The sequence below is a fragment of the Collinsella sp. SGI.180 genome (assembly GCF_050313455.1).
GTDB lineage: Bacteria > Actinomycetota > Coriobacteriia > Coriobacteriales > Coriobacteriaceae > Collinsella.
The window spans coordinates 1-57671 of sequence record NZ_JBNPLL010000001.1; the positions used below are offsets into that span (position 1 = coordinate 1).

Annotated in this window: 43 protein-coding genes and 4 tRNA genes (1 of these 47 running past the window's edge); 20 read left to right on the forward strand and 27 right to left on the reverse strand. The window is 59.5% G+C overall.

Annotated elements, in window-relative coordinates:
- Window positions 1–105: 105 nt before the first annotated feature.
- Both ACQRAP_RS00005 and ACQRAP_RS00010 read right to left on the reverse strand, forming a co-directional pair.
- Window positions 106–1767 carry a hypothetical protein gene (locus ACQRAP_RS00005; RefSeq protein WP_427794568.1) on the reverse strand — a complete coding sequence of 554 codons (1662 nt, stop codon included), beginning with the start codon at window positions 1765–1767 and terminating at the stop codon, window positions 106–108.
- Between the two features lie 138 nt (window positions 1768–1905).
- Window positions 1906–2337: an RrF2 family transcriptional regulator gene (locus ACQRAP_RS00010; protein WP_154518293.1), complete on the reverse strand. Its 432-nt coding sequence runs from the start codon at window positions 2335–2337 to the stop codon at window positions 1906–1908.
- 220 nt (window positions 2338–2557) lie between these two features.
- Here ACQRAP_RS00010 and sufC point away from each other — a divergent pair, with 220 nt between their 5' ends.
- The 5 genes from sufC to sufU are packed head-to-tail and all read left to right on the forward strand — an operon-like array spanning window position 2558 to window position 7911.
- Entirely contained in the window at window positions 2558–3358 is an 801-nt protein-coding gene (gene sufC / locus ACQRAP_RS00015) for a Fe-S cluster assembly ATPase SufC (protein WP_427794569.1), read from the forward strand.
- Window positions 3359–3370: 12 nt separating this feature from the next.
- Complete coding sequence (gene sufB, locus ACQRAP_RS00020; protein ID WP_427794570.1) at window positions 3371–4783, forward strand: Fe-S cluster assembly protein SufB; 1413 nt, start codon at window positions 3371–3373, stop codon at window positions 4781–4783.
- Window positions 4783–6162 carry a SufB/SufD family protein gene (locus ACQRAP_RS00025; RefSeq protein WP_427794571.1) on the forward strand — a complete coding sequence of 460 codons (1380 nt, stop codon included), beginning with the start codon at window positions 4783–4785 and terminating at the stop codon, window positions 6160–6162. Before sufB ends, ACQRAP_RS00025 begins: the two co-directional genes overlap by 1 nt.
- Entirely contained in the window at window positions 6159–7484 is a 1326-nt protein-coding gene (locus ACQRAP_RS00030) for an aminotransferase class V-fold PLP-dependent enzyme (RefSeq protein ID WP_427794572.1), read from the forward strand. Before ACQRAP_RS00025 ends, ACQRAP_RS00030 begins: the two co-directional genes overlap by 4 nt.
- Window positions 7477–7911: a Fe-S cluster assembly sulfur transfer protein SufU gene (gene sufU / locus ACQRAP_RS00035; RefSeq protein ID WP_427794573.1), complete on the forward strand. Its 435-nt coding sequence runs from the start codon at window positions 7477–7479 to the stop codon at window positions 7909–7911. The genes ACQRAP_RS00030 and sufU overlap by 8 nt, the downstream gene beginning before the upstream one ends.
- Window positions 7912–8544: 633 nt before the next feature.
- On the opposite strand, the gene ACQRAP_RS00040 is transcribed toward sufU, so the two are convergent.
- Complete coding sequence (locus ACQRAP_RS00040; protein WP_427794574.1) at window positions 8545–9357, reverse strand: transposase; 813 nt, start codon at window positions 9355–9357, stop codon at window positions 8545–8547.
- Window positions 9358–9760: 403 nt separating this feature from the next.
- Between ACQRAP_RS00040 and ACQRAP_RS00045 the strand changes: the two genes are divergently transcribed.
- From ACQRAP_RS00045 to dinD, 4 genes are all read left to right on the forward strand, one after another.
- Entirely contained in the window at window positions 9761–10495 is a 735-nt protein-coding gene (locus tag ACQRAP_RS00045; RefSeq protein WP_006235554.1) for an iron-sulfur cluster assembly scaffold protein, read from the forward strand.
- A gap of 18 nt (window positions 10496–10513) precedes the next feature.
- On the forward strand, window positions 10514–11518 hold the full coding sequence (locus ACQRAP_RS00050; protein WP_154518278.1) for a GGGtGRT protein: 1005 nt from the start codon (window positions 10514–10516) through the stop codon (window positions 11516–11518).
- A 256-nt stretch (window positions 11519–11774) separates the two neighbouring features.
- On the forward strand, window positions 11775–13301 hold the full coding sequence (locus tag ACQRAP_RS00055; RefSeq protein WP_427794575.1) for an FAD-dependent oxidoreductase: 1527 nt from the start codon (window positions 11775–11777) through the stop codon (window positions 13299–13301).
- A gap of 161 nt (window positions 13302–13462) precedes the next feature.
- Window positions 13463–14323: a DNA damage-inducible protein D gene (dinD, locus tag ACQRAP_RS00060; RefSeq protein WP_427794576.1), complete on the forward strand. Its 861-nt coding sequence runs from the start codon at window positions 13463–13465 to the stop codon at window positions 14321–14323.
- Between the two features lie 258 nt (window positions 14324–14581).
- On the opposite strand, the gene ACQRAP_RS00065 is transcribed toward dinD, so the two are convergent.
- The 3 genes from ACQRAP_RS00065 to ACQRAP_RS00075 form a co-directional block, all read right to left on the reverse strand.
- Window positions 14582–14657 (reverse strand) — tRNA-Lys (locus ACQRAP_RS00065).
- Window positions 14658–14700: 43 nt separating this feature from the next.
- Window positions 14701–14776, reverse strand: a tRNA-Lys gene (locus tag ACQRAP_RS00070).
- Window positions 14777–14798: 22 nt separating this feature from the next.
- Window positions 14799–14875, reverse strand: a tRNA-His gene (locus ACQRAP_RS00075).
- A gap of 165 nt (window positions 14876–15040) precedes the next feature.
- Between ACQRAP_RS00075 and ACQRAP_RS00080 the strand changes: the two genes are divergently transcribed.
- Together ACQRAP_RS00080 and ACQRAP_RS00085 are read left to right on the forward strand one after the other, a co-directional pair.
- A complete protein-coding gene (locus ACQRAP_RS00080) occupies window positions 15041–16222 on the forward strand; it encodes a pyridoxal phosphate-dependent aminotransferase (RefSeq protein ID WP_427794577.1) in 1182 nt (393 codons plus the stop codon).
- A 140-nt stretch (window positions 16223–16362) separates the two neighbouring features.
- Complete coding sequence (locus ACQRAP_RS00085; RefSeq protein ID WP_427794578.1) at window positions 16363–17253, forward strand: ROK family protein; 891 nt, start codon at window positions 16363–16365, stop codon at window positions 17251–17253.
- Between the two features lie 113 nt (window positions 17254–17366).
- On the opposite strand, the gene ACQRAP_RS00090 is transcribed toward ACQRAP_RS00085, so the two are convergent.
- The 4 genes from ACQRAP_RS00090 to argS all read right to left on the reverse strand — a co-directional run bounded on the left by ACQRAP_RS00090 (window position 17367) and on the right by argS (window position 24796).
- Window positions 17367–17816, reverse strand: coding sequence for a VanZ family protein (locus ACQRAP_RS00090; protein WP_427794579.1), 450 nt, complete (start codon window positions 17814–17816; stop codon window positions 17367–17369).
- A gap of 6 nt (window positions 17817–17822) precedes the next feature.
- Window positions 17823–19271: a hypothetical protein gene (locus ACQRAP_RS00095; protein ID WP_427794580.1), complete on the reverse strand. Its 1449-nt coding sequence runs from the start codon at window positions 19269–19271 to the stop codon at window positions 17823–17825.
- 312 nt (window positions 19272–19583) lie between these two features.
- On the reverse strand, window positions 19584–21962 hold the full coding sequence (gene rho / locus ACQRAP_RS00100; RefSeq protein ID WP_427794581.1) for a transcription termination factor Rho: 2379 nt from the start codon (window positions 21960–21962) through the stop codon (window positions 19584–19586).
- A gap of 980 nt (window positions 21963–22942) precedes the next feature.
- Entirely contained in the window at window positions 22943–24796 is a 1854-nt protein-coding gene (gene argS / locus ACQRAP_RS00105; RefSeq protein ID WP_427794582.1) for an arginine--tRNA ligase, read from the reverse strand.
- A 342-nt stretch (window positions 24797–25138) separates the two neighbouring features.
- On the opposite strand from argS, the gene ACQRAP_RS00110 reads away from it, so the two are divergent.
- The gene (locus ACQRAP_RS00110) at window positions 25139–25624 is read left to right on the forward strand and encodes a CarD family transcriptional regulator (RefSeq protein WP_427794583.1); all 486 of its coding nucleotides are present in this window, start codon (window positions 25139–25141) and stop codon (window positions 25622–25624) included.
- Between the two features lie 33 nt (window positions 25625–25657).
- On the opposite strand, the gene ACQRAP_RS00115 is transcribed toward ACQRAP_RS00110, so the two are convergent.
- Window positions 25658–26257 carry an HD domain-containing protein gene (locus tag ACQRAP_RS00115; protein WP_427747469.1) on the reverse strand — a complete coding sequence of 200 codons (600 nt, stop codon included), beginning with the start codon at window positions 26255–26257 and terminating at the stop codon, window positions 25658–25660.
- A gap of 171 nt (window positions 26258–26428) precedes the next feature.
- Entirely contained in the window at window positions 26429–27715 is a 1287-nt protein-coding gene (locus ACQRAP_RS00120) for a glutamate-5-semialdehyde dehydrogenase (RefSeq protein WP_427794584.1), read from the reverse strand.
- Between the two features lie 113 nt (window positions 27716–27828).
- On the opposite strand from ACQRAP_RS00120, the gene ACQRAP_RS00125 reads away from it, so the two are divergent.
- Window positions 27829–29247: an alpha/beta fold hydrolase gene (locus ACQRAP_RS00125; RefSeq protein WP_427794585.1), complete on the forward strand. Its 1419-nt coding sequence runs from the start codon at window positions 27829–27831 to the stop codon at window positions 29245–29247.
- A 99-nt stretch (window positions 29248–29346) separates the two neighbouring features.
- On the opposite strand, the gene proB is transcribed toward ACQRAP_RS00125, so the two are convergent.
- The 5 genes from proB to ACQRAP_RS00150 form a co-directional block, all read right to left on the reverse strand.
- The gene (gene proB, locus ACQRAP_RS00130; protein WP_427794586.1) at window positions 29347–30474 is read right to left on the reverse strand and encodes a glutamate 5-kinase; all 1128 of its coding nucleotides are present in this window, start codon (window positions 30472–30474) and stop codon (window positions 29347–29349) included.
- A gap of 79 nt (window positions 30475–30553) precedes the next feature.
- The gene (locus ACQRAP_RS00135) at window positions 30554–32059 is read right to left on the reverse strand and encodes a nicotinate phosphoribosyltransferase (protein ID WP_427794587.1); all 1506 of its coding nucleotides are present in this window, start codon (window positions 32057–32059) and stop codon (window positions 30554–30556) included.
- Between the two features lie 84 nt (window positions 32060–32143).
- Window positions 32144–32602 (reverse strand): hypothetical protein, encoded by a 459-nt coding sequence (locus ACQRAP_RS00140; RefSeq protein ID WP_427794588.1) that lies wholly within the window; start codon window positions 32600–32602, stop codon window positions 32144–32146.
- 64 nt (window positions 32603–32666) lie between these two features.
- Window positions 32667–32739 (reverse strand) — tRNA-Ala (locus tag ACQRAP_RS00145).
- A gap of 232 nt (window positions 32740–32971) precedes the next feature.
- Entirely contained in the window at window positions 32972–33910 is a 939-nt protein-coding gene (locus tag ACQRAP_RS00150; protein ID WP_427794589.1) for a radical SAM protein, read from the reverse strand.
- Window positions 33911–34444: 534 nt separating this feature from the next.
- Here ACQRAP_RS00150 and ACQRAP_RS00155 point away from each other — a divergent pair.
- The 3 genes from ACQRAP_RS00155 to ACQRAP_RS00165 all read left to right on the forward strand — a co-directional run bounded on the left by ACQRAP_RS00155 (window position 34445) and on the right by ACQRAP_RS00165 (window position 37368).
- Complete coding sequence (locus tag ACQRAP_RS00155) at window positions 34445–35644, forward strand: MraY family glycosyltransferase (RefSeq protein ID WP_427794590.1); 1200 nt, start codon at window positions 34445–34447, stop codon at window positions 35642–35644.
- Window positions 35645–35803: 159 nt separating this feature from the next.
- Entirely contained in the window at window positions 35804–36853 is a 1050-nt protein-coding gene (gene trpS / locus ACQRAP_RS00160) for a tryptophan--tRNA ligase (RefSeq protein WP_427794591.1), read from the forward strand.
- 221 nt (window positions 36854–37074) lie between these two features.
- Window positions 37075–37368, forward strand: coding sequence for a DUF6485 family protein (locus ACQRAP_RS00165; protein WP_195838532.1), 294 nt, complete (start codon window positions 37075–37077; stop codon window positions 37366–37368).
- Between the two features lie 420 nt (window positions 37369–37788).
- On the opposite strand, the gene ACQRAP_RS00170 is transcribed toward ACQRAP_RS00165, so the two are convergent.
- The 6 genes from ACQRAP_RS00170 to ACQRAP_RS00195 all read right to left on the reverse strand — a co-directional run bounded on the left by ACQRAP_RS00170 (window position 37789) and on the right by ACQRAP_RS00195 (window position 44339).
- The gene (locus tag ACQRAP_RS00170) at window positions 37789–38109 is read right to left on the reverse strand and encodes an MGMT family protein (RefSeq protein WP_427794592.1); all 321 of its coding nucleotides are present in this window, start codon (window positions 38107–38109) and stop codon (window positions 37789–37791) included.
- 193 nt (window positions 38110–38302) lie between these two features.
- The gene (locus ACQRAP_RS00175) at window positions 38303–39157 is read right to left on the reverse strand and encodes a DegV family protein (protein ID WP_427794593.1); all 855 of its coding nucleotides are present in this window, start codon (window positions 39155–39157) and stop codon (window positions 38303–38305) included.
- A gap of 119 nt (window positions 39158–39276) precedes the next feature.
- The gene (locus ACQRAP_RS00180; RefSeq protein WP_154515655.1) at window positions 39277–39726 is read right to left on the reverse strand and encodes a MarR family winged helix-turn-helix transcriptional regulator; all 450 of its coding nucleotides are present in this window, start codon (window positions 39724–39726) and stop codon (window positions 39277–39279) included.
- 169 nt (window positions 39727–39895) lie between these two features.
- A complete protein-coding gene (locus ACQRAP_RS00185; RefSeq protein WP_427794594.1) occupies window positions 39896–40615 on the reverse strand; it encodes a B3/B4 domain-containing protein in 720 nt (239 codons plus the stop codon).
- Window positions 40616–40834: 219 nt separating this feature from the next.
- A complete protein-coding gene (gene pckA / locus ACQRAP_RS00190) occupies window positions 40835–42505 on the reverse strand; it encodes a phosphoenolpyruvate carboxykinase (ATP) (RefSeq protein WP_427719537.1) in 1671 nt (556 codons plus the stop codon).
- A gap of 262 nt (window positions 42506–42767) precedes the next feature.
- Entirely contained in the window at window positions 42768–44339 is a 1572-nt protein-coding gene (locus tag ACQRAP_RS00195) for an L-lactate permease (protein WP_427794595.1), read from the reverse strand.
- Window positions 44340–44516: 177 nt separating this feature from the next.
- On the opposite strand from ACQRAP_RS00195, the gene ACQRAP_RS00200 reads away from it, so the two are divergent.
- Window positions 44517–46091: a lipopolysaccharide biosynthesis protein gene (locus ACQRAP_RS00200; RefSeq protein WP_427794596.1), complete on the forward strand. Its 1575-nt coding sequence runs from the start codon at window positions 44517–44519 to the stop codon at window positions 46089–46091.
- 317 nt (window positions 46092–46408) lie between these two features.
- Here the strand turns inward: ACQRAP_RS00200 and ACQRAP_RS00205 are convergent, their stop codons facing one another.
- Window positions 46409–47248, reverse strand: coding sequence for a metallophosphoesterase (locus ACQRAP_RS00205; RefSeq protein WP_427794344.1), 840 nt, complete (start codon window positions 47246–47248; stop codon window positions 46409–46411).
- A gap of 325 nt (window positions 47249–47573) precedes the next feature.
- On the opposite strand from ACQRAP_RS00205, the gene ACQRAP_RS00210 reads away from it, so the two are divergent.
- A complete protein-coding gene (locus tag ACQRAP_RS00210; RefSeq protein ID WP_427794597.1) occupies window positions 47574–49175 on the forward strand; it encodes a potassium/proton antiporter in 1602 nt (533 codons plus the stop codon).
- A gap of 326 nt (window positions 49176–49501) precedes the next feature.
- Here the strand turns inward: ACQRAP_RS00210 and ACQRAP_RS00215 are convergent, their stop codons facing one another.
- Window positions 49502–49693: a hypothetical protein gene (locus tag ACQRAP_RS00215; RefSeq protein ID WP_427794598.1), complete on the reverse strand. Its 192-nt coding sequence runs from the start codon at window positions 49691–49693 to the stop codon at window positions 49502–49504.
- Between the two features lie 115 nt (window positions 49694–49808).
- On the opposite strand from ACQRAP_RS00215, the gene ACQRAP_RS00220 reads away from it, so the two are divergent.
- Together ACQRAP_RS00220 and ACQRAP_RS00225 are read left to right on the forward strand one after the other, a co-directional pair.
- Window positions 49809–50165 carry a nucleotide pyrophosphohydrolase gene (locus ACQRAP_RS00220; protein WP_427727984.1) on the forward strand — a complete coding sequence of 119 codons (357 nt, stop codon included), beginning with the start codon at window positions 49809–49811 and terminating at the stop codon, window positions 50163–50165.
- Entirely contained in the window at window positions 50158–51900 is a 1743-nt protein-coding gene (locus ACQRAP_RS00225; protein WP_427727986.1) for a DNA/RNA helicase domain-containing protein, read from the forward strand. Before ACQRAP_RS00220 ends, ACQRAP_RS00225 begins: the two co-directional genes overlap by 8 nt.
- Before the next feature lie 99 nt (window positions 51901–51999).
- Here the strand turns inward: ACQRAP_RS00225 and ACQRAP_RS00230 are convergent, their stop codons facing one another.
- Together ACQRAP_RS00230 and ACQRAP_RS00235 are read right to left on the reverse strand one after the other, a co-directional pair.
- Entirely contained in the window at window positions 52000–53733 is a 1734-nt protein-coding gene (locus tag ACQRAP_RS00230; RefSeq protein ID WP_427727988.1) for an ATP-binding domain-containing protein, read from the reverse strand.
- A 2-nt stretch (window positions 53734–53735) separates the two neighbouring features.
- On the reverse strand, window positions 53736–57671 hold the 3' portion of the coding sequence (locus ACQRAP_RS00235) for a DEAD/DEAH box helicase (RefSeq protein ID WP_427727989.1). Its footprint extends 1377 nt past the window's final position; only the last 3936 of its 5313 coding nucleotides appear in the window; its start codon lies off the right edge, out of view — the gene reads right to left on this strand; the stop codon is at window positions 53736–53738.

The window sequence follows — 57671 nt, forward strand, 5'->3', positions numbered from 1 at the left end:
AGCCCATAAGGGGGGCATAACAAAACGATTCGCAACAAATAGGGGTCCGGTGCTATCGCATCGGGCCCCTATTTGAATCGCTAAGGCAAAACGCTCGCTGAGAGCCTACTTTTGGGCGTCTTTCTCCGCAGCGTCTTTGTTTTGCTGGTCAAGTTTATGCTTACCGCTCACAATAGACGTAGCGCCCAATGTGGCCAAGCTCGCGCTGGCAAGGCTCGCCATCAAAATCAAGTCACCCGTCTTGGGCATGCTGCCCTTAGAGGACTCAGTCGTCGTGGCTGAGGAAGTCGCAACCTTGGTCTTACCCTGGTTCTGGTCGGCGGCATCATCAGCCAGGCCCATGGACCCATTGTCGTCCGCGTGCTTGCCATCCTTATCAAGGCGGGGATCCTTCGATTCCGCACCGTCTGATTCCGCGCCCTTGTCGGAATCAGACCCCTTAGAACCCTCGTCCTTCGAATCGCCCTTAGCATCCTCGGTCTTTTCCATAGCGCCCTGGTCGGAGCCATCCTTCTTGGAAGACGAGCTGCTGTTGATGCCAGACATCAGCGAGGAGCCAAACATGGAGCCAAGCTGTTCGCTCGCAGAGGGTTTGTCATTCGTCGACGAGTCGCTCGAACCGGCAGTCGATCCACCGGCGGAAGAACCAGGCCCTGCCGCAGCATCTGCGGAATTCGAAGGCGAGGCAGACCCCGCGCTGCCGGCCGATGCGACATCGCCATTTCCGTCGCTTGCTCCGGCATCGTATGAAGGAGCATCGACGGTATCCTCGTCAGCACCATTGGTATCGGCACTAGGCCCAGAGGGAGCAACGGGAGCGGCGGGCGCCTGGCTGGGCGCCGGAGTCACGGGCTCGGGCTCGGGCTCGGGCTCAGGCTCGGGCTCAGGCTCGACCGGCGGCGTCGCCGCGGCCTCGTCCTCGGTAATATAGACCAGGCAATCCTTAAGCTCGTTCTTGTAACGGTTCTTCCAGCCCTCGTGATATTGCGGCTGGCTCGAGTACTTACGGGCAACGTTATTGACCACGCTGCTGGAAAGCGCCGTCACAAATTCACGGTCGGTCATATCGTTTGTAAGATTTGCCCAGCGGAAAAAGTCCTGGCAGCCATAGGTGCCGCACATGTTGGTGATGCTCCACACCATACCCTTGACGCAATCGGCGCGGCCAGAGATATCAATACCAAGCGCGCTCTTGAGCCAGGCCTCGGTCACCGCGTAATAGGAGTTGTATGCATATGAATCTTGCAGCGCCGAGAACTCAGCCGGGTCGGCGTTATAGGCGCCCTGGAAGGCCTCCTGTGCAATGCGGCCCAGCTCCGTCAGCTGACCGTTCGAATACATGGGGTTGCTTGCGTTGGAGATATCGCTCCCGCGGTCAATTGCAGACTTAAGCATGCCGTACTTGGCAGGATTGTAGTTATAGACCTGCTTCATAAACGGGACGAGCGACCAACGACGGTCGAATTGGTAATAGCCCAGCGCGTTATAGCCGTCGCCATACGAAAAGCCCTGGTTATAGTTGCCGTGGCTCTCATACTTGGTAAAGTACTTCATCTCGCTGGTCACATTGACAAACGAGACGCCTTGGACCGACCTCAGCACGCCCGAGAAAGACTGCTGGGTATAAAGGCCCTTATCGATATCGGTGGCATCCGAGGCAACGCCCGGCGTGGGCTCATCCGCAGCAGCGGGCGTGGGCGCGGAAACGGCGCCAAACGAAAGAGCCAGCGTCAATCCGGCAACAATCGCAGAATTCTTGGGCTGCATAAGATCCTCCTTGCATTGGTGTAGTTAAAGTGCAGTTTGCAAAGATAGATATAAGTATCGCAGCAAGACCGATGTCGTACAACAGCAACTCGACAAACGGTAACGCCCTCCGCGAAATCTTGAGGAATTGCGCTCGAGTTACAGCTTGATATCGAAGTTAATCTCGGGCACGGCCGCCAAGTCGGCCAATGTCACGCCGTCGACGTACTTTTCAATCACGTCGTCCAGACCGCGCCAGAACTTCACAGTAGAGCACAGATCGCTGCGAGTGCAGTTGTTATCGATGCCATCGCATGCGACGGGCGCCGTGCTGCCCTCGACGGCGCGCAGTATATCGCCGGCTCGCACCTCGGCCGGGTCCACGGCCATCATGTAGCCGCCGCCCTTGCCGCGCACACTCTTGAGCAGGCCCGCCTTCATAAGCGGACGGACCAGCTGCTCCAAATACTTTTGCGAAATATGCTCACGGTCGGCAATCTCGCGCAGGGCGATTTTGCCCTCGGCGTCACCGAGCGCCGCGATATAAATCATCAAACGGAGGGCATAGCGGCCCTTAGAAGAAATGAGCATACCTACCCTCCCGGTGCGCTTGAGAAAAAATCAGCAGAGTTTGCCCCAGATGCCAAGCGTGTGGGACAGACGATCCCGACTATTATGTCCCACATCTGAAAAGTCGAGTGGATTAGTCGGGTTTTCCCTTGACTAACGCCGAACCCATAGTAACTTTATTCCGAGAAGATTCCTAGGGTTTAGTACACCTATGAGTACACCATAAACAGAGAGGGACAGCATGAGCGCAAATCCGCTGCTTTCCATCGAAGGTCTGACCGCCTCCGTGGACGAGAAGACCATCCTCCACAACGTCAACCTCAACGTCGCCGCCGGCGAGACCCATGTGCTGATGGGGCCCAACGGCGCCGGCAAGTCCACCCTCGGCCACCTGGTCATGGGCGATCCCGTCTACACCGTGCAGAACGGCCGCATCGTCTTTGACGGCCAGGACATCACCGAGCTCACCACCGACAAGCGTTCGCGCGCCGGCCTGTTCCTGAGCTTCCAGGCTCCGGTCGAGATCCCGGGCGTGCCGCTGTCGAGCTTTTTGCGCGCCAGCATCGCCGGCCGCCCCGGCCTGGAGATGAAGGGCAAGGAATTCCGCCGTCGCGTCAAGGAGCTCGCGGCCGAGCTCAACATGGACACCGCCTACCTCAACCGCGAGCTGGGCGTAGGCTTCTCGGGCGGCGAGAAAAAGAAGGTCGAGATGCTCCAGCTTCTGCTGCTGCAGCCCAAACTCGCCATCCTGGACGAGACCGACTCCGGCTTGGACGTCGACGCCCTGTCCACCGTCAGCCACGGCATGGACGCCTACCGCAAGAGCTGCAACGGTTCCATGCTCATCATCACGCACAACACGCGCATCCTGGAGCACCTGGATGTCGACCGCGTCCACGTTATGGTCAAGGGCCACATCGTGCGCGAGGACGACGCCTCGCTGATCCCCTGGATCGACAAGAACGGCTTTGAGACCTTCGAGCGCGAGGCTGCCGAGCAGCGCGCCCAGGCCGAGGCCGCCGCTGCCGAGCAGCAAGCGTAAAGGGGCGACGCAATGACCAAGAACCGCACCGAGGTCGCGGACATCGACCGCAGCCTCTACGACTTCACCTATGGCGAGGAGGGATTCGAGCGCCTCGACGCCGGCATCACGCCCGACATCGTGCGCGAGATCAGCGCCAAGAAGGACGAGCCCCAGTGGATGCTCGACCTGCGCCTCAAGTCCCTCGAAATCTTCAATCGTTTTCCCGACCCGACGTGGGGCCCCTCCATCGAGGGTCTGGACATGGACAACATCGTCACCTACGTCAAGCCCAACACCGACCAAAAGCACGACTGGGAGTCGGTGCCCGACGACATCAAGAACACCTTTGAGCGCCTGGGTATCCCCGAGGCCGAGCGCAGCTACCTGGCGGGCGTCGGCGCGCAGTACGACTCCGAGCTCGTCTACCACAACATGCAGGACACGGCGTCCAAGATGGGCATCGTCTACTCCGGCATCGAGGAGGCCCTGCACGACCCGCGGTGGGAGCCGCTCATCCACGAGAAGTTTATGACGCTCATCCCGCCCACCGACCACAAGTTTGCGGCCCTGCACGGCGCCGTATGGTCGGGCGGCTCGTTTGTCTACGTGCCCAAGGGCACCAAGCTCGATTTTCCGCTGCAGAGCTACTTCCGCCTCAACGCCAAGGGCGCCGGCCAGTTTGAGCACACGCTCATCATCGTCGAGGACGATGCCGACCTGCACTTCATTGAAGGTTGCTCCGCACCCAAGTACAACGTGGCCAACCTCCACGCCGGTGCTGTGGAGCTCTTTGTGGGCAAGCGCGCACACCTGCGCTACTCGACCATCGAGAACTGGTCCAAGAACATGTACAACCTCAACACCAAGCGTGCGCGCGTGGATGAGGACGGCGACATCGAGTGGATCAGCGGCTCCTTCGGCAGCCACGTGGGCTACCTCTACCCCATGAGCGTGCTCAACGGCCGCCGCGCCCGCTCGAGCTTTACCGGCATCACCTTTGCCGGCGCCGGCCAGAACCTCGATACCGGCTGCAAAGTCGTGCTCAACGCGCCCGAGACCTCGGCGACCGTCGAGACCAAGGGCATCTCCAAGAGCGGCGGCATCCAGACCTTCCGCAGCTCCATCGTGGCCACGCCTAAGGCCGAGGGTTCCAAGGCAACCGTGAGCTGCCAGTCGCTCATGCTCGACGACCAAAGCCGCTCCGATACCATCCCCGCCATGGACATCCGCGCCAAGAATGTCGACATCGGCCACGAGGCCACCATCGGCCGCATCGGCGACGACAAGGTGTTCTATCTGATGAGCCGCGGCATCTCGGAGGAAGAGGCCCGCACCATGATCGTCAACGGCTTTGCCAACCCGGTCTCCAAGGAGCTGCCGCTTGAGTACGCCGTCGAGATGAACAACCTGATCAAGCTCGAGATGGAAGGAGCGATCGGATAATGAAACAGACCACGAACACGCCGAACGCATTTACGTCATCCGAGCTTCTGCAGTGCGACGTATCGGGAGCGACGAGCCCGACGACGCGTACTAAAGGTACGCGAGGAGGGTCGGAGCCCCGAGACGGCGTGCTGCAGGAGATCGGGGGCGTCAACGCGATGCCGGCCGCCACATGGGGTTGGCTCAAGATGAACCAAACCAAGCTCGAGCTTTCGGACGAACTTGCCTCCGCTCCCGCCGAGGCCGTTGAGGTCGAGGGCCTGGACGAGCAGATCCATGGCGCGGCCGACGCCTTCGACGCCGCCATGGACGCCATGGCCGAGCGCTTCCCCGAGCGCCGCGCCTCTGCCCCCGGCGACGCCGCCGACCGCGCCCGCATCACACCCGAGACCGAGCTCGACGTGCCCGCCACCTCCGTCTACCAGGCCGGTGCCATCAAGCTCGAGGAGGAGCTCTCCCCCGCCGAGGCCTTCGAGACCGGCATGGGCGAGGCCGCCTACACCTATCTGGCCGACCATGCCACCAAGCGCATCGTCATCGACGTGCCCGCCTACGGCCGTGCCACGGTCACCGTGCGCGTGAGCGGCGTCGACGCCGCGGCTGCGATTGCCGCCATCGATGTCGTTGTCCGTCCGCAGGCAACGCTCGACCTGCAGATCGCCCTGGACTCCCCCGTTGCCGGCGAGGGCGTCGTGGGCTCCGTGCTGCGCGTGTGTGCTCACGAGTACGCCACCGTCAACGTTGCCTGCACGCAGACGCTCGACGACAGCTGGATCGCGCTCGACGACACCGGCCTGTTCCTGGACGAAGGCGCGCGCGTCAACGTGCAGCACACCGTACTGGGTGCTGGCGCCAGCGCCACCGGCCTTGCCGGCGACCTGCTGGGCGATACCGCCAAGGTGACGATCGATACCGATTACCTGGGCGCCCGCCAGCAGGTGCGCGACTTTAACTACGAGCTTCGCCACCGCGGCCGCAAGACCGAGTGCGAGATCGACGCCAACGGCGTGCTGACCGGCACGTCCAAGAAGGTCTACCGCGGCACCATCGACCTCGTGCACGGCTGCAAGGGTGCCGTCGGCACCGAGCGCGAGACGGTGCTCTTGGCCAACAAGGGCGTCGACAACAAGACCGTTCCCGTCATCCTCTGCGACGAGGACGACGTCGCCGGCAACCATGGCGCCACCATCGGCCACGTCCGCGACGAGCAGCTGTTCTACCTCGCCTGCCGCGGCCTTGACCAAAATGCCGCCGAGGACCTGTTCATCCGTGCCAAGCTGGAGGACGCCGCACTTTTCGCCGCCGACGAGCGCATCCGCGCCGCCGTCGTCCGCTTGGGCAACAACCTGATCGATAACTTTGAGGAGGAGCTCGCATGATCGACACCGAGCACGTTAAATGCGATACCTGTACCGCCCCCGAGCCCATGGAGTTCGACGCCAGCGATGAGGCCTCGCGCGGCTGGCCTACCGTCGACATCGAGACCAATCCCTACAAGGCGCAGTTCCCGCTGTTCCAGCAGCACCCCGAGATCGCCTTCCTCGATAGCGCCGCCACCGCGCAGCGCCCCGCCTGCGTGCTCGACGCCGAGCGTGACTTCTACCAGCGTATGAACGCCAACCCCCTGCGCGGCCTGTACTCGCTGTCCGTCGAGGCCACCGAGGCCATCGCCAAGGTCCGCCAGCAGATCGCCGACCTCATCGGCGCCTCCCAGGCCAACGAGATCGTCTTCACCCGCAACACGAGCGAGTCGCTCAACCTGGTCGCCAAGAGCTTTGCGCCCACGGTGCTCGAACCCGGTGACGAGGTCGTCATCACCATCATGGAGCACCACTCCAACCTGATTCCGTGGCAGCAGGTCTGCCGCGAAACCGGCGCCAAGCTCGTCTACCTCTACCCCACCAAGACCGGTCAGCTCACGACCGAGGAGGTTCTATCCAAGGTGGGCCCCAAGACCAAAATCTTGGCCGTGGGTCAGATCTCTAATGTGCTGGGCGTCGAGAACCCGGTCAAGAATCTCGGCAAGCTCGTGCATAAGTACGGCGGCTATCTGGTCGTCGACGGCGCGCAGTCGCTGCCGCACATGCCGGTCGATGTGGCCGATCTGGGAGCCGACTTCTTTGCCTTTAGCGCGCACAAGGCCATGGGTCCCATGGGCATTGGCGTGCTGTGGGGCAAGATGGATCTGCTCAGCGCCATGCCGCCCATGCTTACCGGTGGCGAGATGATCGATTCGGTCACCGAGCAGGACGCCGTCTGGGCTCCCGTCCCCGAGAAGTTCGAGGCCGGTACGCAGAACGCCGCCGGCATCTTCGCCACGGGCGCGGCACTTGATTACCTGGTCAACACGGTGGGCTACGAAAACATCCAGACCCGAGAGCAGGCACTCGTCCACTACCTGATGGGCGAGCTCATGCAGCTCGACTTTGTCCAGATCATCGGATCCATCTATTGGGACAACCACCACGGGGTCGTGAGCTTTAACGTCAAGGGTGTCCACCCGCACGATGTCGCGAGCATCATGGACATGGACGGCGTCTGCATCCGTGCCGGCCACCACTGCGCGCAGCCGCTGCTCACCTGGCTGGGCGTCGAGAACCTTGCCTGCTGCCGCGCCAGCGTGGCCTTCTACAACGACAAGGCCGATATCGATAAGTTCATCGCCGGCCTGTATCACGTTTGGAGCACGTTCAATGGGTAATCTGTACACCTCCACCACGTTTATGGAGCACAACTCGCACCCCGACTACAAGTACGAGATGGATGCCCCCACGCACGAACACGACGGCATCAACCCCAGCTGCGGCGATGAGCTCACCCTGCAGCTGCGTGTCGAGAACGATGTGATCGAGGAGGCCTCGTTTACCGGGCACGGCTGCGCCATCAGCCAGGCCAGCGCCGACATCATGGCCGACCTCATCACGGGCGAAACGGTCGAGGAGGCTCGTCGTCTGGCAGAGCTTTTCCTCGCCATGATCCGTGGCGAGGATCTCTCCGAGGAAGACTTGGAAGACCTAGACGAGGCCGCTCAGCTCCAGGACATCTCACACATGCCCGCCCGCGTCAAATGCGCCGAACTCGCCTGGCGCACCCTCGACGGCATGCTCGAGGGTCAGGCTAACCAGTAACGGATGCCCCGAATCCAAGGTTTTTGATTGCCGAGCCGCCCGATACGGGCGGCTCGGCTTTTTCATAACGAGCGCACGCGCAGCCACGCTTCCGGCGCCCAATCTGTCATTTATCGCACGGCCAACCGCAAGCACAAGCGTTTTTCACAGTACCAAAGGCTTGCCACAGGGCCACGGGGCACGCCGAGCAAAGCGCCAGGCACCGTCCTACTAGGCTCCGGCTCGCCTCCTGCCTGCCGCAGACGGGTCCCATAGGGTGCGGCGTGCATTTTTGCGAGTATTCAGCACGCCAAGCTATGTGCATACAAATCACGAGCATTAATTAGCGCCTTCGGGCGTGTATATATTGCGTTTTAGAACAGGCATTACGGTCTACGGGGACGCAAACGCGTGCTTCGGGGCGTATTGGCAGACAAATAATTGTCTCGGGGCCCGCAAGTTGCAAGGTTATAGTAGTTCCGACAGCACTACGATGCTGAAAACTCCGCTTTTTGCACGGCGTGGACGGGGGTAGGCACGGGCAAAACCGGACTGAGCTATTATTTTATGCAAGACGGCAATCATTCTATGCATATTTAGAAGTGTAGTTAACGTCCCAGCATTTAGAATGATGGTCCCAGTGGGCAGACAGCCCTATCCCAGGCTGTCATCAGTCCGCACCGCCGTTCGAGCACGGGCGCGCACAATACGAGAAGCGGTACTTTTGCTTATCCCCGTATACCGCTCAATCTGGCGCACCGTAAAACCAGCATCGTGCAATCCAAGAATAACGATATTGCGCTGCGCCGGCGGCGCCGCTTTAACCCCCTGGAGCGCAACCCCGCATCCCTTCGCCAACTCGTCGGCAAAGGCGCGCCGCTCCAACTCCATCTCTACCAAATCGCGCATCGCCGGATCGCCGCCGTCGGGCGTCGAAAGCGAATAGGCAATAAAGGCCTTGGCAGAACCAAAAAGCTCAAGCACGCAAGAAGGATCGGAAAATCCCCTCGTAGCATCTGCCTCGTCGCCGTCGTAAACGCGCAGATGCTCCGCAAAGCTGCTCCAGGGATAACGCTCAATTAGGTTGATGCCCGCATCCTGCGGATCGGCGTGAACGGAGCGAACAGCCTCCATCACCTGCCGGTCGGTATCGAGCGAACAGCGCTCAAAACGTTCCCGGAACAGGCAGCCCGATCGCCCAGTACGCTTATTGAACCGACGAGCATACGTCAACAGCAGGCGTTGCATGGCTGCACTCATGTTGTCCTCATAATCCAAAAGTACCAGATCAACATGGTCGCCCATGAGGCACCACGCCACAATCGTTACCTGGGCATCGCGGCAGCAGTCGCGCATCAGCTCCAAAAACTCCCACCGGTCCTCGTCGCTCTCAAAGATCAGCTGACTGCCCATACCGCGGGCACAGACATGGTAAAAACCGGTGATCGTTTTCCAAACACGCTGCATGGCGCTCCCTTCGCCGGGATCTGCTTACCATCCAATACATCACGATTGAAACGTGCCATCAAAACATTCACGCAAAATGGCACCCGTCGACGGTAAAAGGCGGCAAACCAACGGCGAATGGCATCATAACCACAGGCTAGAAACCGCAACATGGGCAAGAACTAACAAATAACTTGACCAGAACTGACCCCCTGAAACGTATTGCATAACCGCAAACAACCTTGTTAAATCGTTTCAATTGAAAGTTCCGCGCTTCTCGTTACGAAAACTGCGCCGTTCGCCGAATATTCCGTGCATTTCGCGGTATTATAGGGGCTGCATGTCATGTCCCTTTCGAAGGGTCGCCCGGCAATCACCAGCCACGACCTCCAGACGGGACGCCAACACGATAGAGAGGAGAGGCATGCAGTACTCACAGGAAGTGGAGAACATGTGCCCCGTTGCCAAGGGTGCATACCACGGCCCCGCACCCATCCCCGAGGAGGGCAAGTGGGTCCAGGCTAAGGAGATTTCCGACATCTCCGGTCTTACGCACGGTGTGGGTTGGTGCGCACCTCAGCAGGGCGCCTGCAAGCTCACGCTGAACGTCAAGGACGGCATCATCGAGGAGGCCCTCGTTGAGACCATCGGCTGCTCGGGCATGACCCACTCTGCTGCCATGGCTTCCGAGATCCTTCCCGGCAAGACCATCCTCGAGGCCCTCAACACCGACCTCGTCTGCGACGCCATCAACGTTGCTATGCGCGAGATCTTCCTGCAGATCGTTTACGGCCGCAGCCAGACCGCGTTCTCCGAGGGCGGCCTGCCCGTGGGCGCCTCCCTCGACGACCTCGGCAAGGGCCTTCGCTCTCAGGTCGGCACCATGTTCGGCACCAAGGCCAAGGGCGCTCGTTACCTCGAGCTCGCTCAGGGCTACGTCACCCGCATGGCTCTCAACGACAAGAACGAGATCATCGCGTTCGAGTTCCTGAACCTCGGCAAGTTCACCGACGCCGTCAAGGCCGGCAAGACCCCCGAGGAGGCCATCGCTGGCGCCATGGGCCACTATGGTCAGTGGGAGAACGCTGCCAAGTACATCGACCCGCGCACCGACGAGGAGACTCACTCCGTCGCCAGCGTGTTCCCGGTTCACGAGTAGAAAGGGAGGGAAATAACTATGACTGTTACGTTCGAAGGTTACGAGCGCCGCGCTGACAAGATCAACAAGTGCCTCGCCGACAACGGCATCGCCTCCCTCGAGGAAGCTCTGCAGATCTGCACCGACAAGGGCTTCAACCCGCGTGAGATCGTCAACAACACCCAGTCCATCGCCTTCCAGAACGCCGAGTGGGCCTACACCCTCGGTTGCGCTCTCGCTGTCAAGCGTGGCGCCAAGAACGCTTCTGAGGCTGCCGCCATCATCGGCGAGGGCATCCAGGCCTTCACCGTTCCCGGCTCCGTCGCCGAGGACCGCAAGGTCGGTCTGGGCCACGGCAACCTGGGCGCTATGCTGCTCTCCGACGACACCGAGTGCTTCGCCTTCCTGGCCGGCCACGAGTCCTTCGCTGCCGCTGAGGGCGCTATCGGCCTGGCTCTGAACGCCAACAAGGCTCGTAAGAAGCCGCTGCGCGTTATCCTCAACGGTCTGGGCAAGGACGCCGCCCAGATCATCGCCCGCATCAACGGCTTCACCTATGTGAAGACCCAGTTCGACTACTACACGGGCGAGCTCAAGGTCGTCGAGACCATCCCCTACTCCGATGGTCCCCGTGCTGCCGTTAACTGCTACGGCTCCGACGACGTCCGCGAGGGCGTTGCCATCATGTGGCACGAGAACGTCGACATCTCGATCACCGGCAACTCCACCAACCCCACGCGCTTCCAGCACCCCGTCGCTGGCACCTACAAGAAGGAGCGCATCGAGGCTGGCAAGAAGTACTTCTCCGTCGCCTCTGGTGGCGGCACTGGCCGTACCCTGCACCCGGACAACATGGGCGCCGGCCCTGCCTCTTACGGCATGACCGACACCATGGGCCGTATGCACTCCGACGCCCAGTTCGCCGGTTCTTCCTCCGTGCCTGCGCACGTCGACATGATGGGTCTCATCGGCATGGGCAACAACCCCATGGTCGGTGCCACCGTCGCCTGCGCTGTCGCCGTCGAGGAGGCCCTCAAGGCCTAATCGCGCCCGCGCGATGCTCATATAGTTGAGCTTCGGAGCCGCTATCCACCCGGGTAGCGGCTCTTTTTGTTTGCACTGCCGCAGGGTTGCTAATGCCGATATATCAGTTGGGACGAAATACGAGATGTGATGAGATGGAGCGTCAGAGCGTCCATAACGCCCATCTGCCATATTTGCCCTTTACCGATTTGCCGAGTCTTTTCGGCCTCATTGCCGATCACCCATGCGAAAATGCGCCGGACGAGAAAGGAATCCGATGGAATCGACTGATGTACTGGTAATAGGATCTGGCATTGCGGGCCTTTGTGCCGCCATAGAAGCGGCACGCGCAGGAGCGACCGTTGCCGTCGCAAGCGCCGGCAAAACTATGAGTGGATCGAGCTTCTTCCCGGGCACCTGGGGCCTTGGCCTTATTGGCCCCATCGACGAAGACGACGAACAGGACCTCATCGACACCATCCAAGCCGTCGGCGGCGGTGTCGCCGACCCTACGCTCGTCCAGACGTTCGTCCACGGCATTCCCCAGGCCATCCAATGGCTCGAGCAGGATCTAGGTGTTGAGCTCCAGCGTCCGCAAAGCGCCGAGAGCGCCCAGCAAAAGCAATTTATCCCCTGCTTTGACCATAAGACACGCAATTGGCGCGGCCTTACCCGCAAGCCCCTTGAGGACGCGTGTACGGCCCAGATCAAGTCTCTCGGCATTCGCCTGTTCCCCCGCCACGAGCTTATCGACCTTGTTGAGGACACAACCGGAAAGATTATCGGCGCCGTACTCTACGACCGCACAAACGAGCATCTCGCGCCTATGGCAGCTAAGGCCACCATCATCGCTGCGGGCGGCACGGGTGGCCTGTTCGAGCGAAGCCTCACTTCCGCCGCCGTGCTCAGCTCCTCGCAGGCCATCGCGCTGGCACACGGCGCAACGCTCACTAATATAGAGTTCATGCAGATGATGCCGGGCTTCATCGAGCCCAAGCGCAACCTTGTCTTTAACGAGAAGACCTGGCGCTACGTACATGTAGACCAGCCGGTCGATATCGCCGACGACAAGCTGGACGATCTACTTGAGCAACGCTCCGGATATGGTCCCTTCACTTCGCGCTTGGCCTCCCGCGCCATCGATCTTGCCATCGATCAAGCGGGTGCTGAAGGTCTGGCGCTCCACTACGACTTCCCCCGCGAGGACGTCCCCGAGTTTGTGCAGACCTTTGCCACCTGGCTACAAGACGAGCACGGCATCGCGCCGACCGACGAGATGCGTGTGGCGATGTATGCCCACGCCGCCAATGGCGGCATCAAAATCGACAAGACCGCATACACGGGCGTTGAGGGCCTCTATGCCTGCGGCGAGGCGACAGGCGGCATGCACGGGGCCGATCGCATTGGTGGCCTGTCAAGCGCCAACGGCATCGTGTTTGGGCGCATCGCGGGCGCCTCGGCAGCCCAAGCAGCACAGAATGCACCTGAGGTGGCCCCAAAGGCGGATGTCGCCCTCCCCCAGCATGGCATTGCCACAACAGACGCCAATCGCCTAACCCGTAGCCTCAAGCACACGATGAGCACCTACTGCATGATCAACCGCACCGAAGGGGGCCTATCCAAGGCACTACACGAGCTTGAGGGCTTGAAGACGGAGGCAACGACCTTGAGCACACAGAAAGCCCAGGACAGCGAGATCGCTGCCCTCGCCCGCCTGCAATCGCAGATTCAACTAGCACAGGAAATGGCCAAAGCCATGCGCAAACGGACCGAAAGCCTCGGATCGCACTATCGAGCGGACTAAACTGGACACTCATCTAAAGAAGAACACAACTAATCGATATCTATGGGCCCCGTGAGCTCGAGGTGGCACGGGGTCCATTCGTGTCCGCACGGCAGCGTATCCTTATTCTGAATACAGAGCAGGCAAAGCCCGCACAGACAATAGACCAGCGGGGAGGAGATATGGACAGTCGTGATATCGAGAAGTGGCGTGTCAAACTTGATAGCTACGCCAATGTGGAAGACGGCGTTGAGTATTGGCTCGCACGCGATTTAATGGAACCCATGGGGTACACTCGATGGGAGAACTTCGCCGAAGTTGTTAAGAGGGCAAAAGTCTCGTGCGAAACAAACAAAACTCCAGTTGATTCCCATTTTCGTGATACCACGAAAATGGTAACAGCCGGTGTCGCCGCTCGCGCGGTTAAAGACTACAAACTTGCTCGCTATGCATGCTATTTAATCGCACAGAACGGAGATTCAAACAAGCCAGAGATCGCGCTCGCCCAGGCATACTTTGCCGTGCAGACGCGCCGCCAAGAGCTCATAGAACAGCGCTTCGCAGAGATTCAGCGCTTGCAGGCGCGCCACTCGCTATCCGATTCAGAGAAACAGCTCTCGGGTATTGCGTTCAAACGCGGCGTGGACTCCAAAGGATTCGCGATCATCAAGTCGAAGGGCGATGAAGCGTTATTCGGCGGCAGAAGCACGGCGGAAATGAAGCAGCAGCTCGGCGTACCCAAGAGCGCGGCATTGGCGGACAGATTAGCCGATGTCCTCATCAAAGCAAAGGACCTTACGAACTCGATGACGGCCTTCAACACCGAGGAACACGACCTGTACGGTCTGGACCAGATCAAGCAAGAGCACGTCGAGAACAACACAAGCGTACGTGGCAGCCTCATCGACCGTGGAATTGTCCCCGAGAATCTACCGCCTGCCGAGGATACAAAGAAGCTCGAACGTCGCGTGAAAGCAGACGAGAAAAAACTCAAGGAGGGCACAGACGGATTCACCGACCCCCAGGGCAGGCTCGACTTGTAAAGCGTCTGTGCCCTTTCGGGTTCGACCTATGTATGGTTAACAAAAAAAGCGACTAGCCGAAGCCAGTCGCTTTAACATGCTTTGGTGGGCCGTCAGGGGGTCAGCCTGCTGCGCAGGCGGCCGCTGCGGCGCTTCGCGCCTTGCGCGCTGCGCTGGCAAACGCTTACGCGTTTCCTCAGCTCCGCGCCCTTTCGGGTTCGACCCCATGCGAGGTCAACAAAAAAGCGACTAGCCGAAGCCAGTCGCTTTAACATGCTTTGGTGGGCCGTCAGGGGGTCGAACCCTGGACCTTGGGATTAAGAGTCCCCTGCTCTACCAACTGAGCTAACGACCCAAAGCTAAAGTCCGTAGTAGCGGACTTTAGTGGAGATATCGTGTGGTGGGCCGTCAGGGGGTCGAACCCTGGACCTTGGGATTAAGAGTCCCCTGCTCTACCAACTGAGCTAACGACCCGATATCAACACGAAGCAAGAACTGGGGTGGGTAAAGGGACTCGAACCCTCGACCTACGGGACCACAACCCGTCGCTCTAGCCAACTGAGCTACACCCACCGTGTCCTGTGCGCTTCGCGCTCGACTATTATTGCAAGGAACGCCACGCGACGCAAGCCCCAATTTTCAAGAATTTTGAAAAGAGTTTTTCGGATCCATTTCGAGCAAATCCCACCGGTTCCACAGGAGTAAACTTGCCCCACCCCGATGTTCGAAAGGACAAGCATGAAAGAACTCTCCAATCGCACGGCAACGTTTACCGATTCGGTCATCCGCCGCATGACGCGCATCTCCGATATGTACGGCGCCGTCAACCTCTCGCAGGGCTTCCCCGACTTTGATCCCCCAGCGCAGCTGCTCAAGAGCCTGAACACCATCGCCACCGATCCCAAACCGCTCTACCACCAGTACTCCATCACCTGGGGCTCCCAGGCCATGCGCGAGGCGCTTGCCGCCAAACAGGAGCACTTTATGGGCATACCGATCGACCCCAACCAGAACATCGTGGTCACTTGCGGCTCCACCGAGGCCATGATGGCTGCCATGATGACGGTCACCAACCCCGGCGACAAGGTCGTCATCTTCTCGCCGTTCTACGAGAACTACGGCGCCGACACAATCCTTTCGGGTGCCGAGCCCATCTACGTGCCACTCAACCCGCCCACATTCGACTTTGACCGCGAGACACTCGAGGCTGCCTTCCGCGACAACGACCCCAAGGCCATCGTCCTGTGCAACCCTTCCAATCCCTGCGGTAAGGTCTTTACGCGCGATGAGCTCACCTTTATCGCGGATCTCTGCAAAAAGTACGACGCCTACTGCATCACCGACGAGGTGTACGAGCACATCGTCTACGCGCCCCACGAGCACGTCTATATGGCCACGCTGCCCGGCATGTTCGAGCGCACCATCAGCTGCAGTTCGCTATCCAAGACGTACTCCATCACCGGCTGGCGTCTGGGCTACACCATCGCCCCGGCCCAGATTACCGAGCGCATCAAGAAGGTCCACGACTTCCTCACTGTAGGTGCCGCCGCTCCCCTGCAGGAAGCCGTCGTCACCGCCCTCAACTTCGACGACAGCTATTACCAGGAGGTCCTCGATCTCTACACAGCCAAGCGCGATCTGTTCTGCCAGGGGCTCGACAGCATCGGTCTTGAGCATAACGTGCCGCAGGGCGCCTACTACGTCATGATGGACATCTCTGAGTTTGGCTATGACAGCGACCTCGACTTTTGCGAGGACCTCGCGTCTAAGGTGGGTGTGGGCGCTGTGCCCGGCTCGAGCTTCTTCCGGGAGCCCGTCAACCATCTGATTCGCCTCCACTTTGCCAAGCGAGACGAGACGATTAACGCGGCGCTGGAGAACCTCAAGTCGCTACGCGATAAAATCAAGCCGCGCGGGTAAGGACGGCCCGGCAACAAAAGCACCCAAAGAAGCCCCGCACCGCACGCGCGCTGTGGGGCTTCTTTTTATAGCGCTTTCTTAATTAGTTTAAAGCGCCATACTTTAGTCATGGAGCAACTCGTCCCAGGGGGAGGAATACTATGGCAGAGCAGCAGCTTATCGGAGCGCTCGAGGCCGGCGGCACCAAGATGGTCTGTGCCACGGGCTATGCAGACGGTACGGTTCTGGAGCGTGAGCAGATCGCAACCACGACCCCGCAGGAGACCGTTGAGGCCGTCAACGCATGGTTTGCAAACAAGGGCATCGCCGCGCTGGGCATCGGCGCCTTTGGCCCCACCGCAGTCAACCCTGCCTCGCCCCAATACGGCAAGATCTTGGAGACGCCCAAGACGGCATGGCGCTACTTTGACCTGCTGGGCACCATCCAAAACGAGCTCAATATTCCCTGTGGCTACGACACCGACGTCAACGTCGCCTGCCTGGGCGAGGTCAGCTTTGGTTGCGCCCAGGGCCTCACCGACGTGGTGTATCTGACCATCGGCACCGGTGTGGGCGCCGGCGTGCTCTCGGGCGGCCAGCTCGTTCATGGCATGATGCATCCCGAGGCCGGGCACATCTTGGTCACACGCGATCCGCGCGACACCATCGGCGAGCACAGCGGCTGTCCTTTCCACGACAACTGCCTCGAGGGCCTCATCGCTGGCCCCGGCATTAAAAAGCGCTGGGATGGCAAAAGCGCCGGAGACATGGCCGATGACCCGGAGGCCATGGACCTGCTCGCAGGCTACCTGGCACAGGCGCTCATGACCTACACGCTGTGCTATGCGCCGCAAAAGATCATCATCGGCGGCGGCGTGGCCGACCACACCCCCATCGTGCCGCTCGCCCGCAAAAAGTGCGCCGAGATGCTCAACGGCTATATCGTCACGCCCGAGGTCAATGACATCGATACCTACATTGTCAACAACAGCCTCGATGGTAAGCAGGGCATCATGGGCTGTCTGGCCCTTGGCGCACAGGCGCTCCAGTAAAGGGTGCACCAACGACACACGGTATTACCGGGCTCGCATAACGCGCAGACAACGCTATCGCGCCCTGCAGGGCCCCCAAACGCACAAGGCCGCCTAGGACCAAGCAAAACGTCCTAGGCGGCCTTTCTGGTGCATACAAGCGATCGGAGGAGATATCGGAGCACGACGCCGGCAGCCGCTCCGCAGCAGTCAATCATCACGTCGGTGATCATGCCGGCGCGCCCCGGCACAAATAACTGAATCGTCTCGTCGATTGAGGGGATCAGCAGCAGAAAAACCACCGTGGGAAGCAGTCTGTCAAAAGTGCGTCGGCCCTCGATATCAAAGGCATGTGTCACCAAAACACCGAGCACCATATACTCGGTAAAGTGTGCGCACTTGCGGACGACAAAGTTGGTTACCCATTCATACGGCAGGCTCAAGCTATGCAAAAACCCGCGGACGTCCTCCATGATCGCCAAGCTCAGTGAGCCGGACCCCGTGCCGGGAACCAGTGAATTGCCCCAGATCAGCAACACCATGACGCAGGCCGCAACCGCCCACTTACGATCGATCTTAATCATGCAGAACTAGGCCTCGGCACGAAGCGGCGTAAAACTGGCGGTACCGCCCTCGATAACACTCAAATAGGCACGGCCCGTACGCTTGGCGGTAGAGGACTGCAGGCGCTCGATCTCTTCCTCAAGGATCTGATTGACGCGCTCATGGCGACGGTTTTCCATAACGCCGGCGGCGATAGCCTCGGCGCGCTCGATACTCTCGCGCGAGATACGCGCGGTATCCTCGGGAAACACGGAGCTGTGGCGGCCGACATAGACGGGAGCAACCGAGACAGGTGAGGCTGCAGGCGTGGGCATCGGCGCGGGGGCGGGCTCGGCAACCTCGGCCATGATCGCCATGGCGGCGGCCCACATGTCCTCGTGGCCCGAATAATCGGCCATGGGGATATCTTCCTCGAGGGAGGCATCGGGGAGACTGTCGGTATCCACGCGATTCTGGGCATCGATAGAGGCAGTAATGGCGGCGGGCTCGTCCAAATCGGCGAGATCCACACCCTTGGCATCGGAAATGATGGGCATGCTGGCGAGCTTGGCGTTGTACGGCACCGCCTCCGCGGCCTGCATTTGGGCCGAAGCGCCCCAAAGCGAGCTTTCGGCAGCACGACGAGCGGCGATGGTCTCCTCGTCGACAACCAGCGGCTCATCGGCAAAGGGGTCGGCGACAGGAGCCGGCTGAGCTGCGCCCTGCTGGCCGGTCGAAGCGGCCGCCGCGGAAGAGGTGTACGCAGCCGAAGAAGCACCGTTATAGGCGGCATTGTTGGCAGCGTTGGCCACAAGCGCCACGAAAGCTGCAGTGCTGCCCGCAGGGGCGGCATGAGAGCCCGAGACGGCACGTGCGGCAGCAGCGATGTCGTCGCGGTTATAGGAGCCGGTCTTTTCACCGTTTGTGAGCTCGTCAATTGCGACCTGATAGACATCGCGCGAGCGAGCGGGATCACAGCTAACCGGCGAATCGTCGTCGAGCATGCTATCGATCATAGCCCAGGCATCGGCCTCGTCCATGGCGTTGGCGGCACGGGCGATGGTCGGAACGCCATCATCGGCATGACGGCGCTGAAACGCGCCGGTCAGACCGGAGAGAAGCGAAGAGGATTGACCCTGCTCGTCCAAAGTGACAGGAGAAGCAGCCCGGGGAGCGGCCTCCTCCTGCTGAACGGGAATCGAGGCGGTCTTGAACTCGCTATGGAACTGGTTGACATTGGCGGCACCACCAATGGCGTCCGCATGGAACAGGCGCTCGCTATGCTCCGCACGATACTCAGAGATACCCAGCGAGGCGGCATAGATACCCACGCCGGCCACTGCGCCCACGGCAAAGGGAACAGCACCCGCGACAACCGTCTCGTTGATTGACGAAAACGGCAGTGTAGCGGCATACACGACCACGGGTGCGGCAAGGCCGATCCCGCAGGAAAGTCCGGCAAGGACTGCTCGTTGTGTTGCATCAGAAGAAGCCATGAGCTCTCCCCATCTTCCAGCACCCAAATCGCATCATTCAGTTGGCTGCGCGAGAGAAGATGAAGCGGGGCTATGCCCCAAAGCAACGGTATATGGTTCGTTTCATCTGCGTTTTCCGTCGCGAAGCTTAACTGCTATTATGCGAAACCCCCTTGGGGATTGCAAGCAACGAAGCGGAATTGAAACGGGAAAATCGCTGCTTGCCGGTCGTAAGGTCAATAATCGTTGGCGAGCGGCTATACGAAAAGGGCCAGGATCTAAACCCCGGCCCTTCTGGCATGTCTATGGTTGCTGTCGCGTGCAGCGGACGGACTAGAACATCTGCTCGTAATCGCTGTGCTTTTTTGCCGAACGCACCAGGAACTCCTGGTTGGTATTGGTGCCCTTGAGGCCCTTGATAAACGACGCTGCCGCGCGCTCGGTGTTGTTCATGCCGGCGAGGATGCGACGCAGGCCAAAGACAAACGGGCGCATTTGCTCGTCGACCAACAGGTCCTCGTTGCGCGTGCCCGAGGCAACGGGGTCGATGGCCGGGAAGATGCGGCGGTCGGCCAGGTCACGGTCGAGCTTGAGCTCCATGTTGCCGGTGCCCTTAAACTCCTCAAAGATGACCTCGTCCATCTTGGAGCCGGTATCGATAAGGGCGGAAGCAAGGATGGTGAGTGAGCCGCCGTTTTCGATATTGCGGGCAGCACCCAGGAAGCGCTTGGGCGGATACAGGGCCGCCGAATCGACGCCGCCCGAAAGGATGCGGCCCGAGGCGGGCGCCGCCAGGTTGTACGCACGGGCAAGACGCGTGATGGAGTCGAGAACCACCACGACGTCGCCGCCCAGTTCCACGATGCGCTTGGCGCGCTCGATGACGAGCTCGGCCACGCGGGTATGGTTGTCGGCGGGCATATCGAAGGTGGAGGCCACGACCTCGCCCTCAATGGAGCGCTGCATATCGGTGACCTCTTCGGGGCGCTCGTCGACGAGCAGGCAGATGAGGTGCACCTCGGGGTTGTTGATCGAGATAGACTGGCAGATCTTCTTGAGAATCGTGGTCTTACCGGCCTTGGGCGGTGACACGATCAGGCCACGCTGGCCCTTGCCGATCGGCGACACGATATCGATGGCGCGACCGGTAATGGAATCCTTGCCATGCTCCATGCGCAGCGGCTCATTGGGGTAGACCGGCGTGAGATCGCCGAACTTGGGGCGGTTACGGACCTGCTCAGGATCAAGACCGTTGACGGTCGTAATTTTGGCGAGACCGGCACGCTTGTCGCCGCCGCGCGAGGGACGAAGCGAACCCTCGATCACGTCGCCCGTGCGCAGACGCGCGGAGCGGATGAGGTAGGCGGGCACGAAGGCGTCGTCATTGGACTTCATGTAGCCGTGGGCATGGATGATGCCGGAGCTGTCCGGGCGAATCTGCAGGATGCCCTTAATATCGCGGAAGCCCTCGGCCTTCGCGGCTGTGGTGTAGATCTCTTCGACGAGCTCGGCCTTCTTCTTGCCGGTCGTCTCAATCTCGAACTCCTTGGCCTTCTCGCGCAGCTCGGCGACCTTCATGGCCGCGAGCTCCTCGCGCGAAAGCGTTGGCTCGGTCGGGGCTGCGTTGCGCTCCTTGTTGCGCTGTTTGCGATCGCGCTGACGGCTGCGGCGGTCGTTGTTACGATCATCCTTGCGCTCGCTGCGCTCATCGTTGCGCTTGTGCTGACGGCGGTTGGGGCGGGAACCCTCTTCGGCCTCAGCGCTCTCGACGGCAGGCGTCGTGGGCGCATCGGCGGTCGCCGGGGTCTCGCCGTCCGACTTAGCGTCGGACTCGGGCTGTTGCTCAGCATCCCCCTGCTGTTCGGCAGACTTGGTCTTGGAAGATTTCTTGCGCGTGCGCTTGGGCTTCTCGCCTGCCGACCGATCGGCGCCCTCCGTCTCGGGAGTCGTGTCGACACTCGCCTCGGTAGACTCAGCTACCGCAGATTCGGCGCCGGACTTCGCCTCTGCCTTAGCTGGGCGTTTGGCTGCGGTGTGACGGCTGCGCCCGGGACGAACGTCGGCAGGCTCGGCAGCGGCAGAAACAGCGACCTCAGGAACATCAGCGCCCTCGGCCGAAACCACGACAGCCGCTGTAGGCTCGACGAACGCCGGGGCATCTTGGACAGAAGCCGCGGCAGCGGCCGCCTTCTCCGCCTCGACAAATGCCTTGGGCTTGCGGCCGCGGCGATGCGGGCGCAAAGCAGGATCGACGACAAATGCACCGCCGACCTCGGCAGGCACGACAGACTCAGCAGAGGAAGCGTCCTCCTCCGCCGCAGAGCGAACCGGGGTCTCGGCGGCATCGGACGAAGCCTGCTCGGCAGCCTGCTGGACCTTGGCCGCCGTGCGACGGCGCGTGCGCGGAGCCGGCTTTTCTGCTACCTGCTCGGGAGCCGGAGCCGAAGGCGCCTCGGGGGCGGACGGAGCCGCGAGTTCGGTCAGAGCCGCGGCATCGCGCTCGGCGGCACGACGGCGAGCACGAACAACCTGGGCTTCGCTGATCTGCGCAAGCGCGCGGGCCTGCGCAACCTCATCTGAAAGCGGCGCCGAAACCTCGGCGGAAACCGGACGCTTGGCACGCGTCGTGCGCGTGGCGCGGCGTTTGGGCTTTGCAGCCTCATCGCCATCCGCAGCGGGCTTGGCCACACGACGCGTGCGCTTGGGCTTCACGGGCGCAGCCTCCTCCCCGGTAACAGGTGCGACGGGAACAGGCTTCTCACTCAAAGCCGAGGCAGCGTTCTGGTGTGTCTCGGGGACCGACGCCTGCGACGGTGCGGGTTTCGCGATTTGGTCCAACGCAACCGGTGCAGTGGGAGTGGTTTGTGCCGTGCTTATTTCATTTTCTTGCTGTTGATCAGACACAGTGTTTGCTCAACTTTCTTTTAAAGCCCTGTGATCACATGCTCCCTGCATAAACCTTCAGGGCGGCTAAACAGTCTAGCTCCGTTCAAAACACAACGGGCATCATTGATCTGTATCGAGATGATTACGTCAAATACGCAGCGTTAGTGTAACACAACCACTGTCACCTGCAACTTAGTCATTGGACGTTCTTATACAACTGGTCAAAAGGGACACTCTCCCTCAAAAGCGCTTCCTCTGTCGCACCAGAGGAGTGAAGCCGTGGCATCCGGAATAGCCGCGCCACGAAACGCGCCTATCTACTACGTTTGACCCGCGACCCCTGACCATCCCCTCGATCTTCCTAAAATCGCAAGCCCGCTACCTGCGGTTTTAATATCGTACTTTTCGGCATGGTTCGGGGTATGCGACTAAACGTAGTAGATAAGCCCGATTCGTGGCGGACGGTTTCGCACCGCTCTCCCACCGGACAAAAATGATCCGTTTTCCTCCGTCCCCAAGGGGTCGTTTTCAAAACGATCGCGGATTACGGTGCAAGAACGGCGTAAGCCAACCATACCCTGCATTTTTAATATTCGGCAAGCCGTCTACCTGCGATTTTATTTTCGCTGCTGTTGCTATGGTCGCCAGGCAGCGATTCAGCCCCGTAAACCGGTATAGTTGCGTTTTTGTAGCATTTTCCAACACGCCAAAAAGCCCCGCCAAACGCAAAAAGCCCGACCTCCGTATGGAGATCGGGCTTATAGGGCTCAGCAAAGCCAAACCTACACGGTCAAACGACCCGTAGATTACATCTGCTCGGGTGCAGAAACGCCAACCAGAGTGAGCACCAGGGCGAGCGTCACGCGGACGGCGTCGCAAGCGGCCAGACGGGCGCGCGAAAGCTCGGGGTCGACGGGACGGCCCTCGCTCGGAAGCACCTGGCAGGCAGCGTAGAAGCTGTGGAAGTCGCCGGCGAGCTCCTCGGCAAAGTGCGTCAGGCGGAACGGGGCGCGGTCGCGAGCACAGCTGGCAATGAGGTCGGTGAGCTCGTTGAGCTTACGCGAAAGGGCAAGCTCGGTCGGGTCGGTCAGCAGCGAGTAATCGACGTTCTCGCCGATGGCCTTGGCGGCGACGGCCTTCATGCCCATCTCGTCAGCCTGCTCGGGCGTAACGTCAGCGGCACGGCGCAGAATGGAGCACACACGAGCGTGAGCGTACTGCACGTAGTAGACCGGGTTGGAGTTATCACGCTTCTTAACGGCCTCGATATCGAAGTCGACCATCTGGTTGGAGCTCTTGGAGATGAGCGTGTAACGGGCGGCGTCGGAGCCGACCTCGTCAACAAGCTCCTGCAGGGTCACCATGGTGCCCTTGCGCTTGGACATACGGACGGGCTTGCCGTTGCGCAGCAGGTTGACGAGCTGGCCCAGCAGAACCTCGAACTTGCCGGGATAGCCAAGAGCGTCGCAGACACAGCGGACGCGGTCGATGTAGCCATGGTGGTCGGCGCCCCAGATGTCGATGACGTGGTCAACGCGCTGGAACTTGTCCCAGTGATAGGCAACGTCGGAGGCGAAGTAGGTGTACTCGCCGTCGGACTTGATCAGGACGCGGTCCTTGTCGTCGCCCAGGTCGGTGGAGCGGAACCACAGAGCGCCGTCCTTGGTGTAGAGGTAGCCCATCTTGTCGAGCTTCTCGAAAGCGCGGTCGACAGCGGAGGTGCCGGCGGTCTCGCCCTCGGTGTCCTTCACGTACAGCGAGCGCTCGGAGAACCAACGATCGAAGTCGCAGTTGACGGCGTGGCAGAGGTTACGCATGTTGTCGACCATCTTTACGTAGCCGCGCTCGCGGAAGCTCTCCATACGCTCCTTCGGATCGGCGTCGACCCACTTGTCACCGTCGGTGCGCCAGAACTCGGCGGCCTCGTCGATGATGTAGTCGCCGCCGTAGGAGTCCTTGCCCAGAGTCTCGGCAAAGTTGTCCTGATACGGATGGGTCTCGGGATGCTCGTCGTTCTCGTCGGCAACAAAGGCATCGCGGTCGGCAATCAGCAGCTTGTGAGCCTCGTCGATATCCACGCCCTGCTTGGCGATGATGTCGGCAAGCTGCATATAGCGCGTGCTGATGGAGTTGCCGAAGGTGTTCATCTGAGAGCCGTGGTCGTTGATATAGAACTCACGCTGGATATCGTAACCGGCATGGTCCATAACACGGCAGAGGGAGTCGCCCAGAGCGGCCCAACGGCCATGGCCAATATGCATGGGGCCGACGGGGTTGGCGGAGACAAACTCGATCTGGGTCTTCAGGCCGCCGCCGACGTTGGACTTAGCGAAGTCCATGCCCTTCTCGCGAGCCTCGCCGAAGATAGCGTTCTTGACGGCGACGGAGAGGTAGAAGTTGATGAAGCCAGGGCCGGCGATCTCGACCTTCTCGATCGCGGGATCCTCGGGCATATGGGCAACGACGGCCTCGGCGATCTTGCGCGGGGCGCAGTGAGCCAGCTTGGCGGACTTCAGGGCCATGGTGGAGGTCCACTCGCCATGAGAAGTGTCAGCCGGTCGCTCGATAGCGCAATCGTCAAGTTCAAATGCGGAAAGGTCGCCGGCCTCCTGGGCCGCAGCAAGCGCAGCGCGTACCAGCTCTTCAATCTTCTCGGGCATAGATCCTCCTTGTGTTAAAGCCCCCGAGCTCTTGGTCACTCGTAGGGCAAAAGCCAGAGTTTGCAGCACTCTATCACAAGCGGTAACTACTGTCGCAGGGTAAAGTCAATCGATATTGCATATGCACAAAATTGACTACAGTTGTCGCAAGGCCATTCAAAGATGGCGGTCTGCCTGCTGATTGTGCACCCGCCGAAAATGCATAAACATCTGCATGGGCAGCTCAGAATATCGAATACTCTTACCTATCGGATTTGTGTGCTTTTCCTGCATAAAGTAAGGGTTTGCGCACGTCAGCGTGGTATTCTAGACATACGTAAATTCGTATAAGTTGGAGGTAGCATGTTCTCAATCGGTCAACACGTCATTCATCCGGGTCAGGGAGTCTGCACCGTCGTCGGTTTTAGGGACGACACACCGCAGCCCATGCTGTTGCTCGAGACCAAGCAGGGACATGCGCAGACGATCCTCATGTACCCCGTGGCGCAGGCCGACCGCCTGCATGCCGCCATCTCCCAGCAAGATGCCGAGCACCTACTGAGCCATTACGACGAGCTGGAGTGCGACACCTTTACCGAGCGCAACAGCTCGCTCGAGGAGACGCACTTTAAGCAGCAGCTCAAGCTGGGTGCGCCCGAGACGGTCCGCGTGGCAAAAACAATGATGCACCGTATTCGCCAGGCCGAGGAAGCAGATAAAAAACCCAGCTCCTACTACATGCGCGTACTCAAGGAAGCCAAGCGCCGCTCCATCGAGGAGATTGCCGTGGCCTTGGGCGTCACCGAGGAAGACGCCGAAGCCCGCCTAGCCCAAGCCGCCCTCAACTAACCTGCCAAAAAGGGACAGGTTTATTTTGGCAGGTTAGGCCTGGAAGGTGTCGCGGTCGGGCGCGAAGGACTGCATGGCCGCGATGGTGCGGTCGAAAAGCTCGGGGAGCTCCCAGCCCAGCATCTCGGCGCCCTGCGTAATCACGTCGCGCGAGCAGCCGGCGGCAAAGCGCTTGTCCTTGAACTTCTTCTTGAGCGACTTGGTCGTAAAGTCCATGACGCTCTTGCTCGGACGCATGATGACGGCAGCACCGATCAGGCCGGTAAGTTCGTCGCAGGCAAACAGGATCTTTTCCATCTGCAGCTCGGGCTTGGGCAGCGAGGTATTGAAGTCCGAGGTATGCGTCTGGATGGCGCGGATGAGCTCGGGCGATGCGCCCTCGCCCTCGAGGATCTCGGCCGCATAGATGGTGTGGTTCACGGGGTCGTCCTCATGCTCCTCCCAATCCAGGTCGTGCAGCAGTCCGACGATGCCCCAAAACTCCTCGTTCTCGGGGTCGAACTCGCGCGCAAAGTAGCGCATGGTGCCCTCGACCGTCTCGCCGTGGGTGATGTGGAACGGATCTTTGTTGTGCTCGTTGAGCAATTCGAACGCACGGTCGCGGGTGATTCCGGCGGAAAGCGTCTGGGACATGGCAATACCTCCAGGTGAGTCGGTGCTAGGACACGGTGTCACTATCGTATATCGCCGCGACTCAAGCCGAAAGGCAGAAAAGGCATACGGAGAAAAAAGCCGGGCGAACGCGTCGCCCGGCAAAACCGCAGATAAAACCTGCCAAAATAAACCTGTCCCTTTTTGGTAGGTTTAGGGGCGGACCTGGCCGGTGCCGCGGAGCTTGTATTTGTAGGTGGTGAGGGCCTCGGCGGCAAAGGGGCCGCGGGCGTGGAGCTTTTGGGTCGAAATGCCGATCTCGGCGCCCAGGCCAAACTCGCCGCCGTCGGTAAAGCGCGTGCTGGCGTTGGCATACACGGCCGAGGCATCGATCTCATCCAAAAAGCGCTCGCAAGCGTCCGCGTCCTCGGCGATGATGGCCTCGGAATGCATAGTGCCATAGCGGTTGATGTGCGCGATGGCCTCGTCCTCGTTCGCCACGACCTTCACGCTCATCTCGAGCGCCAGGTACTCGCGGCCCCAGTCCTCCTCGGTTGCGGCAACAAAGTCATCGCCCTCGGCAAGACCGGCGGCGGCGCATGCGGCACACGCGGCCCCGTCGCCGTGAATCAGCACGCCGTGGTCGTGCAGCACGGCCACGACCGCCGGCAAAAACGAATCTGCCACGACGCGGTCCACAAGCAGCGACTCGGCGGCGTTGCACACACCCACGCGCTGGGTCTTAGCATTGACGATAATGTTGAGCGCTTTATCAAAGTCGGCCGACTCATGCACGTAGATGTGGCAGTTTCCCGTGCCCGTCTCGATAACCGGCACAAGCGACTCGCGCACGCAGCGCTGGATCAGGCCCGCACCGCCACGCGGAATAAGCACGTCGACGATGCCGCGAAGCTTCATGAGCTCGCCGGTGGCCTCGCGATCGGTGGACTCGATCATCGAGATAGCCTCGCGCGGGAAACCCTTGGCCTCGAGCGCATCGGCCAGCAGTTCGGCAATCATGGCGCACGAGTGATAGGCCAGCGAACCGCCGCGCAGAATACAGGCGTTGCCGGTGCGGATGCAGATGCCCGCGGCATCGGCCGTCACGTTGGGACGCGCCTCATAGACCATGGCGACCAGGCCCAGCGGCACGCTCACGCGGGTGAGGTCCACACCACTTGCAAGTACGCGGTGGTCGAGCACGCGGCCGACAGGATCGGGCAGCTCAGCGAGCTTCTCCAAGCCGGCGGCCATGCCCTCGACGCGCTCGGGCGTCAGCAGCAGACGGTCGAGGAGCCCCGCCGAGGTGCCCGCATCGCGCGCAGCGGACATATCGAGCTCGTTGGCGGCGACGATGGAATCGACGCCATCGCGCAGCGCCGCGGCCATGGCGCGCACGGCCTCCTGGCGCTGCTCGTCGCTCGCCGTGGCAAGCGAGGCTGACGCTGCCTTGGCGGCAACGGCAAGATCGTAGACATACGTGGCTATATCGACCGACATGGACGGCCCTTTCTCTTAGTAGTTTGCCAACCATGGTAGCCGATTTGTGCATGCCCTCGCGCATGGCGGTAGAATTGGTCAACCCGAAACACCGCAACGAACGGAAGTACCGCATGGCCCTCATCACTTCGTACCACGTCCCCGGCCTCTATGTCGAGGACCACAGCATCGACGTCCCCTTGGATTGGCGCGGCCTGGAGCCAATGCTTTTGGCCTTCGGCAGCACCATGCGCCGCGGCGCCATGCCGGCGCCCATCGCCGGCGCACCCGAGAGCATCAAGCTTTTCTACCGCGTGGTTTGCGCTCCCGACCGTATCAACGACGACCTGCCACTCCTCCTCTTTTTGCAGGGCGGCCCCGGCGGCGAGAGCCCGCGTCCGCTGTCGCCCACAAGCGACGGCTGGATCGAGGAGGCCGTCAAGCACTTCCGCGTCGTCCTGCCCGACCAGCGCGGGACGGGGCGCAGCAGCCGTGTAGACGGGCGCACGATTGCCGCACTGGGCGAGCGCGCCGAGGCGGCAGGCTCCGATGCGGCCCGCTCGCAGGCGGACTTCCTCAAGCGCCACCTCGCCAGCTCCATCGTGCGCGACTTTGAGTACCTGCGCCTGGTGGGCTTTGGCGGCAAGCCCTGGGTCACACTCGGCCAGAGCTACGGCGGCTTTTTGACGTTGAGCTATCTGTCGCTCTTCCCCGAGGGTGTGACGGCGAGCTTTACCTGCGGTGGCATTCCGCACGTGCCGGCGAGTGCCAGCGAGGTCTACGCGCACACCTTCCCGCGTATGGCGGCCAAGACTCAGCAGTATTACGACCGCTACCCCGCCGACGTCGAGCGCGTGGCGGCCCTGGCAGATGCCCTCGAGGAGCAAAAGCCCGCGCTGCCCGACGGCTCGCCGATGACGGTCGAGCGCCTGCAGCTCATGGGCAGCGACTTTGGCATGAAGCCGAGCTTTGAGCGCATGCACTGGATTATCGACCACGCGTTTGTTAATGGCGACGGTACGCTGAGCTGCGGCTCCTCGGTATCAGACAGCTTTTTGATGCGCGCCTTCGAGCGCACCAACACGCGCACGAATCCGCTGTACTGGACGCTACAGGAGTTCATCTACGCCGATGGCGACACGATGCCTATTGGCTGGGCAGCCGCCGAGGAAAAGGCCCATCGTGCCGAGTTCGACACCCTCGCGCGCCCGCTCATGTTTACCGGCGAGGCCATGTTCCCGTGGATGTTTGAGCAGATGCCCGAGCTCAAGCCCTTCAAGCCCGCCATGGACCTGCTGATGGAAGACACCAGCTGGGACAAGATCTACGACCCGCAGCGCCTGGCCTGCAACGAGGTGCCGCTCCAAGCCGCGGTGTATTTCGACGACATGTACGTGGATTCGGGCCTGCAGCTCGACACGCTCAGCCGCGTGGGCAACTCACATGCCTGGGTGACGAACGAGTTCGAGCACGACGGCCTGCACGGCAGCATGGTGTTCAAGCACCTCTTCGACGAGGCCCTCAACCGCGGAGACCTGCGCCAGATCTTCTAGCAAAGGAGTGTCCCCACCTGCCGGCACATAAGAAACGTCCCCAAGTGCCGGCACGAGAAAGACAGCGCTGCGGGAAACGATCCGCAGCGCTGTCTTTCTTTATGCAAAGACGATCAAGTTGTCTCGGTGGATCGCGGGCTTCTCGGCCAGGTCTGCCAGCAAGCGGTTGCCGGCAATCTGGTCCTGGCGGCGTCCGGCTGCAAGCTCCAGCACGTCCGAATCGGCCTCGGCGATACCGCGGGCGACAACCATGCCGCTCGGGTCGCACACGTCGAGCACATCGCCCTCGGCAAACGTGCCATCGACCTTGCGAATACCCACCGCAAGCAGGGAAGAACCGCGGCTGACCAGCGCTTTCGCGGCGCCGTCATCGACCGTCACCGAGCCGTGCGCCTTGTCGCCCAGTGCAATCCACAGCTTGCGGGGCGCAATGTCCAGGCGCTCCGCCGGCGGATCGAACATCGTACCCACGCTCTCGCCGCGGGCAAGGCGCACGAGCGCATCGGGCTCCTCGCCCGAGCAAATCACGCTCTGAATGCCCGCCGTCATCAGGATGCGGCTCGCGCGGATCTTGGTAATCATGCCGCCTGTGCCAACCGATGTGGAAGAATCGCCCGCCGAGGCGATAATCTTGGCATCGATCTTACGCACGACCGGAACGAACTCGGCCGTGGGGTCCTCGTGCGGATTGGCGGTATAGAGGCCATCGATGTCCGAGAGCGTCACGCACAGGTCGGCAGAAACCAGGCAGCCCACAAGCGCCGCCAGCGTGTCGTTGTCGCCAAACTTGATCTCGTCGACGGTAACGGTGTCGTTCTCGTTGACGACCGGCACCACGCCCAGTTCCACCAGACGCAGCAGCGCGTCGCGCGCGTGCAGATAGGACGTGCGACGGGCCGTGTCGTGACGTGTGAGCAGCACGAGCGAGGTAAGCAGGTCGCGCGCATGGAACTCCTCGTCGTAGGCCGACGAGATGATGCACTGACCGGCCGAGGCGCAGGCCTGCAGGCTCGGCAGGTCACCGACCGGTTTGCGGTCAAAGCCCAGCACGGGATAGCCACAGGCAATGGCGCCCGAACTCACCACGACCAGACGCCAGCCGAGTTTGCGCAGGGCAGCAGCCTGATCGGCAAGCCCGCCGATAAAGGCGCGGTTGACCTTGCCATCGGCGCCCACCACCGTGGACGAACCGATCTTTACCACCATCGTTTTATAAGAAGTCGTCATACGTCAAACCAATCAACTGTTGAGGGTTCGGGCGAGCTGACGGCCGAGGGAACGTAATTCCACCCTACACCCAACAAAATTAGCGAGCCCAGGGGAAGGCAGAAGCCGCGGCCATATTCTTGCGCACGAGCTCGTCACGCACCTGCGCCAGGCCCTGCTCCATGCCCACCACATAGGTCTGTGGGTACAGGAAGCGCTTGTAGACCGGATCCAGATGGTCCAGCGCCCAAGCGCAACGCTCGCGTGCGGCCTCGATGCTCTCGCGCGGGGCAACAGCACTGCCATCGCGCACGATCGGCGCCAGCAGCTCGCGATACTCAAGCTCGGACACGTCGGTCACCAGGGCGGCATCGTTCACGGCCACGAGGGTATTGCCGCGCGCGGCGCCCTCCCCCGCCAGATGGTCCTCGTCATAGATCATGTCGCAGACCGGGCCGCCAAAGCCGTCGTAATAGCGGCGCACGCGCTGCACGCCCGGAATCGTGCGCTTGTAGGGCTGCTCGGAGAGCTTGACCACCGGAGTCCACGGGTCCGCCTCGCTCGCACGGCGGGCGGAAAGCTTGTACACGCCGCCCAGTGCCGGTTGGTCGTAGCAGGTCGCGAGCTTAGTGCCCACGCCAAAGCTGTCGATGGGCGCACCCTGGTCGAGCAGCGACTGAATCGTGTATTCATCCAGATCGTTGGAAACCGAGATCCCCACATAGGGCAAGCCCTCGGCATCAAAACGGCCGCGGACATACTTGGACAGCTTGGCGAGGTCGCCGGAATCGATGCGAATGGCCGACAGACGCTCGCCCACCGCCTCCATCTCCTTGGCAACCGTAATGGCATGCTCGCAGCCCTCGCGCACGTCGTAGGTATCAATGAGCAGCGTGCAGTTCTTGGGGCTCGACTTGGCAAAGGCGCGGAAGGCCTCGAGCTCGGAATCGAAGCTCATCACCCAGCTGTGCGCATGCGTGCCAAAGACGGGAATACCGTAGCGGCGACCGGCGAGCACATTGGACGTAGAGGAACAGCCGGCAACGTAGCTCGCGCGCGCGACGGCCAGACCGCCATCGGGACCCTGGGCGCGGCGAAGGCCAAACTCGGCCACGGGACGGCCGTCCGCCGCCAGCACCACGCGCGCCGTCTTGGTGGCGACAAGCGTCTGGAAGCCGACGATGTTGAGCAGCGCCGTCTCGAGCAGCTGGCACTCAAGCGCGGGGCCGGTGACGCGCACCATGGGCTCGCGCGGAAAGACGAGCTCGCCCTCGGGGACGGCGTCGATGTTTACATGCGCACGAAAATCACGCAGGTAGTCGAGGAATTCGGGCTTAAACATCGCGCCGCCGGCCGGGGCCTGGAGCGATGCGAGGTAGTCGATATCCTCGGGCGTAAAGCGCAGGTTCTCGACCAGCTCGGGCAGCTCGGCGGTGCCGCACATGACGGCATAGGCGCTGCCAAACGGATGGTCACGGTAAAACGCCGTAAAACAGCCCTGCTCATTGGCCTTGCCGCTCTCCCACAGGCCCTGGGCCATAGTGAGCTCGTACAGATCGGTGAGCATTGCAATGTCGGTGGGATGCGAGATGTCGGTCAAAGCCATGGGGCGACCTTTCGAATGCGTTGTGCAGAGGTTGAGGGTTGGACGAGAGCAGAGCATGCGGACATGACGCCCGATGCAAATCGGTTAGAGCAGGCCCATGCTGGTCATGATCGTGTAGCCCATAAAGACGACAAACGCGACCAAGGCGAGCGCGATGATGATCTTTTGAGCCGGGGCCATACCGGGAATCTCGCCCTCGGCCGTGGGCTCCTTGGAAGTGACCATGCGCTGGGCAAACGTCATCTCATCACGGCTCGGCTTGGGCTCGGCGGGCTTGGGGCGGGCGGCTTTCTTAGGCTGAGGCTTGGGTGCAGCAGGCGCAAGCTTCGCAGCAGCGGGCCTGGGCGCGGGCGCGGGCTTGCGCTCGGATGCGGCGCTCGCGGCAGCCTCCTCGGCCTTCGCATGCTCGGCACGCAGGGCGGCCAGCTCCTCACGCTCGCGACGGGCCTCTTCCTGGGCCTCGCGGCGGGCCTTCTCAGCGCGGAGCTCTTCCAACTCGGCGCGCTCCTCGTCGGACAATGGTTGGGAATCAAGCTCGGCCATGGTGCAGCCCTTTCTTTCAAAAAAAGCCGCCGACACAATGTCGACGGCTTATCAAATCCAAGGGTGGAGACGAAGGGAGTCGAACCCTCGGCCTCTGCCATGCGACGGCAGCGCTCTCCCAACTGAGCTACGTCCCCAGGACAAGTTGATATTTTACCTACGGCTCGCCAACTGTCAACGCCCAATACCCAGTCTTTTTGGGACGGGGCTTTTTTGACTACTTTTCGGATGGTAGCTCGACCCCCACCGGGAGCAGTCGTTTTGGGACGGGGCTATTTTAGCTACCCAGGCAGATAGCGAAAACGATTTGGACGATTAACGGCAGGGGCAGCTAAAATAGCCCCGTCCCAAAACGACTGCTCAAAAGAGCTACTTTGCGCTGGTGAGGACGCCGGTAGTGTCGAACGCTGGGGTAAAGCTCTCGTCCACCGCTCCGCCCTCTTGCCAAAACATCGTCGTAAAGCCCAGGTCGTCGGCATGGTCGAGCACCCGCTCGTACTCCTCACGCGTCACGGCTCGAGCCAAGTCGCCGCCCCGCTCGCGCATGAGCGCATTGGGCGTGTACTGGTTCATGACCGAGATCGGCACATCACCCACCGTCTGCCACACCAGGTCTAGCACGCGACACGAATCGTCCGCATGCCCCGGCAACACCAGGTGACGCACGATCATGCCGCGCTTCATGAGCCCGTCCTCGTCCACCAGCTCTCCCCCACGACGCTCAATCTCGCGCGCCATTTGCGCCAAACCCGACACGGCCACACGCGGGTAGTCCTTAATGTGGGAGAGCGACTGCGCGAGCCCCGCATCGGCATATTTAAAGTCGGTAAGCCACACATCGACCAGATCGCCGAGCGCCGCCACGGCACTCGCGCGCTCATAACCGCTTGTGTTGTAGACGATTGGAACAACCAGTCCGCGCGCCCGTGCCGCGGCAATCGCAGCCGGCAGCAGGTGCGCGTAGTGCGTCGCCGTCACCAAGTTAATATTGTTTGCACCCTGGTCCTGCAGCTCCAACATAATTTCGACCAGGCGCTCGGGCGAAATTTCAAGCCCAAAATTGCCCGTCGAGATCTCGTGGTTCTGGCAATAGACGCATTTGAGCGAGCAGCCGCTAAAGAAGATCGTGCCCGAACCGGCCTCGCCCGAAATAGGCGGCTCCTCCCACATATGAAGCGCCGCACGGGCCACCTTGAGCGTGTCGTTAGCACCGCATACGCCGCGCGCACCCTCATCGCGCGCCACACCGCAACGGCGCGGACACAAATGGCAGGCGGGCGAAAAAAGTTCGGTCAACGACGTCGGCATAAAAACATGCTCCAAAACAACGATTCAGCAGCTCAAACGCAAAAGGACCAACCGCGCAGACGGCTCGAGCCCAAGGCGCCGTAATCGTCCGACACGATTTTTGTAATGTCAAGACTGGAATCGATAAAGTGCAGCTTTATGATATAGGTATTCCGCCCCCCGCGGAGCAACTGGGTGAACCGTCGCGTTTATTTAGGGAGCCCACACAGTCGTACGTAGTACAGGTATCCTTCGTTGTTAAGGACGCTGGAACGGTCGATGAGGGCACCCACCTGTTTTAGGTGGGTTCATTTTCGTAACGTGGGGGGTGGTTTTCTTTTGCCGATTTTGCCAAAAATTGCCATCGCAGATCCCGTATGACACCCAACGGCACTCGGTAGAACCCCCGCCACCATCCCAATATCTGGTAAGCGCGTGATTATCGATCGGCGCGATTCCCCGCACCCCCTTTGGTCGAGTATCATGGGTCAGCTATACCCTTTGCGGCATGGCATCCTTTGACCTTTTCCTTCGACGCTTGGCGGTTTTTGATACATGGCTTCATCCACGAGCTACATACCGTTCCTTTGCGTGGCAGCCGCGGCATATATCACGACCTTCCTCACGGTGCCCCTGGTTAAACGTCTGGCAATCAAGCTCGACGCCGTTGACTATCCTTCAAAACGCCGTATCAACACCAAGCCCATCCCGCGCTTGGGAGGTACGGCGGTCTTTTTGGGCCTGGTCGTTGCCTGCATCGTTCAGATTATGGGCACCTGGCATCTGGGCTGGCCGCCCGTCTTGGTCCCGCATCCGCGCCTGCACATTAGCTACCCCATGCTGGCACTTTCTTTTACCGTCATTTTTGCGACCGGCGCGATCGACGACGTCTTCCAGCTTAAGCCCAAGCAAAAGCTCGCCGGCCAGGTCCTCGCCGCGCTCATCGCCTGCGTGGGTGGACTAAAAATCGGCGTCATCGTCAACCCGGTTGCCCCCGGCGAGATCATGCTCGGCTGGCTCGCCTATCCCATCACCGTGGTCTACCTGGTGGCGTTCACCAATATCATCAACCTCATCGACGGCCTTGACGGCCTGGCCACAGGCATCTGCGGCATCGCATCGTTCACGATGTTCTCGATGGCCGTTCTCTCGGGCCGCATCGATGCCGCCGCGCTCTCCATCGCGTTGTTTGGCGCCTGCCTGGCCTTCTTGCGCTACAACTTCAACCCCGCGAGCATCTTTCTGGGCGACTCGGGGTCGCTGCTGCTGGGCTTTGCGCTTGGTTCCATTTCGCTGCTTAATGTGAGCCGCACCGCCGCGCTCACCTCGCTCATCATTCCGCTCATCGTTGCCGGTGTGCCCATCATCGACACGTTTAGCGCCATCGTGCGCCGCAAGCGCGCCCACATTAGCATTGGGCAGGCCGACAAAGGCCACATCCACCACCGCCTCATTCAAGAGGGCTATAACCAAAAGCAGGCTGTGCTGCTTATCTATGCCTGGTGTATCCTGCTTTCGGCCGGTGCGACCGCCATCAACCAGGTCGAAGTCCCCATGCGCGTGCTCATCTTTACCGTCCTTGGCATTGGCTCGGCAGCCTTCGCCAAGCACCTGCACCTGTTTGAGCCCGTGCTACGCCACCATTACAACAAGCGCACGCACGAAGACGAGCTGATAACCCCCGACGACCCCGCCTTTAAGCAGGAGGAGCAAGCGGCCGAGGAGCGTAAGGGAGAGCGCCACCACAGGCATTAAGGTTTGCTGCAGAAGGTCGTTCTGCTTGCTGTCGGCCGCTCGTGACCGCGCCTCGACCGCCACGCATGTCTTGCCTTACCACCCCCTTGCCCACTTTCGCCCGCCCCTCTCAATAAACGCGTTATCATCTTGACCCATGAACATACGTTAGGAGCAATCATGCCAAACGAGAACAGCTACGAAGTCGCGCTGCAAAAGAGCAACGCCATTCGCGAGGGCCTGGCCAAGACGCCCGAGAAGTTCACCATGCTTACCGGCGACCGCCCCACCGGCCGTCTGCACCTAGGCCACTACTTTGGCACCCTCAAGGGCCGCGTGGAGTTGCAGAATATGGGCGCCAAGACCAACGTGCTCATTGCCGACTACCAGGTCATCACCGACCGCGACACCACCGAGCACATCCAGGACAACGTGTATAACATGGTCATGGACTACCTTGCCTGCGGTATCGACCCCGACAAGACCATGATCTACACGCACTCCGCCGTGCCCGCCGCCAACCAGCTCATGCTGCCGTTCCTGTCGCTGGTCTCCGAGGCCGAGCTGGCGCGTAACCCCACCGTCAAAGCCGAGATGGAGGCCTCGGGCCACGAGCTCACCGGCCTTCTGCTCACCTATCCGGTACACCAGGCCTGCGATATCCTGTTCTGCAAGGGTAACGTTGTGCCCGTCGGTCGCGACCAGCTGCCGCACATCGAGCTCACCCGTACCATCGCCCGCCGCTTTAACAACCGCTACGGCAAGGTGTTCCCCGAGGTCGACGCGCTGCTGTCCGAGACCCCGCTGCTGCCCGGCCTGGACGGCCGCAAGATGAGCAAGAGCTACGGCAACGCCATCAATATCTCGATGACCGCCGAGGAGACGGCCAAGCGCATCAAGAAGAGCCAGACCGACTCCGAACGCATGATTACGTTTGATCCCGAGAACCGCCCCGGCGTGTCCGGCCTGCTTTCGACCGCCGCCATCTGCACCGGCCGTTCCGAGGTCGAGATTGCCGAGGAGATTGGCATGGGCGGCTCTGGCCAACTCAAGAAGTACGTGACCGAGGCCGTCAACGGGTACTTCGCACCTATCCGCGAGCGTCGCCAGCGCTACGAGAACGACCTGGACTACGTGAAGGACGTCCTGCACGAGGGCAACCGTCGCGCCAACGAGATTGCCGAGCAGACCCTGGCCGAGGTTCAGGACGCCATGGGCATGGTGTACTAGTCGAGAGCAATAAACAACACTCAAACTAAACCGCCGCGATTGGCACAATCCTCGTTGCGGCGGTTTTGTTTTCTTCAGAGGTCGGTCGCCGAGATATTCAGCCGCTTGGCAGAACCCCTAAGTCGCAAGCACCTTGAGGCTATATCCTGTTAAGCAATGACACCCTATTGTTTAACATGCGGCAGCTTTTACGGCAGACCCGACCGACCGGAAGGAGTCCCATGAGCTCAGTTGCGTTTTGTACCTGCAACGACCGGAAATGCCCATTTAACCCTGTCAACCACGAGAAGGGCTGCACACCGTGTATCGCTAAGAATCTGCACGAGCACGAGATTCCAACGTGCCTGTTCAACGCGATTTCTCCCGATCGGCTTGAGGCCGATAAAGACGAGTGGTCGTGGCAAGCGTTCGCGCGGCATGTAGAAGCATATCTGGGAAGCGACAGCCCAAGAATCCCCGCAGGCGAAGAAGCGCCGCAGGGATTTACCAAGATCGGTTGCTGTAAGCGGGACTAACAATCAAAGTTAGCGCCCCCCTAAAACCAAACGTCAGTACCTCATTATGGGATAACAGACCTGATGGGTTTGCCCCATGCCTACAGGAAAGCGCCCGCCGACCATGGCAGCCGACGGGCGCTTTCCTGAAGTACACCGTTGAATCGCACAGAGGGGAGGAATGCGAATCAAACTCAACAGGGCAGGCTTTTTCATCGCCTATTGCCTGCTCCGTTGTTGAATACAATATAGTTCGCCTTTGTTTACTTTACAGCGTCAAATCGTGCCGCCATACCTTCTCCATAAGTTAGCCACGGTAAACCTAACAAATAGGGACTGATTTATTTTGGCAGGTTTTTTCTGGAGAAACGTCAACGGCGCCGGCGTTCCACCGCAAAGGGGACAGGCACCTTTGTAGTGGTTTTGGCCACGGCAGAGCCGCTAGAGCCCTGCTGGCCAACGACAGGCAGTCAAGTCGACGTGCATGGGATCGGCAAACACCACGCCCTCCCCCAGCAGGAGCTCGCGCTGAGCGTCGGGACCGCCAAAGGCAAAGCCCTCGCAAATGCTGCCATCGGCAAACACCACGCGGTGACAGGGAATCTCGCCGGGGCGCGGATTGCTGTGCAGCGCATAGCCCACGTACCGCGCACTTCGTGGACGGCCGGCGAGCAGCGCCACCTGGCCGTACGTGGCAACCATCCCCTCAGGGATCTGCTCGACTACCTCGTACACCCGCTCAAAAAAGCCCTCAGACGCCATCGATGCTCCTTTCCGCCCGCAACAGCATAAATCAAATGATCCCTCGGGGACGGCAGGGTTGCGGATCATCTGCGGCCTCCGTGCGGCCGATGGTCCGCAACCCCGTCATCGCCGAGGGATCACATGGCATGGCAGGTAGCGTTTGCCCAGATAAAACCTGCCAAAATAAACCTGTCCCTTTTTGGCAGGTCGGTTAGTTGGCAGGCTGGAAGAAGGCTACGGCTACGGCACCGGGGCCTACATGGGTGCCGATGGTGGCGCCGATGGTGTGAACGGGCAGCTCGCCCTCGGTGTGGCCAGCCCACAGCGTCGCACTATCCTCGATATACTTCTTGAGCACCGCATCCGAAAGGCCCGTATAGCCGAGCGCCAGCGGCATGGAGAAGTCGACGCCGCCCGCCTTTTCGACCTTTTGGTTCAGCAGGTTGCGACCGTTCTTGGAACCGCGCGCCTTGCCCAGCTGCACGATCAGACCGTCCTCGGCAGCCACCACGGGCTTTACGTTGAGCAGCGTACCCACGGCGCCGGCCGCAGCAGACAGGCGACCGCCGCGCACCAGGTACTCCAGCGTCTCGAGCAGGCCGATAACCACCACGCGGTCGCGCACGGCCTCGACCGCCGCCGCGATCTGGGCAGCGCCACGGCCCTCGTCCACCAAGCGCAGGGCATACTCGACCAGTACGCGCTCGCCCAGGGTGACGTTGTTGCTGTCTACCACGAACACATCGCCGCCCGGTGCCTCGGCAAGTGCGGTACGGGCACTCTGATTGGTGCCGGAAAGCTTAGCGCCCACGGTAATAATCACGGCCTCATCGCCGGCTTCACGAACCTCGGCGATAGCCTGCGAAAACGCGTACGGGTTGACCTGACCGGTCTTGGGCAGCTCATCGCGCTCCACGAGCATCTCGTAAAAGCGCTGGTGATCGATATCGACGCCATCCATGTACACATCGGTACCAAAGGTGACGGACAGTGGCAAAACAGCCAGTGCCGGGTGCTCCGCCGGCGACATATCGCTTGCGGAATCGGTAATAATGCGGACGGACATAGCGAATCCTTTCTTGCACAGGTCCCGCGCAGGGAATTTTGACAGCAATGCCCCGGCACGGTATACGCGCTCAAACGGGACGATGCAGTTGTTAGTGGGAAGCAAATGCCTAGGCGGCCCTACAGCTCGCGCAGGGTGTCGAGAATCGTACGCAGCGACGCGTACATCTGCTCGCGCTGCTCCACGCCCATGGCCTTGCCGGTGGCGTCGAGCACCTCGCGAATAATACGATCGGCCTCATTCATGCTCTCGCCGCCCAACGTGGTCAGGCGAACCGGGGCGCGATACTTAACGGCGGCATCGCCCGAATCGTCGACCTCGACGTAGCCGCCCTCTTCCAGATGCGCCAGCGTGCGCGAGACGGCAGCGCGGGTCACGCCTGCCATGCGGGCGAGGTCGGCACCAGTCAGGCCGTCCTTGCTGCGCTCAAGATAGTACAGGCACATGATATCGGAACCCTTAAGGCCCAGCCTTGCGCCCTCAGATGCCTTAATGCGCTGGATCTCCTTGTAGAGCCCGCTGATCAGTCCGACAAAATCCTCAAAACGTGTCTCGTCGTTCTGCTGCATGGGAGACGACCGCCTTTCGCTTGCATGATGCTAACGGGTAAACATCTTAGCCGCATGCCCGAACCCCCGTACCCAAATATCGCAATTGTTAACCCATCAACATAAAAATCACCACAAAGGGGATAGCACCTTTGTGGTGGTTTGGGGCATCAAAAGGTTCTAGGCGCCGCTACAGCTCCACGCAGGGATTGTCGCGGGTCACAAGCGTCTTGACGACAACCGTCGCTCCCAGATAGCGCTCAAGCAGCTCGGCTAAGCGATCGATCGCGGCCTGACAGTCCCCCATTCGCTCGGGCTCAACACACTCAATCGCCAGGAACGCATCGGCAGAATCGTCGGACAGAGCCGTTCGAACGCCGTCGCGCCAGTTCCAGCAGCGGCACACGGCGCCCGCATCATCGATGTAGGCGAGCTCGCCGGGCAGCGTCGGATCATCTGCCTCCTCGCCAAGTGGCAGGAACGCATCGCCACCGTCGGTCACCTTCAAGCGAAGGTCTCCCTCAATCGCGTGCAAATCCTCGCCTCCCACGGGCAGCGCGTAGGTCAGCGACACCGTGTTGTAAATATCCACCGCCGGTGTGATATGACCGACCGGTTTGCCCTTGAGCACGCGCTTGAGCAAGTTCTCGATTGAGCAACGCGCGCCCTTTTTAGTCTTGAACAGGCGATAGGCCTCGCGCCAAGCCTTGACCGGCGCGTTCTCGCTGATGGTATCGCTTGTCAGGTGGCGCTCCGCATCGATATTGGCGCGATCGAGCAGCGCGGCGATCGCGTCCACGTCCTCTTGAGGAATCGTAGCCGCGGGCTTCATGCCCTTTACGACTACGACGCCGACCGCCGCCTGTGGAAATAGCTCCCAAAATGAATCCTCGGCAACAAAGCTCTTCATACGTGCTCCTTTCGCAATTCGCGCCAACGCGAGCGCCTAAACAAAAGCGCCCTCACAGCGGCCACCTTCAAAGTCCTACGGTGCCGTCACAAGAGCGCTTACGCTGTCCCCATCCGGAGAAGGGAACGATATGTCGGGCGTATTGTAGCCCGAGTCATCCGTGCGAGCAAAATCACCACAAAGGTGCCCCCTTATGGTGGTTTTGGGTCTGTGGCGACGCTAGTGGCGGAGTCCCAGTAGGCCGCGGCCGCGATGACGGGCCTCGGCGGACACCTGAGCGTGCGGGCCGGCGGCCTTGACGGACTCGGGCAGGTGTGAGTACTTCTTCTCGAAGTTCTCCTCGAACATCACCGCCAGGTTGTGCGCAGCCTCGTCGTAGCGCGCTGTGCTCTGCCAGTACTGGCGCGGCACCAGGATGCCGTCGGGCACACCATGGCACGTGGTGGGAATGTCGACATTAAAGATATCGTCGTGCAAGAACTCGCTGTCCTCGATGGTACCGTCGAGAGCGCGTGCGACCAGGGCGCGCGTATAGGCAAGCTCGATGCGATGGCCCACGCCATAACCGCCGCCAATCCAGCCGGTGTTGAGCAGATAGACGCGGGTGCGACCGTCGGCGATACGCTCGCCGAGCATCTTGGCATAGACCATGGGGTCGAGCGGCATAAACGGCTCTCCGAACAGCGAGGAGAACGTGGGCGTGGGCTCGGTGACGCCGACCTCGGTACCGGGGATCTTGGCGGTGAAGCCCGTCACAAAGTGATACATGGCGGCATCGGCCGTCAGGCGCGAGATAGGCGGCAGCACGCCAAAGGCATCGCAGGTCAAAAACAGCACGACGCTCGGGGTGGTGCCCATGCCCTTGGTCCACGCGTTGGGGATATGCTCGACGGGATAGGCAACGCGCGTGTTGTGCGTGATCGAGACGTCATCGTAGTTGGGCTTGCGGTTCTCGTCGAGCACCACGTTTTCGCAGATCGCGCCAAAGCGAACGGCGTTGAAGATCTCGGGCTCGTGAAACTCGTCCAGGCCCTCGCACTTGGCGTAGCAGCCGCCCTCGATGTTGAAGATGCCCATGTCGGACCAACCGTGCTCGTCGTCGCCGATCAGCAGGCGCGTGGGATTGGCCGAAAGCGTGGTCTTGCCGGTGCCGGACAGGCCAAAGAACACCGCGGTCTCGTGCGTGACGGGATCCATGCTGGCCGAGCAATGCATGGGCAGCACGTCGTCCTCGACGGGCAGCAGGTAATTCATGACGCTGAAGATGGACTTTTTAATCTCACCGGAGTAGCCGGTGCCGGCAACCAGAATCACGCGTTCCTGGAAGTTGATGACCACGGCGGCGCTGGAGTTGAGGCCCTTGATGGCAGGGTCGCACTGGTACCCGGGTGCCGCGAGCACGCAAAAGTCCGGCTCGCCGGTGCGCGCAATTTCGCGAGCGAGCGGACGGGCGAGCATCTGCTTAATGAAGAGCGCCTGGCTCGCGCGCTCGCAGGCAACGAGCAGGCGACGCGTGTGGTTGCGGTCGGCACCCGCCATGCCGCGGGTGACGAACACATCGCGCTCGTTGAGATAGTCGACGATGCCGGCCTTGATGGCCTCGTAGCTCTCAATCGAAAGCGGGCGGTTGACGGCGCCCCAGGCGATCTTGTCGTGAACATCGGGGGTGTCAACGATAAAGCGGTCGTTGGGAGAACGGCCGGTGCGCTCCCCCGTCTCGATTACCAGCGCGCCGTTGGATGCCATGCGGCCCTCTTCACGGCGGATGGCGTGCTCGACGAGCTCCGCAGCAGGTAGATCGACCAGCAGACGCGGCTGATTCTCGGCGGGATCTTCGACCAGCGTAATACCAAAGTTGGACAGAACTTCTGCAGGGGTAACACCAGGCATGGGGCCTCCTTTAAAAGCGCGTCACGCGGGCGCGGCGCGCACTTTACTCACGTAAAGTTCGTTGTACCCGATATGCAAAAACGTTTTTGTGGCAAGGGCGGCAAGCCCGCCCAACGGTCAAAAATCCCAGGCAAGCGGCCTAGTCATTGAGTAGTCATTGGGGACGTTCTTAAACGACTAGTCGTTGGGGACACTCTTGAACAGGCAACATTCAAGGAGTGTCCCCGGATGCCGGCACAAAAGGAGCGTCCCTAAGTGCCAACTATAGCGGCAGGCCTTGGCCGAGCATGGCGATGGCGCTCATAAGGACCAGCATGCCGGCGGCGTAGGGCAGGACGGCGCCCAGGAGCTCGGCATCCTTGCCGCGCACGTGCACGGCGGCCAGGCCGATGGCAAGCGTCTGCGGCGAGATCATCTTGCCGGCGGCGACGCCAAGCGCGTTCAGCGCGACCATCCAGTAGTCGCTCACGCCCAGCGCGGTGGCAGCCTGGCTCTGGATGGGACCAAACAGCATGCCAGAAGACGTGCCCGAACCGGTCACGAACGCACCGACCGCGCCGATCCACGGAGCCAGAATCGGGTACAGGCCACCGGCGACCGCAATGCAAAACGCGCTGATCGAAGAGATCATGCCCGCATAGCCCATAACCTTGGCACAGCCCAGAACCGAAAGCATGGTAATGACCGTCGGCATCATCTGCTTGACGGTCGCGGCCAGTACCTTGCCCATCATGCGCGGCGAAGCACCCTGAATGGCGCCGCCGACAAACGCCGCCAGGAAAATCCAGACGCCCGGCGTGTTGATCCACGAAAACGTGAGCGTGCCGGGGTTCTCGCCGCAATACACCTGAACCTGGCTCGCAAACGGTGCGAGCGCAGCATGCACGGCAGGCACCAGGTTAGACGTTCCCAACAGCAGCACAAAGATCAGGATGAAGCACGACCAAGCCGAAAGCGCCGACTTGGCGGTGAGCTGCTCGCCGGCCTCGATATTCATGTGGAAGCGTGCGTCCAGATGCCCCGACTTCTCGGCACGCATGGCAAGCGCAGCTGTCAGCGCGAGCGAAACGATGGAACCGACGACGACGGCAAGCTCGGGACCCACAAACATAGCAACGACAAGAGCCGCACCGGCAAAGGACACTCCGGAGAGCACGGCGATGCCCGCCACGCCGTTCAGGCGCTCGGCAACGCCCGCAACATTACCCTGGTCATCGGCGACACGACCCGCAACCAGCACGATAAACAGCGGCATCACCACAAAGAAAGGCGCCAACTGCACCATCTGAACGGTCGCCAAATGCAGCGGGTCCAGGCCCACCAGACCGGCAACGGACACCGTGGGAATGCCAATGGAGCCGTAGGGCGTGGGCACGCCGTTGGCCAGCAGACAGATGAGCACGGCGGGCACGGCCTCAAAGCCCAGGCCCGCGAGCATGCCGGCGGGAATGGCAACGGCGGTGCCAAAACCGGCCATGCCCTCCATAAAGCCACCAAAGCACCAGGCCACAAGCAGCGCCAGCAGACGGCGATCGCTGCTGATGGAGGTGATCATGCTGCCGATCACGTCCATGGCGCCCGTGCGAACGCACAGGTTATACGTGAACACCGCGGCGATGATTACCAAAACGATGGGCCACAGGGCCATCAAAAAGCCTTCGAGCGAGGCGGTCGCGATCTGCGCTGTCGGCAGGTGCCACCATGCGAAGGCAAGCACGCACGAAAGGACAAACGATCCGATGGCGGCTTTCCAAGCTGGCCATTTAAAGCACAGCAGCATCACGACAAGCCAAATGATCGGCACAAGAGCCAGCAAGAATGCGGCGACGTCCATAGGTAGAAGCTCCTTGGTGCCGCGCGGGCGGCATCGTGGTATCACATAACTTCAACAGGATACCGCACGCTCACCGACAATTTACTGCCGCCCCCCGAAAATATTGAACAATCCGTTCAAAAACATGAGTGACACCGTCGCGTCTATACTAGAACGCAGCAATAGAAAGGACCCGCCTTGAGCATCTCGCCCCTCGATAGCATCCGCCGCGCCATCGCCCGCCGCAACGGCATCGCCAACCCCGCTGTATCGGGCGGGGCCCACGGACAGGGCGGACGCATCGAGAACGGCCTCTTCCCCGCATCGCACACCGCCGAGGAGCTCGCGCGTATCCAGGAGCTAAGCCAGCGTAACGCCGGCGGGCCAAATAGCGGCCAAGCCGCGCGTCGTCGGCGCGAGCGCGATCGCCAGCCCGGTCCTGTCCGCCGCATGGTCAATGCCTGGTGGAACCGCCTGCTCGGCGCCGTCTACGGCGGCGGTTTCTCCATGCAGGAAGCCGAATACGAGGAGCACGCCACCCGTCGCGACTACCTTTGGAACACCCTCGGCACCGCCGTGTGGGGCATGGCGTTTCCGCTGCTCACTATCGTGTCCACGCAACTCGTGGGCGCCGAAGAAGCCGGCAAGTTCTCCATCGCCTTTGTCACCGGCACGCTCATCATGATCGCGTGCAACTACGGCGTACGCAATTTTCAGGTCTCGGACATCGACGAGAAGACGTCCTTTGCCTCCTACCAGCTCAACCGCTGGCTTTGCGGAGCTCTCGCCCTAGGCTGCGGCCTCATGTACAGCAGCGCCCGCGGCTATGACGCGCACATGGCGACGATCGGCCTGGGCGTCTACCTCTATAAGGTGATCGACGGCGTAGCGGACGTGTACGAGGGCCGCCTGCAGCAGGCCGACAAGCTCTATTTGGCCGGCATGAGCCAAACGCTGCGCTCCGCCGGCGTCATCGCGGTCTTTAGCGTGGCGCTGTTCCTTACGCGCAGCATGCCCATCGCGGCCATGACTATGGGTGTTACAGCGATCGCCTCGCTTGTGCTGGTCACCGCCCCGCTCGCCCTGCTCGAAACCGAAAAATCGCGTCGCGTGAGCATACGCGAAGTCGGCCGCCTTTTTGCGCAGTGTGCCCCGCTCTTTGGCGCGCTCTTTTTGTTCAACCTTATCGAGAGCATGCCCAAGTTTGTGATGGAAGGCACGCTGGCCTACAAATATCAGCTGTATTTTAATGCCCTGTTCTTTCCGGCGCAGGCCATTTTGCTGAGTATTGGTTTTATCTATAAACCGCAGCTCTTGCGTTTGTCGAGCATTTGGGCTAACCCGCGCAAGCGTCGCCGCTTTGACTTAATTATTGTCGCCGTCATGGCGCTGATCTTGGGTTTCACTGGCGCATGCGCCGCGTTTATGGCAGGCCCCGGCATTCCCCTTATGAGCTTTATGTACGGCCTCAACTTTGAGCGCTACCGCACATTGGCGCTGCTGATGGTCGTCGCCGGCGGCATCACCGCAGCCATCGATTTTATCTACGCCATTATCACAGTGCTGCGCCACGCCGGCGATGTCACCAAGATCTACCTCATTTGCTTTGCCGTGAGCGTGGTGGTGCCGATGGTCCTCATCAACCTACTGGGGCTAATGGGTGCCGTCGTGAGCTACCTGGCTATCATGGCCCTACTGCTGGTGCTGTTGATTGTCGAGTACGCCCACATTCGCCAGCGCATAGAACGAGCCCGCAACCCGTACGGTGTCTAATTAGCTGCCTCGGCCACCGGAATTTGCGATGGAATCACCCCGGCTGGGGTCTCGTCGCGGACAATATGCATCACGCAAAACTAAGTGAGTAGACTTTTACCGAATCCCCGACCACACCTACAAAGCACAAGTCTGTGACCTGCGGTTTTATTGAGGCAAATATGTTGGGTGCTCGGCATTTCCAAAAAAGTCTACTCACTTAGCCAGCGGGCATCCAAATGATTATGTAATCCACGTCCCAGAAAAATCATTTGATGGGCAGAAGGGCAAAAGTAGTCAAAAAAGCCCCGTCCCAAATTAGCTACCCTTTGCACCGATTATTCGCCGGGCAGAATGTTCGCATAGAACTCCGCACCATCATCCAGGCGCAGGATGCCGACGCGGCCGAACTCGGAGCCGGTGGCGGCGGCACAGTCGATGTCGATGCGGTCGGGAACGCCGGCGGTATCCTCGCCGCCCAAGCGCACAATCTGTCCGCGCCTCGACTCCTCATCGAGCCCCGCCAGGCCGCCAACCTCGCAATAGCGCCCCAGCGACACCGTGGGCGTGTGGCCACTCACCACGACCGGACCCTTGCCCTCGGCAGATAGCAGCCCCGTCGGGGCATCCCAATAGCCATGGCGAATCCACAGCAAGTCATCGGACGACTGCACGGCAAGCATTTGCTGCAGCAACTCGCTATCGGCATCGACCGCTCCCCTGCCGTCGGCACAATCGACACCATGCTCAAGCAAAAACGCACGCGCTGCCTCGGTCTGAATACCGGCGTGCACCAGCAGATACGGACGCTCAGCAGTCTCTGCCACCGCATAGAGCGGCAGGGCAGCAGCCCAGCGTACCAGCTCCTCGTATGCCTCAAACTCCATTTCGTTGAGCTGTTGGCGCGTGGTCCATCCGCCGTTGATATCCCAGGTCTCGGCATCGAGCGGGTCCTGGCCAATGATCGCGTCGAGCATAATCTGCTCGTGGTTACCCTTAAGCACGCGAGCGTTGGGCAGCGATCGCACCAAGTTGATGACGCCGACCGGATCGGGACCGCGATCGATCATGTCACCCAACACGTACAGCGTGTCGTCGGACGTTAGCGAGATCTTGGAAAGGGCCTCGTCCAGCGCGCGCACGTGCCCGTGAGCATCGGATGTCACATAGATCGCCATGGAACGCCTTTCCCTGCATTACGGCCGAAGCCCGGAGCCACAACTAAAACTTCAAGTTGAACTTAAACGTTATCCATTGTACTCCGTTGCAATAAAGCTGGGAAGGGCCACGCGTCGCCAACGGTCGTTAGCAGCCGCACGCCCGCGCGCGCAGTTCACGGTGCACCGCCGGCAGCTGATTCCCGGCCAGCTTCGCACACGCCGCAGCCTCGTGTCGAAAATGCGCACGCCCGCAATCCGTTCCCATAAACCCACCATCTTTGGGTACAAATAACCGCAGACAACTGACCGTGCCACGCCAACCACCCAGGAGCGGACACTATCCATGAACCAGATACTTCTTTTTATCGGCCTCGTCATCATTTTGTGCCTGACCATCAAGCCCGTCGGCAAAAAACTCCCCTTCCCCACCCTGCTCATCTTTATCGCGCTGGGCATGCTGTTGGGCGTCAACGGCCTGGCTCACATTGACTTTAGCGACTACGCGCTTACCGAAACCGTCTGCAGCACGGCGCTGCTGTTCATCATGTTCTACGGCGGCTTTAACACCAACATCGACCGCGCCAAGCCCGTCGCCGTACCCGCAGTGCTGCTGAGCACGCTCGGCGTCGTCATTACCGCCGGCATCACGGGCGCCTTTGCACACTTCGCACTGGGCTTCGACTGGATCGGCGGCCTGCTGCTGGGCTCGGTCGTGGCGTCGACCGACGCAGCGAGCGTCTTTAGCGTGCTGCGCGAGCACAACCTTTCGCTGAGAGGTGGCACTGACTCGCTGCTCGAGGTCGAATCGGGCTCCAACGACCCCGTCGCTTACATGCTCACCGCCGTGCTTGCAACCCTTGCGGCCGGCGGCGACATTAACATCCCTGTGCTGCTCGCCAAGCAGATCATCCTGGGCGTGGGGCTGGGCCTTGTCATCGGCTGGGCATCGGGCCGCCTGATCGAGCGCGCGCACGCAACAGCCGAGGGCGCGCAGACCATCTTTTTGTTCGCCGTGGCGATCGTCGCCTACGCGCTGCCGAGCTACCTAGGCGGCAACGGCTTTTTAGCCGTGTACCTTGCCGGCATTGTGCTGGGTGCGAGCGACATCACCGGTAAGGTCGAGCTGGCGCACTTCTTTGACACCCTCACCGAGATGGCAGAGATGACCATCTTCTTTTTGCTCGGCCTGCTCGTGACGCCCGCGCGCCTGCCGCAAGTGCTGCTACCCGGCCTGGCGCTCATGGCGTTTATGCTCTTTGTGAGCCGCCCCATCGCCGTCGGTCTGCTGTTGGCGCCCTATAAGACAAACCCCCGCCAGGTGGCGCTCGTAAGCTGGGCGGGCCTGCGTGGCGCGGCTTCGGTCGTGTTTAGCCTCTTTACCGTGGTGGCCGACGTTCCCGGCGGTCACGACCTGTTTGACCTGGTGTTTGTGATTGCCGTGTCGAGCATTGTGGTGCAGGGCTCGCTGCTGCCGGCGGTGGCGAAAAAGCTCGACATGATCGATGCGTCCGGCGACGTGCGCCGTACGTTTAACGACTACCGCGACGAGGACGGCATGTCGTTTGTCAAGCTCAAGGTGGGCACGGGTCATCCGTTTGCCGGACGTTCGCTCGCCGATATTGGCAGCGCCACGGACATGCTGGTGGTCCTGGTGCTGCGCGACGGTGCGCACCCGGTGCTGCCCAACGGCGACACCGTAATTGAAGAAGGGGACCTTCTGGTTATGGCCGCGCCGACGTTTGAAAATCGTGCCGAGGTTACGCTGCGCGAGGTCACCGTGACACCCCACGGTCGCCTGGCAGGACTGCGCCTGCGCGACGTGCCGCAAGGCAAGCACCCGTTCATTGTGGTAATGCTCAAACGCGACGGCCAAACGATCATCCCCGACGGCAACACCCTCATATACGCCGGCGACGAAGCCGTCATCGCCACCCTGGCGTCGTAGCGGCAAGGGACAGCCATCCCGAATTGGCTACATTTGAGCACCAATCGCCCCGGCTGGGGTCTCGTTGCGAACAATTAGCGCCTCTCAAAACTAAGTGAGTAGACTTTTGCCGAATCGCCGACCACGTCACCAAAGCACAAGTCTGTGACCTGCGGGTTTGTTGAAGCAAATTAGTCGTGCGCTCAGGATTTCCAATAAAGTCTACTCACTTAGCCAGCGTGCGATCAAAATAGAACAGTCGCGAGGTCAGTAGACTCCATTGCGACGGCTTATCTTGTATGTTCGCGCAGCTGCGGGTGCAGACGCTCCGTCTCAAATTAGCTATCCTAGTCATCGTCGACGGCAAAGTCGCGGAGGTCGAAGCCTTCGCGTTCGGCTCGGGCTAGGAGCTCTTGGGGCGACTCATCCTCGATATCCACTACGTCGAGCATGGCAGCCGGAAAGCCCACGCCTGCTGCACTCCCCGCGCGATCGAGCAGGCTCTCGCGCAGTTGGTCCACATCAACTTCGATCTTCATGGTGAAACCTCCCACCGGGGAATCGCGTCTAAACAAACCGCACATCCCAAATGATGTGCAATAAACCCCAGATACGGTCATAATAAAATAATGAACATCTGGGAGGTTGCGGACGATGGATAAGCTCGATGCCATGACGGAACAAGTCAGGGACTATTGTGATGCACGCGACTGGCGCAAATATCACACGCCAAAAGAGCTTGCCATCGGCATGGCGACTGAGTCCTCCGAGCTCCTTCAGCTCTTTCGTTTTATGAGCGACGAGCGCATTGCAGAAATGTTCGAAGACACCGAGCAGCGCCAAGTCATCGAAGACGAAGTCGCCGACACGCTCCTTTTCCTTCTGCGTTTCGCAGATTTAAATGAAATCGACCTGCCAGCGGCGCTTTCGTCCAAGCTCAAGCGCAATGGCGAGCGCTATCCCGTCGACGCATCATCTAACGAATACAGAAAGGCGGACCATCATGAGTAATGAGTTCGCCCTTCGGCAATACACGCTTCCCCTGCCCCAGCCCTTTGAGACAAGCGAATCACTTCAGGACTTTGGAACGCCAAAGCCTGGAGCCCATCATGACGAGAGTTGGCCCGTCCTTTACATTCTTACCAACAGCAGAAACAAGACGGCATACATCGGCCAAACAACCAACTACCAGCGCCGTATGAAACAACACGCTGCAAACGTGGACAAGGACTTCGACCGGACCCTTCTGATCGACAATCCCACCTTCAACCAATCCGCAACGTTCGAGTTCGAGAATCGACTTATTGAGCTGTTCTGTGCCGACGAAAAATACCAGGTCACCAATGCCAACAACGGCTATGCCCAATTCGATTATTTTGAGCGGCCTCAATATCGCCAGAAGTTCCGAGACCTCTGGACAAAGCTTCGCGAAGAAAACTACGCGATTCATCCGATTGAAGAGCTCGAGAACTCCGATCTGTTCAAGTTCTCACCTTTCAAGACGCTTACGCCCGACCAATACGAAACGATCGAGACGATTTTTAAACGTCTCGAACAGGAGCATGAAGACGCAAAACATGGCGGCTCAAAAAGAGAACGTATAACCGTCGTGAATGGCGCACCGGGAACAGGTAAAACAATCCTCGCCATCAGTCTCATGTTCAAAATCAAAAATGAGCCCAACCTTTCCGGCCTGCGAGTCGGTTTTGTCACCCCCATGGATTCCCTGAAGAAGACCCTCAGGAAACTCACGCACTTCCTTCCAGGGTTAAAGCCTGGCGATATCTTGAGCCCCAGCGATGTTACCAAAAACGATCGGTATGACATCCTGCTTGTCGACGAAGCACATCGACTAGGTAATTATCTAAGCATGGGCTCCGGCATCAAGGCCTTCTATAACACCTGCGATCGTCTCGGCCTCCCACATACGAGCAACCAAGTTGACTGGATATTCAAATGCTGCGACAAGGCATATCTGTTTTATGACCCCAAGCAGCAAGTCAGGGCATCCGGCCTCAATCGAGACGGCCTTGAGCAGCGACTCAATCAGCTCGAAGAAGCAGGCATTGAAACTGAAGAGTTCAGCCTAAGCACACAAATGCGCGTACGCGGTGGTGACGAATACCTCGATTTTGTCTATGACTTACTCAACAACAAGGCGTTTATGCATACCGGCATGAAGTTCAACGAACTCTTTTCATCGGAGCCTTACGATTCGCGAGCCGGGGATCCGGACAGCGATATCCCCAGATACCAGTTTGGAATCGTCGACCGATTTGAGGATTTCTGTTCCCTGCAGCAAGCCAAGGAAGAAGAAGTTGGTCTATCCCGCATGACGGCAGGTTTTGCGTGGAAGTGGGAAACGAAGAAACACAAAGACGCGTTCGACATCGTCATCGAGGGCATTCCCAAACGTTGGAACTCAACCCAAAAGGATTGGGTTAATTCTGCCAACGCCGTCAACGAGGTTGGATGCATCCACACGGTGCAGGGCTACGACCTCAATTACGGATTCGTCATTCTGGGGCCAGACATTTACTACGACACCGATAAAGGAGCCGTCTGCGTTAACAAAGCGAACTTCAAAGATGCTGTCGCAAAGAAAAAGGCGAGCGAAGATGAGCTACGGAAGATTATCGTCAACGCCTACTATGTCCTCATGACGCGTGGCATGCTGGGAACGTATCTCTATGTGTGCGACCCCGCACTCAAGGAGTATTTGTCGCGGTATATCCCGGTGATATAGGCTGGCGCCCACACATGACATGAATAGCAACGAAAGCAGCAGCGAAGCTCCTAGGAAACAATCTCGGATTCACAAAGGGCGGTGGGGCGCGCCGGCGCCCTATCCAACCAATACTGCTCCCAGAACATTTGCGAGCTTCTTGGCGGGGCGCCTATTCGCTTTTTCACCCATCGCCACGAGCGCATGGTTGCAGTCATCCCCATTCATGTCGCAAACAATTCTAAGCTCATGCCGTGCCCTCGAAGCAGCCGTATAAAACAGAGTTCCAGGCTCAGGCATGTAGCTCATGGACGGCTGTTCCCATAAGGCTTGATCAACATCAATCATAATTACCGCAGCAGCCTCCATCCCCTTGAACTTCCTCACCGTATGGACGGGAACCTTCTGACCTTTCCATCTCTTTAAGCTCAGATCGCCAGTGAAACAACTCGACAGCTTAGAGTTTTCCAGTGTCTTGCATGTGATAACCACAATGTCATTAATACCAGCGTTCTTGAGTAGATCAATGTGCTTATCCACAAATGCCTCTTGCGCGGCGGCGTCACAATCAATCATAAGCAATGGAGGTTTTCCGAGCCTAGCCATAACCTGCATTCTAAAACCATGCGCCTCACCAAGAGCACTCAAGGAAGACCTCTCGATAGCCTCCGTATTCCGGCAGTTTACATAAAGCGTTAGCTTGCAATCGGCATCCATAAGGAAGCTGGGCATAGTTGAGCCTTGGACAAACTGCCTTTTGTCGTAGAAGAGGTACATCGTGCTTTCCGGCCTCGAGTCCACGATAGAACGCAAGGTTTCGAGCACCATCGCATCTTCAATGGGTTTGAGGCCAAAGTCTTGGCCTTCATCTATTACGATGTGCTGATAGGGAAACGAGTCAGGGTGCTCCATGAGTTCTTCGGTCAGGCTGGCGTAGTTTGGCTCGAGAGAATTGCAGACCTTGCAGGCGTAGCCCGGAATTGTATAGACGTCAATTTCCGGGACATCGTCGCACCTTCTAGTAATCTCTTCCTTCAAAAGCGAGTTAAAGCACAAAAAGAGAACCCTGCCCGTACAGGCGGCCTGCCTAGCTCTCTCAATTGCAATGAGAGTTTTGCCAGTTCCTGCCGCCCCGTTAATTACCGCTGTCTTCTGATCCTTTATGAAATTCAACACGCGAGCTTGCGAGTCCAGCAGCCTTGCGAACACGAAGTCGTTATATCGATAGTCCACCGAATTCGTCGGGACGATATCGAACTCCGGCAAGAGCACTTTATGCAAGACCTCTTGAGCCTCGGTCTTGGAGAGTCTCGTCTCCCTTCCCCCGACTTCCATACTCATGATGCGAACTATTTGAGCAGTTGGATCTCCAAGGTCTGTCTTGCACAGAGTAATATCGCGAGAAGCCTCGGGGGAGTAATCAATAAAGCCAAGTTCATGTGCCCCCAGGGACGGAAGCCAAACCGCATGAGCAACCTTGCACCTACCGCAAAGCTCTCCTAACCCTACATCCTCAAAGCGATTAATGAGCTTCCATTTGATGCTATCCGCCTGCCGATAAGGCCCTCCATGCCTCCTCATCGATATGCCGCTACCGTATAGCCACTCGCCGTTTTCGCAGCGAATCTTTCCCGCCTTCGCCTCGATGACAAGGATACCGAGCCTGCGATTAAACACGACGAAATCGGCTTCCCTCTGCTCAATAGCGTTTCCATCCACAACATCCAACATCTTGTATGAATGGATAACCGTAAAATCATCGGGAAGCTTGCTCAGCGCGTAATAAATCTCCCCCTCACGGCTCCGATCGTCGTATTCAGCCGGGCCAAGGCTCGGTATCATTCTTGCAGCCACAGCTACGCCTCTTTATAAATCTCGTCCATCACATCTTTGGCGGAGCACTCGCCAACGACAAACAGGCTCCAACCCGAAATGTTGCGCCAAGCAGGCCCAAATACATCTTTGAAATCGCTCGCCGCTTCTTCATCAAGAAGAATGACCTTGGACTTACGCCAAACAAACGTGGCGTAAGCGCTGTCGCCGCTAGCATTAGATAGATCCACGTCTTTGTCCGGAGTCTCCCAACGCAAATGCGGATCGTAGCTCGCCATCTCGCAAACCAGCTCGGCCCATTCATCCGTAGAACCAGATTGGATTGACAGTTTCATCGCTTCGGCCAACGATAGCGCCTTGTTGTTTGCGCCATCATCAGAGGCATATAGCTCAAACCCAGCAACCGAGTCCGAGGAATCCGGCTCGCAATCGAGTTCTTTATCCTCATCGGCATTGCCGGCAGAACAAACGGAAGGCGATACAGCAAGAAGAGTCCCCAAAATTCGCTTTGCAGCGCCTCGAGAAAGATTCGCCTGCACAGCTTGGTTGTAATAATTTGCAATACAACCGTAGCAGCAAGTTTCTTCACCGCATCCGCAATGACCGTCTACGACCTTATATGCCTCTTCAATTAGTTCCGCCACCTCTTTGCTGAGCTGGCGCACATGACCGGCTCCTCCAGGCACGTCATCATAGATGAGTATTGAGAAGCTGCCTGCATCATTTTTGTATGTAGTCCCTCCGAGTTCGGTCTCGGGAACCTCAAGGATTTTAGCCGCAGCGGTAACCAGCGCCCACATCACAGCTTCCCAGTCGCCATCGCAGCAAACCGTCGCCGCATCAAAATCAAATACGAGCTCGAGAACGTCGCTCACAAATGCCGTACCCAGTGCGCTGAACCTATTAATCTTTGGAGCAGCGCCGCTCTTCTCGCACCAGTAGGCATGTTGAATCTTCTCTCCACCAACAGCAGCGCGATTGCAGTAAGAGCAGACTTGGAAACCCTTAGCAGGGCTATTGAGCACACAAAGTTGCCCGTTTTCGGCATATTTTACTTTCACCGCACCGCCAGGTAAACAAAACTCTCCGGTCGCAGTCTCGTTAGGCCAGTGCTGGCTAAAGTGCACCGATGCATACCCCTTTGGCCTCGGCCTTCTAAGCCCGATGCCTTTTTTGTTTTCTGTGCCGACAAAACCATAGGAAGGTATGAGCATATTCTTTTCGAGAGCAAACTCGGTATGGCAAACGGGGCACTCGCCTTTATCACTGTAGTTTTCAATGGGCCATACAAATGTTTCGCAATTTGGGCACTTTCCATACCTGCGCTTTCGCAACTCTTGCCCTTTCGGCTTTCTGAGTCCGACGGACTTCCAAAGCGTCTTGCCGGCAACGATTTCCGCCCCCGGTGCATATTCCCTAATGGCTTGACGCATACCCCTAGAAAGCTCGAGCCTGTTCTCACCTACAGAATTCTCAATATCAAGAAGATGGAGCTCTACGAGATCAGTCGGAAACCCGTACTTAGGCAATACTCCGTTCTCGGCAAGAATTGCGATAGTTCTCTCCTTCTTGAGTGCATCCCTAGACTTTAAAAGCTTGGATGCGAGAATGTCGTTGACGCCCATATTCAGCTCAATACCATCCTGAACACGCTCAAAATCAGCATGCTTAAGGCTATGTGCAAGGAGAAGCCTGCCACCGCCTCCATTCTCAGCCGAATCGATTGGCCCAACGAGCTTTGCTATCCACCCCCACTCGTTTACGCCAACTTCTTCCGCCACAGGCATGCCTTGCGGAACAACGCGGACGAGCTGTTCATAGACACTCTTTGGCCGCGATGCAAGGAAGCGGCGAAGATCTTCGAGGCCTTCCGGCTCCGATTTAGAAAGATCCATAAAGTCGTTGTATCCATGAGAGTAGTCTTTACCCAAGCTCCGGCTCGCGTAGCGAAAGAACTCAGACATAGCGACAGCGAAAACATGCCGTATCGCAATGGCATCGTTATTCAGATAACACATTGGCACTCTCGTGTTGCCGCCAATTATCTTGGCTGGGTCCTCAAAGTACGCGACATCATGGGGCCGCAAGCGAGCAAATGTGATGGCATATCCAGGCTTGCCAGCGCGGCGTCCAACGCGTCCAGCACGCTGTGTGTAGTTTGCAGTGCTGGGCGGAACATTTCTCATAAAGATTGCCCTCAAATCACCGACGTCTACACCCAGCTCAAATGTCGTTGTGCAACTCAAAACATTAACGTCGCCCTTAATAAAATCGCTCTGTATTTCCCTGGCCTTTTTAGAAGACAGCTGCGCCGTATGCTCTTCGATTTTGAGAGGAAGCGCCTCATCTTGATATACCGTTTTATAGTAGCGGTCTTTGCCTCTTGCCTCTGCGAAGCTCATTTTCACCATCGTGCCGTTGCATTTCGTTGTCATGCAAACACCATGCGTATCCAGGTGAGTCTCACATCCGCACGCATCACAACGATAGACAATATCATCGTTGGAATGCGGATACATAGTCCAAATATCTCTGCCAAGCCTAAAGTGTTCACGCGAATCGATCAGATATCCTTCGCCCCTAAATAGCTTGCAACTTAGATACTCCCCCATAAACTGGAATAGACTTTGCAGAATCGGGCGAACGTCCTCACGGGTCAGCTCGATACCGTGGACCCTTTTGACGTACTTGCGAATAAAGGCGCTGCGCTTATTTTCTGTACCACGTACCGCATCTCCCGCAAACTGAACAATATCCTTTGACGCAGAGCTGTCGCTCTCAAGCACGACAAGGTTGCCGCGCTTCTCATGATTGTTTCTTAGTTCAGGGACCCCTTCAGGAACCTCGATAACGTTTTTCTCTCGGAGCAGTTCAAGACAGGTCCTTGCAAACAAAATGTAGTCTTCGCATGAAAGCCAGGTGGCCCCATCGGCATTAAGTATATCCACTTGCCTTGCGACAAGCTTTTTCGCCCCAGGATGGGAAAACCCCTTGTTAAATTCAGTAGGCTCGATCCTTACAACGCCAAGGCCTTCAAGGCTGTTCCGCGAATCCTCGGCCGCAAGCTCATCGAGAACCCAGGCCGTCGCCTGGCCCCTCTTGTTGGAACCCAAGACCCCCGGATATCGCCTCTTTGCAACACTTGTTATCCAATCAATAACTGAGCTCGGCTTACAGCCTTCACCGTCGCGAGACAGAGCCTCCACCGCTTCTCTTATCAGCTGACGACGTGTGATGTTTCCATAAGTTCTGTCCAATGCGGGCGCGAAGAAAGCCGCGTCCTGGCGCTTGTCCGAGAAGCAAATAACACTTCCGGCCCTGCGTTCTTCATCGAGGTCTGCAAACAAATCATCCTCGTCAGCCTCCTCATCAAAAGGAGGAATATCCCTGACTAAATCGTAGCAAACGACACTGCCTGCAGCTTCAGGCGAAACGCGCATAGGCTGAATTGCCACAACGGACTGATATCCACAATGGCGACAACGCGCTTCTGCCTCATCTGCTTGTTTTTTCTCGTTTTGGTTGAGCGCAATTGGGATGCGGGCGACAATCTCATGCTCGAAACGATGAGCACCACCCTCGGCTTCATGATACAAAGACCCGCATATCGGGCACAGCCATTGGATCTTCTCATCGGGATCTCTCTCCGATTCGTCAGAGAGAAGACGGTAATAGACCCTCGGAAGAAATTCGTCGTCGGAATCCGTTCCTTCATGTCGAGGACTAAGCCACGCAGTCTTCACCTCGGGATCGGAGCTCTCCTCACCAAGGATGTATGCCTGCCCACAGTGGCGACAGACCGACACCTCATATACAGGAGTATCGTTTACATCGTCATAATGCTCCGCAATCGTTTTGTGAGGAGTCAGCTTACGTGTATGCAGATTTAAATAGATGCCCTCAGGAGCACGCAAGAAGGAATGGTAGCGACTCGTAAGAATGGGGACATCCTTGGAGCG

Bases quoted from the DNA above. Each gene is read 5' to 3' on its own strand.
- ACQRAP_RS00135 (WP_427794587.1), bottom strand. From the start codon at position 32,059: ATGGCTTTGACCGACATCTCGCATCCCACCGACATTGCAATGCTCACC.
- ACQRAP_RS00220 (WP_427727984.1), top strand. From the start codon at position 49,809: ATGGATAAGCTCGATGCCATGACGGAACAAGTCAGGGACTATTGTGAT.
- ACQRAP_RS00180 (WP_154515655.1), bottom strand. From the start codon at position 39,726: ATGCAGCAGAACGACGAGACACGTTTTGAGGATTTTGTCGGACTGATC.
- ACQRAP_RS00185 (WP_427794594.1), bottom strand. From the start codon at position 40,615: ATGAAGAGCTTTGTTGCCGAGGATTCATTTTGGGAGCTATTTCCACAG.
- trpS (WP_427794591.1), top strand. From the start codon at position 35,804: ATGCCAAACGAGAACAGCTACGAAGTCGCGCTGCAAAAGAGCAACGCC.
- ACQRAP_RS00150 (WP_427794589.1), bottom strand. From the start codon at position 33,910: ATGCCGACGTCGTTGACCGAACTTTTTTCGCCCGCCTGCCATTTGTGT.
- ACQRAP_RS00115 (WP_427747469.1), bottom strand. From the start codon at position 26,257: ATGTCCCAGACGCTTTCCGCCGGAATCACCCGCGACCGTGCGTTCGAA.
- ACQRAP_RS00175 (WP_427794593.1), bottom strand. From the start codon at position 39,157: ATGTCCGTCCGCATTATTACCGATTCCGCAAGCGATATGTCGCCGGCG.
- ACQRAP_RS00215 (WP_427794598.1), bottom strand. From the start codon at position 49,693: ATGAAGATCGAAGTTGATGTGGACCAACTGCGCGAGAGCCTGCTCGAT.
- sufU (WP_427794573.1), top strand. From the start codon at position 7,477: ATGGGTAATCTGTACACCTCCACCACGTTTATGGAGCACAACTCGCAC.
- sufB (WP_427794570.1), top strand. From the start codon at position 3,371: ATGACCAAGAACCGCACCGAGGTCGCGGACATCGACCGCAGCCTCTAC.
- ACQRAP_RS00010 (WP_154518293.1), bottom strand. From the start codon at position 2,337: ATGCTCATTTCTTCTAAGGGCCGCTATGCCCTCCGTTTGATGATTTAT.
- proB (WP_427794586.1), bottom strand. From the start codon at position 30,474: ATGACGACTTCTTATAAAACGATGGTGGTAAAGATCGGTTCGTCCACG.
- ACQRAP_RS00030 (WP_427794572.1), top strand. From the start codon at position 6,159: ATGATCGACACCGAGCACGTTAAATGCGATACCTGTACCGCCCCCGAG.
- ACQRAP_RS00205 (WP_427794344.1), bottom strand. From the start codon at position 47,248: ATGGCGATCTATGTGACATCCGATGCTCACGGGCACGTGCGCGCGCTG.
- pckA (WP_427719537.1), bottom strand. From the start codon at position 42,505: ATGCCTGGTGTTACCCCTGCAGAAGTTCTGTCCAACTTTGGTATTACG.
- ACQRAP_RS00040 (WP_427794574.1), bottom strand. From the start codon at position 9,357: ATGCAGCGTGTTTGGAAAACGATCACCGGTTTTTACCATGTCTGTGCC.
- ACQRAP_RS00110 (WP_427794583.1), top strand. From the start codon at position 25,139: ATGTTCTCAATCGGTCAACACGTCATTCATCCGGGTCAGGGAGTCTGC.
- ACQRAP_RS00025 (WP_427794571.1), top strand. From the start codon at position 4,783: ATGAAACAGACCACGAACACGCCGAACGCATTTACGTCATCCGAGCTT.
- ACQRAP_RS00085 (WP_427794578.1), top strand. From the start codon at position 16,363: ATGGCAGAGCAGCAGCTTATCGGAGCGCTCGAGGCCGGCGGCACCAAG.
- ACQRAP_RS00050 (WP_154518278.1), top strand. From the start codon at position 10,514: ATGACTGTTACGTTCGAAGGTTACGAGCGCCGCGCTGACAAGATCAAC.
- argS (WP_427794582.1), bottom strand. From the start codon at position 24,796: ATGCCCGAGAAGATTGAAGAGCTGGTACGCGCTGCGCTTGCTGCGGCC.
- ACQRAP_RS00055 (WP_427794575.1), top strand. From the start codon at position 11,775: ATGGAATCGACTGATGTACTGGTAATAGGATCTGGCATTGCGGGCCTT.
- dinD (WP_427794576.1), top strand. From the start codon at position 13,463: ATGGACAGTCGTGATATCGAGAAGTGGCGTGTCAAACTTGATAGCTAC.
- ACQRAP_RS00155 (WP_427794590.1), top strand. From the start codon at position 34,445: ATGGCTTCATCCACGAGCTACATACCGTTCCTTTGCGTGGCAGCCGCG.
- sufC (WP_427794569.1), top strand. From the start codon at position 2,558: ATGAGCGCAAATCCGCTGCTTTCCATCGAAGGTCTGACCGCCTCCGTG.
- ACQRAP_RS00165 (WP_195838532.1), top strand. From the start codon at position 37,075: ATGAGCTCAGTTGCGTTTTGTACCTGCAACGACCGGAAATGCCCATTT.
- ACQRAP_RS00140 (WP_427794588.1), bottom strand. From the start codon at position 32,602: ATGGCCGAGCTTGATTCCCAACCATTGTCCGACGAGGAGCGCGCCGAG.
- ACQRAP_RS00125 (WP_427794585.1), top strand. From the start codon at position 27,829: ATGGCCCTCATCACTTCGTACCACGTCCCCGGCCTCTATGTCGAGGAC.
- ACQRAP_RS00095 (WP_427794580.1), bottom strand. From the start codon at position 19,271: ATGGCTTCTTCTGATGCAACACAACGAGCAGTCCTTGCCGGACTTTCC.
- ACQRAP_RS00120 (WP_427794584.1), bottom strand. From the start codon at position 27,715: ATGTCGGTCGATATAGCCACGTATGTCTACGATCTTGCCGTTGCCGCC.
- ACQRAP_RS00195 (WP_427794595.1), bottom strand. From the start codon at position 44,339: ATGGACGTCGCCGCATTCTTGCTGGCTCTTGTGCCGATCATTTGGCTT.
- ACQRAP_RS00080 (WP_427794577.1), top strand. From the start codon at position 15,041: ATGAAAGAACTCTCCAATCGCACGGCAACGTTTACCGATTCGGTCATC.
- ACQRAP_RS00225 (WP_427727986.1), top strand. From the start codon at position 50,158: ATGAGTAATGAGTTCGCCCTTCGGCAATACACGCTTCCCCTGCCCCAG.
- ACQRAP_RS00210 (WP_427794597.1), top strand. From the start codon at position 47,574: ATGAACCAGATACTTCTTTTTATCGGCCTCGTCATCATTTTGTGCCTG.
- ACQRAP_RS00090 (WP_427794579.1), bottom strand. From the start codon at position 17,816: ATGATTAAGATCGATCGTAAGTGGGCGGTTGCGGCCTGCGTCATGGTG.
- ACQRAP_RS00005 (WP_427794568.1), bottom strand. From the start codon at position 1,767: ATGCAGCCCAAGAATTCTGCGATTGTTGCCGGATTGACGCTGGCTCTT.
- ACQRAP_RS00045 (WP_006235554.1), top strand. From the start codon at position 9,761: ATGCAGTACTCACAGGAAGTGGAGAACATGTGCCCCGTTGCCAAGGGT.
- ACQRAP_RS00170 (WP_427794592.1), bottom strand. From the start codon at position 38,109: ATGGCGTCTGAGGGCTTTTTTGAGCGGGTGTACGAGGTAGTCGAGCAG.